This is a genomic window from Nocardia sp. NPDC005746 (assembly GCF_040630785.1).
Classification (GTDB): Bacteria; Actinomycetota; Actinomycetes; order Mycobacteriales; family Mycobacteriaceae; genus Nocardia.
Map to the genome: position 1 here is coordinate 221367 of NZ_JBEXYE010000011.1, position 56086 is coordinate 277452.

Annotated in this window: 53 protein-coding genes, 1 tRNA gene, 1 pseudogene and 1 riboswitch (2 of these 56 only partly in view); of the genes and pseudogenes, 20 read left to right on the forward strand and 35 right to left on the reverse strand. The window is 69.7% G+C overall.

From position 1 onward, the window contains the following. A protein-coding gene (locus ABZ412_RS22285) for a TrkA family potassium uptake protein (protein WP_357283103.1) crosses the window boundary here: on the reverse strand, positions 1–374 show its 5' portion. It extends 292 nt beyond the left edge of the window; 374 of the gene's 666 nt are visible here — the first part of the coding sequence; the start codon lies at positions 372–374; its stop codon lies beyond the left edge, outside the window. Between the two features lie 232 nt (positions 375–606). On the opposite strand from ABZ412_RS22285, the gene ABZ412_RS22290 reads away from it, so the two are divergent. The 5 genes and pseudogenes from ABZ412_RS22290 to ABZ412_RS22310 all read left to right on the forward strand — a co-directional run bounded on the left by ABZ412_RS22290 (position 607) and on the right by ABZ412_RS22310 (position 5238). Next, positions 607–2595 carry an APC family permease gene (locus ABZ412_RS22290; protein WP_357283104.1) on the forward strand — a complete coding sequence of 663 codons (1989 nt, stop codon included), beginning with the start codon at positions 607–609 and terminating at the stop codon, positions 2593–2595. After that, positions 2592–2990, forward strand: a pseudogene (locus ABZ412_RS22295) (TRAM domain-containing protein); the annotation flags it as partial. The gene ABZ412_RS22290 and the pseudogene ABZ412_RS22295, both read left to right, overlap by 4 nt. A gap of 159 nt (positions 2991–3149) precedes the next feature. Continuing rightward, on the forward strand, positions 3150–4298 hold the full coding sequence (locus ABZ412_RS22300; protein WP_357283222.1) for a class I SAM-dependent RNA methyltransferase: 1149 nt from the start codon (positions 3150–3152) through the stop codon (positions 4296–4298). Positions 4299–4429: 131 nt separating this feature from the next. Beyond that, positions 4430–5011, forward strand: a complete 582-nt coding sequence (locus ABZ412_RS22305) for a hypothetical protein (RefSeq protein ID WP_357283106.1) — start codon at positions 4430–4432, stop codon at positions 5009–5011. After that, a complete protein-coding gene (locus ABZ412_RS22310; RefSeq protein WP_357283107.1) occupies positions 5008–5238 on the forward strand; it encodes a hypothetical protein in 231 nt (76 codons plus the stop codon). Before ABZ412_RS22305 ends, ABZ412_RS22310 begins: the two co-directional genes overlap by 4 nt. A gap of 242 nt (positions 5239–5480) precedes the next feature. On the opposite strand, the gene ABZ412_RS22315 is transcribed toward ABZ412_RS22310, so the two are convergent. After that, positions 5481–6164 (reverse strand): SIMPL domain-containing protein, encoded by a 684-nt coding sequence (locus ABZ412_RS22315; RefSeq protein WP_357283109.1) that lies wholly within the window; start codon positions 6162–6164, stop codon positions 5481–5483. Positions 6165–6252: 88 nt separating this feature from the next. Then, positions 6253–6852 carry a helix-turn-helix domain-containing protein gene (locus ABZ412_RS22320; RefSeq protein WP_357283111.1) on the reverse strand — a complete coding sequence of 200 codons (600 nt, stop codon included), beginning with the start codon at positions 6850–6852 and terminating at the stop codon, positions 6253–6255. Positions 6853–6945: 93 nt separating this feature from the next. On the opposite strand from ABZ412_RS22320, the gene ABZ412_RS22325 reads away from it, so the two are divergent. Next, positions 6946–8157 carry a pyridoxal phosphate-dependent aminotransferase gene (locus ABZ412_RS22325; RefSeq protein ID WP_357283113.1) on the forward strand — a complete coding sequence of 404 codons (1212 nt, stop codon included), beginning with the start codon at positions 6946–6948 and terminating at the stop codon, positions 8155–8157. Between the two features lie 70 nt (positions 8158–8227). On the opposite strand, the gene ABZ412_RS22330 is transcribed toward ABZ412_RS22325, so the two are convergent. The 9 genes from ABZ412_RS22330 to glsA form a co-directional block, all read right to left on the reverse strand. Next, complete coding sequence (locus ABZ412_RS22330) at positions 8228–9046, reverse strand: SDR family oxidoreductase (protein WP_357283114.1); 819 nt, start codon at positions 9044–9046, stop codon at positions 8228–8230. Further along, positions 9043–10242, reverse strand: a complete 1200-nt coding sequence (locus tag ABZ412_RS22335) for an NADH:flavin oxidoreductase (protein ID WP_357283116.1) — start codon at positions 10240–10242, stop codon at positions 9043–9045. Before ABZ412_RS22335 ends, ABZ412_RS22330 begins: the two co-directional genes overlap by 4 nt. Next, a complete protein-coding gene (locus tag ABZ412_RS22340; protein WP_357283118.1) occupies positions 10239–10814 on the reverse strand; it encodes a TetR/AcrR family transcriptional regulator in 576 nt (191 codons plus the stop codon). Before ABZ412_RS22340 ends, ABZ412_RS22335 begins: the two co-directional genes overlap by 4 nt. A gap of 77 nt (positions 10815–10891) precedes the next feature. After that, the gene (locus tag ABZ412_RS22345) at positions 10892–11239 is read right to left on the reverse strand and encodes a hypothetical protein (RefSeq protein WP_357283119.1); all 348 of its coding nucleotides are present in this window, start codon (positions 11237–11239) and stop codon (positions 10892–10894) included. 23 nt (positions 11240–11262) lie between these two features. Then, on the reverse strand, positions 11263–11847 hold the full coding sequence (locus ABZ412_RS22350) for a GrpB family protein (protein ID WP_357283121.1): 585 nt from the start codon (positions 11845–11847) through the stop codon (positions 11263–11265). A gap of 16 nt (positions 11848–11863) precedes the next feature. Further along, positions 11864–13261: a hypothetical protein gene (locus ABZ412_RS22355; RefSeq protein WP_357283122.1), complete on the reverse strand. Its 1398-nt coding sequence runs from the start codon at positions 13259–13261 to the stop codon at positions 11864–11866. A gap of 60 nt (positions 13262–13321) precedes the next feature. Further along, positions 13322–13504 (reverse strand): hypothetical protein, encoded by a 183-nt coding sequence (locus tag ABZ412_RS22360; protein WP_357283124.1) that lies wholly within the window; start codon positions 13502–13504, stop codon positions 13322–13324. 16 nt (positions 13505–13520) lie between these two features. Then, on the reverse strand, positions 13521–13940 hold the full coding sequence (locus tag ABZ412_RS22365) for a DUF1707 domain-containing protein (RefSeq protein ID WP_357283125.1): 420 nt from the start codon (positions 13938–13940) through the stop codon (positions 13521–13523). Positions 13941–14244: 304 nt separating this feature from the next. Further along, positions 14245–15879 carry a glutaminase A gene (gene glsA, locus ABZ412_RS22370; protein WP_357283127.1) on the reverse strand — a complete coding sequence of 545 codons (1635 nt, stop codon included), beginning with the start codon at positions 15877–15879 and terminating at the stop codon, positions 14245–14247. A 145-nt stretch (positions 15880–16024) separates the two neighbouring features. On the opposite strand from glsA, the gene dxs reads away from it, so the two are divergent. Both dxs and ABZ412_RS22380 read left to right on the forward strand, forming a co-directional pair. After that, complete coding sequence (dxs, locus tag ABZ412_RS22375) at positions 16025–17983, forward strand: 1-deoxy-D-xylulose-5-phosphate synthase (RefSeq protein WP_357283128.1); 1959 nt, start codon at positions 16025–16027, stop codon at positions 17981–17983. 139 nt (positions 17984–18122) lie between these two features. Next, positions 18123–18926 (forward strand): enoyl-CoA hydratase, encoded by an 804-nt coding sequence (locus tag ABZ412_RS22380; protein WP_357093762.1) that lies wholly within the window; start codon positions 18123–18125, stop codon positions 18924–18926. A 35-nt stretch (positions 18927–18961) separates the two neighbouring features. On the opposite strand, the gene ABZ412_RS22385 is transcribed toward ABZ412_RS22380, so the two are convergent. The 4 genes from ABZ412_RS22385 to ABZ412_RS22400 form a co-directional block, all read right to left on the reverse strand. Next, positions 18962–19498, reverse strand: a complete 537-nt coding sequence (locus ABZ412_RS22385) for a hypothetical protein (protein WP_357283130.1) — start codon at positions 19496–19498, stop codon at positions 18962–18964. A gap of 277 nt (positions 19499–19775) precedes the next feature. Next, positions 19776–20357, reverse strand: coding sequence for a hypothetical protein (locus ABZ412_RS22390; protein WP_357283131.1), 582 nt, complete (start codon positions 20355–20357; stop codon positions 19776–19778). A gap of 151 nt (positions 20358–20508) precedes the next feature. Further along, positions 20509–21753: a ribonuclease D gene (locus ABZ412_RS22395; RefSeq protein WP_357283132.1), complete on the reverse strand. Its 1245-nt coding sequence runs from the start codon at positions 21751–21753 to the stop codon at positions 20509–20511. 202 nt (positions 21754–21955) lie between these two features. Beyond that, positions 21956–22582, reverse strand: a complete 627-nt coding sequence (locus ABZ412_RS22400) for a DUF3000 domain-containing protein (protein WP_357093771.1) — start codon at positions 22580–22582, stop codon at positions 21956–21958. A gap of 74 nt (positions 22583–22656) precedes the next feature. On the opposite strand from ABZ412_RS22400, the gene hemE reads away from it, so the two are divergent. Both hemE and ABZ412_RS22410 read left to right on the forward strand, forming a co-directional pair. Next, on the forward strand, positions 22657–23724 hold the full coding sequence (hemE, locus tag ABZ412_RS22405; RefSeq protein WP_357283133.1) for a uroporphyrinogen decarboxylase: 1068 nt from the start codon (positions 22657–22659) through the stop codon (positions 23722–23724). Between the two features lie 390 nt (positions 23725–24114). Beyond that, positions 24115–25461, forward strand: coding sequence for a protoporphyrinogen oxidase (locus ABZ412_RS22410; RefSeq protein ID WP_357283134.1), 1347 nt, complete (start codon positions 24115–24117; stop codon positions 25459–25461). A 134-nt stretch (positions 25462–25595) separates the two neighbouring features. On the opposite strand, the gene ABZ412_RS22415 is transcribed toward ABZ412_RS22410, so the two are convergent. Further along, positions 25596–26543: a serine/threonine dehydratase gene (locus tag ABZ412_RS22415; RefSeq protein ID WP_357283135.1), complete on the reverse strand. Its 948-nt coding sequence runs from the start codon at positions 26541–26543 to the stop codon at positions 25596–25598. Positions 26544–26664: 121 nt separating this feature from the next. Here ABZ412_RS22415 and ABZ412_RS22420 point away from each other — a divergent pair, with 121 nt between their 5' ends. From ABZ412_RS22420 to ABZ412_RS22435, 4 genes are all read left to right on the forward strand, one after another. Continuing rightward, positions 26665–27315, forward strand: coding sequence for a TetR/AcrR family transcriptional regulator C-terminal domain-containing protein (locus ABZ412_RS22420; RefSeq protein ID WP_357283136.1), 651 nt, complete (start codon positions 26665–26667; stop codon positions 27313–27315). 60 nt (positions 27316–27375) lie between these two features. Continuing rightward, positions 27376–28071 (forward strand): hydrogen peroxide-dependent heme synthase, encoded by a 696-nt coding sequence (hemQ, locus tag ABZ412_RS22425; RefSeq protein WP_357283138.1) that lies wholly within the window; start codon positions 27376–27378, stop codon positions 28069–28071. A gap of 320 nt (positions 28072–28391) precedes the next feature. Then, positions 28392–28997 carry an alanine:cation symporter family protein gene (locus ABZ412_RS22430; protein WP_357283139.1) on the forward strand — a complete coding sequence of 202 codons (606 nt, stop codon included), beginning with the start codon at positions 28392–28394 and terminating at the stop codon, positions 28995–28997. A gap of 52 nt (positions 28998–29049) precedes the next feature. Continuing rightward, entirely contained in the window at positions 29050–30012 is a 963-nt protein-coding gene (locus ABZ412_RS22435) for an acyl-ACP desaturase (protein WP_357283141.1), read from the forward strand. A 2-nt stretch (positions 30013–30014) separates the two neighbouring features. Here the strand turns inward: ABZ412_RS22435 and msrB are convergent, their stop codons facing one another. The 3 genes from msrB to ABZ412_RS22450 form a co-directional block, all read right to left on the reverse strand. Further along, entirely contained in the window at positions 30015–30467 is a 453-nt protein-coding gene (msrB, locus tag ABZ412_RS22440; protein ID WP_357283142.1) for a peptide-methionine (R)-S-oxide reductase MsrB, read from the reverse strand. A gap of 9 nt (positions 30468–30476) precedes the next feature. Then, a complete protein-coding gene (locus ABZ412_RS22445; RefSeq protein WP_357283144.1) occupies positions 30477–31763 on the reverse strand; it encodes a glycosyltransferase family 87 protein in 1287 nt (428 codons plus the stop codon). Between the two features lie 356 nt (positions 31764–32119). Then, positions 32120–33682: an alpha/beta hydrolase gene (locus ABZ412_RS22450; RefSeq protein ID WP_357283145.1), complete on the reverse strand. Its 1563-nt coding sequence runs from the start codon at positions 33680–33682 to the stop codon at positions 32120–32122. A 209-nt stretch (positions 33683–33891) separates the two neighbouring features. Here ABZ412_RS22450 and zapE point away from each other — a divergent pair, with 209 nt between their 5' ends. From zapE to ABZ412_RS22465, 3 genes are all read left to right on the forward strand, one after another. Next, positions 33892–34914: a cell division protein ZapE gene (zapE, locus tag ABZ412_RS22455; RefSeq protein WP_357283146.1), complete on the forward strand. Its 1023-nt coding sequence runs from the start codon at positions 33892–33894 to the stop codon at positions 34912–34914. Positions 34915–35060: 146 nt separating this feature from the next. Further along, positions 35061–35864: a tyrosine-protein phosphatase gene (locus tag ABZ412_RS22460; RefSeq protein WP_357283148.1), complete on the forward strand. Its 804-nt coding sequence runs from the start codon at positions 35061–35063 to the stop codon at positions 35862–35864. Positions 35865–36172: 308 nt separating this feature from the next. After that, a complete protein-coding gene (locus ABZ412_RS22465) occupies positions 36173–38107 on the forward strand; it encodes an ABC-F family ATP-binding cassette domain-containing protein (RefSeq protein WP_357283150.1) in 1935 nt (644 codons plus the stop codon). On the opposite strand, the gene ABZ412_RS22470 is transcribed toward ABZ412_RS22465, so the two are convergent. Continuing rightward, the gene (locus ABZ412_RS22470) at positions 38088–38624 is read right to left on the reverse strand and encodes a GNAT family N-acetyltransferase (protein ID WP_357283151.1); all 537 of its coding nucleotides are present in this window, start codon (positions 38622–38624) and stop codon (positions 38088–38090) included. The two genes, ABZ412_RS22465 and ABZ412_RS22470, sit on opposite strands and share 20 nt — an antisense overlap. An 8-nt stretch (positions 38625–38632) precedes the next feature. Beyond that, positions 38633–39865, reverse strand: a complete 1233-nt coding sequence (locus ABZ412_RS22475) for an MFS transporter (RefSeq protein ID WP_357283153.1) — start codon at positions 39863–39865, stop codon at positions 38633–38635. Between the two features lie 316 nt (positions 39866–40181). Here ABZ412_RS22475 and ABZ412_RS22480 point away from each other — a divergent pair, with 316 nt between their 5' ends. After that, entirely contained in the window at positions 40182–41165 is a 984-nt protein-coding gene (locus ABZ412_RS22480; protein WP_357283155.1) for a hypothetical protein, read from the forward strand. A gap of 127 nt (positions 41166–41292) precedes the next feature. Then, positions 41293–42720, forward strand: coding sequence for a rifampin monooxygenase (gene rox / locus ABZ412_RS22485; protein ID WP_357283156.1), 1428 nt, complete (start codon positions 41293–41295; stop codon positions 42718–42720). A 337-nt stretch (positions 42721–43057) separates the two neighbouring features. Here rox and ABZ412_RS22490 read toward each other — a convergent pair whose 3' ends face one another. From ABZ412_RS22490 to ABZ412_RS22530, 9 genes are all read right to left on the reverse strand, one after another. Beyond that, a complete protein-coding gene (locus tag ABZ412_RS22490) occupies positions 43058–44449 on the reverse strand; it encodes a hypothetical protein (RefSeq protein ID WP_357283158.1) in 1392 nt (463 codons plus the stop codon). Positions 44450–44531: 82 nt separating this feature from the next. Next, positions 44532–44837, reverse strand: coding sequence for a hypothetical protein (locus ABZ412_RS22495; protein WP_357094104.1), 306 nt, complete (start codon positions 44835–44837; stop codon positions 44532–44534). A gap of 93 nt (positions 44838–44930) precedes the next feature. Continuing rightward, positions 44931–45003, reverse strand: a tRNA-Gly gene (locus tag ABZ412_RS22500). A 138-nt stretch (positions 45004–45141) separates the two neighbouring features. Then, positions 45142–46428 carry a hypothetical protein gene (locus ABZ412_RS22505; protein ID WP_357283159.1) on the reverse strand — a complete coding sequence of 429 codons (1287 nt, stop codon included), beginning with the start codon at positions 46426–46428 and terminating at the stop codon, positions 45142–45144. A 26-nt stretch (positions 46429–46454) separates the two neighbouring features. Beyond that, entirely contained in the window at positions 46455–48125 is a 1671-nt protein-coding gene (locus ABZ412_RS22510; protein ID WP_357283160.1) for a cutinase family protein, read from the reverse strand. 17 nt (positions 48126–48142) lie between these two features. Then, positions 48143–48799 carry a hypothetical protein gene (locus ABZ412_RS22515; RefSeq protein ID WP_357283162.1) on the reverse strand — a complete coding sequence of 219 codons (657 nt, stop codon included), beginning with the start codon at positions 48797–48799 and terminating at the stop codon, positions 48143–48145. A 515-nt stretch (positions 48800–49314) separates the two neighbouring features. After that, a complete protein-coding gene (locus ABZ412_RS22520) occupies positions 49315–50193 on the reverse strand; it encodes a hypothetical protein (protein ID WP_357283163.1) in 879 nt (292 codons plus the stop codon). A gap of 3 nt (positions 50194–50196) precedes the next feature. Continuing rightward, positions 50197–51057: a hypothetical protein gene (locus ABZ412_RS22525; protein ID WP_357283165.1), complete on the reverse strand. Its 861-nt coding sequence runs from the start codon at positions 51055–51057 to the stop codon at positions 50197–50199. A gap of 559 nt (positions 51058–51616) precedes the next feature. Beyond that, positions 51617–52990 carry a hypothetical protein gene (locus tag ABZ412_RS22530; protein ID WP_357283167.1) on the reverse strand — a complete coding sequence of 458 codons (1374 nt, stop codon included), beginning with the start codon at positions 52988–52990 and terminating at the stop codon, positions 51617–51619. Positions 52991–53352: 362 nt separating this feature from the next. Between ABZ412_RS22530 and ABZ412_RS22535 the strand changes: the two genes are divergently transcribed. Beyond that, positions 53353–54009, forward strand: a complete 657-nt coding sequence (locus ABZ412_RS22535) for a hypothetical protein (protein WP_357283169.1) — start codon at positions 53353–53355, stop codon at positions 54007–54009. A gap of 4 nt (positions 54010–54013) precedes the next feature. Here ABZ412_RS22535 and ABZ412_RS22540 read toward each other — a convergent pair whose 3' ends face one another. The 4 genes from ABZ412_RS22540 to ABZ412_RS22555 all read right to left on the reverse strand — a co-directional run. Then, complete coding sequence (locus ABZ412_RS22540) at positions 54014–54328, reverse strand: SMR family transporter (protein ID WP_357283170.1); 315 nt, start codon at positions 54326–54328, stop codon at positions 54014–54016. Between the two features lie 10 nt (positions 54329–54338). Beyond that, a riboswitch (guanidine-III (ykkC-III) riboswitch) is annotated at positions 54339–54400 on the reverse strand. An 84-nt stretch (positions 54401–54484) separates the two neighbouring features. Then, complete coding sequence (locus tag ABZ412_RS22545) at positions 54485–55102, reverse strand: LysE family translocator (protein ID WP_357283172.1); 618 nt, start codon at positions 55100–55102, stop codon at positions 54485–54487. Positions 55103–55141: 39 nt separating this feature from the next. Next, entirely contained in the window at positions 55142–55342 is a 201-nt protein-coding gene (locus ABZ412_RS22550; RefSeq protein ID WP_357283174.1) for a DUF397 domain-containing protein, read from the reverse strand. After that, positions 55339–56086, reverse strand: the 3' portion of a protein-coding gene (locus ABZ412_RS22555) for a helix-turn-helix transcriptional regulator (RefSeq protein ID WP_357283175.1). Its footprint extends 152 nt past the window's final position; 748 of the gene's 900 nt are visible here — the last part of the coding sequence; the start codon falls outside the window, past its right edge; its stop codon occupies positions 55339–55341. The genes ABZ412_RS22550 and ABZ412_RS22555 overlap by 4 nt, the downstream gene beginning before the upstream one ends.

Here is a 56086-nt window from a genome sequence, read left to right on the forward strand (position 1 = left end):
CGGTCGGTGGTCCAGGGCACGGTGGCGATGGTGGGAATGCCGAGGCGCTCGTAGACGGCGGCGCGTTTGGCGTCGTAGATGCGGGCGACCACGCGCTCCACGCCGAAGGTCTCGCGGGCGACGCGCGCGGAGATGATGTTGGAGTTGTCGCCGGAGGAGACGGCGGCGAAGGCGCCGGCGCGTTCGATTCCGGCCCGGGTCAGCACATCTCGATCGAAGCCGACACCGGTGATGCACAGGCCCGGGAAATCGCGGCCCAGGCGCAGGAAGGCGCTCGAGTTCTGATCGATCACCGCGACCTCGTGGCCGATGCGGACGAGGGCGCGGGCGAGCGAGGATCCGACCCGCCCACATCCCATGATCACGACGTACACCGTACGAACCCCATTCCCGAAAACCGTGGTGTGCGGTCTGGTTGCTTGATCGAAATATCGGCCGGGTGGCAACCGTACCGCTCGAGTTTCACTGCGGGCACTTTCCCCCTCCGGAACATGTTCAAACCGGAACCGGAAAAACCTCACAGCGCCCGAGGTCACCCTACGGCCGCGGACCGCCCACGTCGCGCCGCGAACACGGTCCCTCGCGGACTGACCTATGCTGCCAGGAGTGTCGAAGTTGACGACGGCCGCCAAGCGCATGCTGGTGGGCCGCCCATTCCGCAGCGATTCTCTCGGTCATACGCTGCTGCCCAAGCGGATCGCGCTCCCGGTCTTCGCCTCGGACGCGCTGTCTTCGGTGGCATACGCGCCCGAGGAGATCTTCCTGGTGCTGTCGGTGGCCGGTCTGTCCGCCTACGTCTACGCACCCTGGATCGGTCTGGCGGTCGCGCTGGTGATGGCGGTCGTGGTGGCCAGCTATCGGCAGAACGTGCACGCCTATCCCTCCGGCGGCGGCGACTACGAGGTCGCCACCAAGAATCTGGGACCCACCGCGGGGTTGACGGTCGGCAGCGCGCTGCTGGTCGACTACGTGCTCACGGTGGCGGTGTCGATCTCCTCGGCGGCGTCCAATATCGGGTCGGCGGTGCCGTTCGTCTCGACGCACAAGGTGCTGTTCGCGGTGTCGGCGATTGTGATCCTCACCGCGATCAATCTGCGTGGTGTGCGCGAGTCCGGCACGGCGTTCGCGATTCCCACCTATGCCTTCATGATCGGCATGTTCGTCATGCTGATCTGGGGTTTCGTCCGGATCTTCCTGGGTCAGACCGTGCACGCCGAGTCGTACGGGTTCGGGCTCAAAGCCGAGGACGAGCATCTGTTCGGCCTGGCGTTCGTGTTCCTCATCGCCCGCGCCTTCTCCTCCGGCTGTGCGGCGCTGACCGGTGTCGAGGCCATCTCCAACGGTGTGCCGGCCTTCCGCAAACCCAAGTCGCGCAATGCCGCGACCACCCTGCTGCTGCTGGGCTGCATCGCGGTCACGCTGTTCATGGGCATGATCGTGCTCACCCAGAAGGTCGGCATCGTCTACGCCCACGACACCTCGGACCTGATCGGCGCGCCCGCGGGCTACGAGCAGAAGACCCTGGTGGCGCAGCTGGCGGGGGCGGTGTTCTCCGGCTTCCCGGCCGGGTTCTACTTCATCACCATCGTCACCGCGCTGATCCTGGTGCTGGCGGCCAACACCGCCTTCAACGGTTTCCCGGTGCTGGGTTCGATTCTGGCGCAGGACCGTTTCCTGCCGCGTCAGCTGCACACCCGTGGTGACCGGCTGGCGTTCAGCAACGGCATCTTGTTCCTGGCGGGCGCGGCCATCGCGTTCGTGGTGTTGTTCGGCGCGGAGGTGACGCGCCTGATCCAGCTCTACATCGTCGGCGTGTTCGTGTCGTTCGTGCTGAGTCAGACCGGCATGTTGCGGCACTGGACCCGGTTGCTGCGCACCGAGACCGATCCCACTCAGCGGATGCGGATGAAGCGGTCGCGGGTGATCAACGCCATCGGCCTGACCATGACCGCGACCGTCCTGATCATCGTGCTGGTCACCAAGTTCCTGGCGGGCGCCTGGATCGCGATCATCACCATGGCGGCGATCTTCGGCCTGATGAAACTCATTCGCCGCCACTACGACTCCGTGTCGCGGGAGCTGGACGAGGCCGATTGGGACGCGGTGCTGCCCAGCCGCACCCACTCCATCGTGCTGGTGTCCAAGCTGCACATGCCGACCCGGCGCGCCCTGGCCTACGCCCGCGCCACCCGGCCCGACACCATCGAGGCCATCACGGTCAATGTCGACGAACCCGACACCCGAGCGCTGGTGCGCGCATGGGAGTCCAGCGATATCGCGGTGCCGCTCAAGGTGATCGAATCGCCGTACCGTGAGATCACCAAGCCCGTGGTGGATTACGTGAAGCGGGTGCGCAAGACCTCGCCGCGCGACGTGGTCACCGTGTTCATCCCCGAATACGTGGTGGGCCACTGGTGGGAGCAGCTGCTGCACAACCAGAGCGCGCTGCGCCTGAAGGGGCGTCTGCTGTTCGAGCCCGGTGTCATGGTGACGAGCGTCCCCTGGCAGCTGTCCTCGTCGGCGGGGCGGGCCCACCCCAGCCGTGTGGTCAACGCGCCCGGTTCGGTGCGTCGTGGTTTCGGGGACGAATCGTGAGCGGACCCGACTGGTACGGCGAGGTCTTCGAGGTTCGTCTCGGACCGCCCGGCCACGGCGGGTTCTGCGTGGCCCGCCACGAGGGCCGCGTGCTGTTCGTCCGCCACGGGCTACCGGGCGAGCTGGTTCGGGCCCTGGTCACCGAGGATCGTGGCGGCTCGTTCTGCCGTGCCGACGCCATCGACATCCTCGACCCGTCGCCCGACCGCGTCCCCGCCACCTGCCCGGTCTCGGGCCCCGGCGGCGCGGGCTGCTGCGACTTCACCTTCGCTACTCCCGAGGCGCAGCGCGCCCTCAAGCATCAGGTCGTCGCCGACCAGCTGCGCCGCCTCGCCGACTGGGAGCCCGACTTCACGGTCGAGCCCATCCCGGCGCCCTCCGGCCTGCCGACCGGTGCGGTGGCGCAGCCGGACTCTCGCACCGGGCTGATCGCCCTGCCGGGCAGTTCCGGACGGACCGGTGGTGTGACCACGAGTCTCGGCGCGACCCTGCTGGCGGGCTCGCGCCCCGAATCGCAGCCGACTGCGGGTGCCTCCGAGGTGCCAGAGCCTGCCGTGCCCGCGAAGTCTCGGTCAGGACCGGAATCCGAATCGCGCGCCGGGGGACGCCCGGACACGACCACGGTCACCGGTGTCGCGCCGGGCCGGATCGGGGGAGTGGCCACGCATGTCGCGAGCGCCCTCATCGGCAGTCCGGCGACACACGACGCCGGGCCCGGGCGCGGCGTGCGGTTGGTCGGGCCGCCGGCGGCGGACGCGTATGCCGGTGGCTGGCGCAGCCGGGTGCGGCTGGTCGTGGACGCCGACGGCCGTGCCGGGGTGCACCGCTATCGCAGCACCGAGGTGATCGCGGATCTGCGATGCCCGCAGCCGATGGCGGGAGCCATGGAGGGCATCGCCGAACGGAAATGGACGCCCGGGGCGGATCTCGTGGTGGCCGTCGACGGTGACGGGATGCGGCATCTGGTCGAGGTCGCGCCCGCCGGGGACGAACGCGGCGGCCAGCGGGAGCTGCGTGACCGGGGCGGTCGCGCCGGGGGTTCCGCGCGCGACACCGGTCGTGGCGGGGATCGGCGCAGTACCGCCGCACGGCGGGCGGCGGCGCACAGCGCCCGGACCGAGCGGGTCGTGGATGGCACCGGGCGGGCGGTGCAGTATGTCGCCGAGCGCCGGTGGGAGCTGTCGGCGACCGGGTTCTGGCAGCCGCATTACGGTGCGGCGCAGTGCTATTCGGATGTGGTGGCCGAGTGGGCCGATGCCGCGCCGGGCGCGCTGGTGTGGGACCTGTACTGCGGTGTGGGCGTGTTCGCGGCGCGCCTGGCCGGGCAGGTCGGCGACGCCGGTTTCGTGCACGGTGTGGAGTTCGCGCGGACCGCGGTCACCGAAGGCCGGGCCGCGCTGCGGGATATGCCGTGGGTGGATCTGACCGCGGAGCGGGTCGAGCGCTGGATTCACGAACAGTCCGGCGTCGCACCGGATGTCGTGGTCCTGGATCCGCCGCGCGCGGGTGCGGGCAAGGACGTGATCAACGCCCTGAGCGAGCATTCCCCGCGCCGCATCATCCATATCGGCTGCGACCCCGCCTCTTTCGCCCGCGACGTGGGCCTCTACCGCTCCGCCGGGTACCACCCCGTGGCCCTGCGCGTCTTCGACGCCTTCCCCGGCACTCACCACGTCGAGTGCATCGCCGCCTTCGAACGCTGACCTGCGAGATCAGGGAGCTGTCACCGCGGGATTCCGTCCGATTCCCCCCGCGTCGACCGCTCTCTGATCTTGTTGTGGCGCAGGTGGGTTGGCGGGCGGCGGTTTCGGGGGCTGCGCCAAAGATGTTGCCCATGAGTACGTTGTCGGATCCGACGGTGGCGTCGGTCCTGGAGCTGATCTACGGGGATCAGTCGAAGTTCCACTCGCTCGAGGCGCTGCTGCTGGGGGTGGATCTCGAGCGGCCGGAGTACGGGGTCCCGATGTGGGTGAACGCCGACAGCTACTGGGGGCGGCTGGTGAGTCCGGTGTACGGGGCGCGGGTCGCGGCGCAGGGCGGGAACGCAAAGGCCGATCGGGCGCTGCTGGATCTGGTCGAGGTGACGGTGTCACGCTTCCTGCAGGGGGAGTCGTTGCAGCGCAAGAGTCTTCCGGCGTGGATGCCGGAGCTGCTCCGGGCGCTGCTGGCCGACGGGTATCGCATGAAGATCGACCGGGTGACGGGGGAGGGCCCCGACGGAACCGTGCGCTGCCGCCTCAAACCCACCGGCGAGCTGCCGGTGCGGCTCGCCGACCGGGTCACCCTGCCGGAGACCGAGTTGGAGGTGCGCGGCCAGCAGACGGCCCTCGACCATCTGCGCGCCGCCGTCAAACACTATGGGCGCGGCCGTTTTCCGGCGTGTGAGAAGCGCTGCGTGCGGCCCTGCTCCAGGTGACCGCCTACGCCACAGGCACCGGCGACCTCGACGGTACCCGCAATGTCCGCCACCTCGTCGACACCGGCCGGCTCACCATCGCCGAGGGCACCCGCCTGCTGCACGACCTGCGCGGCCTGACCGACGAGGACCCGTTCCCGCACCGGACCAGGGCCGACGCCACCAGATTCCGCGTCCAGCTGACCATCGTCCACGCCACCGCATTGCTGGCTCAGGTCCAGCACTGACTCGGCGGCGGGTCGATGCCGGAGTGGGTCCGGCCACAGCGGGCGGCGAGCCTTGTCGAGGGAGGCGTTGCCGGGCCGGCGGTGAAGGGAAGCCGAGAATTGTCGAACGCGTCAAGGATGAGGCCTGGCCGTATCTCGACGCCGAGCGGTAGCCCAGGCTCGGCGCGGGACCGCGAACCGTGTCGTCACCGGACCGCTCGGGCCCGGTCGGGTGGTTCCGGTTCGGTGGCTCCGACTCCCGGCTAGGCGAGCTGCCAGGTGACGCGGATGCTGGTGGAGATCTCGCTCTCGCCCAGCTCCACCGGCATGGCCGGGGCCCCTCCGGCTTTCGCGGCGGCGGCGAAGGCGACGCGCGGGGCCGGGATCGGTCCCGAGATGTTCTCGGTGATCTCGACGACCGGCCCCAGCGTGCGGCCTGCCCGCGACACGTACTGTTCCGCCTTGCTGACCGCGTGATCCCACGCCTCGTCGCGAGCGCGGACCATCAGCGCTTCCTCGTCGGCCACGGTCAGTGTCAGTCCGCCCAGCCGCACATCGTCACCTCCGGCGGCGACGGCGTGGGCGATGATCGCGGCGGGCCCATCGTCCTTGCCGGACTTGGCTTCCCCGTCGGGCCCGGCGATGTCGCGCAGTGTCACCGTCAGCGATGTCCCCGCCGAATACCCGACCAGTTTCTCCCGATTGCCGTCGGTCCATACGGTGTCCGCCCGCACGGTCAGCCCGCTGGTGGAGATGTCGCGCCCGTGCACTCCGTCCCCGCGCAGCGACTGGATCACCGCGTCGGCCCGCTCCCCGGCGCGGGCGTAGGCCGCGGCCACGGTGTCGGCGCGGGTGTCCACGGAGATGGCTACCCGCATGATGTCCGGTGTCGCACTGGCGCTCCCGGATCCGATCATCGTGATGGTGCCGACGGCGTCGCTGGTCACGCGGTCCTCCTCGGTCGATGCGGGCGCAACCCAGCCGATGCTACCGACGGCGGGTGACCCGTCGCCCGTGCCGCGCGGACGGCCCGCCTCAGGCGACCGGATGTCCGGTGCCGGTGGCCTCGGCGAGGGTGTCGGCGAGTGAGCGTGCGCCCGTGGCGATCTCGCTCGCCGCGGCCAGATCGAGCCGCAGGTCCAGGTCGGGGGTGTCGGCCGGTCCGTCGTGGTGGGTGAGGCCGGTCTCGGTGATCACGTAGTGGAAGACGGTGTCGCCGATGCGGACCGTGACCGTGCCCGCGGGGACGAGTTCGGCGACGGCCCGCCCGAGGGGGAGCGCGAACCAGTGGGCACGGACGGCGTCGGTGGCGCGCTGCTCGCCGAGCTGGGCGGTGCCCCAGGCCGAGAGGGTGTCGAGGACCGGCCGCAGCGCCGCGCCGGAGTCGGTGAGTTCGTAGAGCGCGGTACCCGCCCGCGGCCCGGTGCGGCGTTTGGTGAGAATCCCGTCACGCTCGAGGTCCTTGAGCCGGGCGGCCAGCACGTCGGTGCTGATGCCGGGCAGGTCGGCGAACAGGTCGCTGTAGCGGCGCGGGCCCGAACAGAGTTCGCGGACCACCAGCAGATTCCACCGGTCGCCGACGATGTCGAGGGCGCGGCTCACGGTGCAGTAGTGGTCGTAGCTTCGGCGTGGCACGATCCCACTGTAACCAACAACTTGGAAATACCAAGTGCAAACTTGGAAATTCCAAGTAGAGTGTGCGGCAACCACACCGAGAAGAGGTCGTTCATGCAGGTGAAGCAGTCGAGCAAGCTGTCGGGCGTGTCCTACGAGATCCGTGGACCGGTCGCCGAGCATGCCGCACGGCTGGAAGCCGAGGGGCATCACGTCGTGAAGCTCAATACCGGTAACCCGCTGCCCTTCGGCTTCGAAGCGCCCGCCGAACTGCTCCAGGACATGGTCCGCAACCTGCCGCAGTCCAGCGGCTACTCCTCGTCGAAGGGCCTGCTCTCGGCGCGCCGCGCGGTGGTGCAGTACTACCAGACCCTGGGTCTGAGCGAGATCGACGTCGAGCAGGTCTTCCTCGGCAACGGCGTCTCCGAACTGATCATGATGGCCATGACCGCACTGCTGGAGAACGGCGACGAAGTCCTGGTTCCCGCACCCGATTTCCCGCTCTGGACCGCCGCCACCGCGCTCAACGGCGGCCGTCCGGTGCATTACATCTGTGACGAGCAGGCCGACTGGATGCCGGACCTGGCCGATATCGAAGCCAAGATCACCGACCGCACCCGCGCCCTGGTCATCATCAACCCGAACAACCCCACCGGCGCGGTGTATTCGCCAGAGGTGGTGCGGCAGATGCTCGAGATCGCGCGCCGCCACAACCTGGTGGTGTTCTCCGACGAGATCTACGACAAGATCCTCTACGACGACCTCACCCACACCGCCACCGCGGCCCTGGCCCCGGACGTGCTGTGCCTGACCTTCTCCGGACTCTCGAAGTCCTACCGCGCCGCCGGTTTCCGCGGCGGCTGGCTGGTGGTCTCCGGCCCGGTCGAGCACGCCGAGAACTACCTCGAGGGCCTGACCATGCTGTCGGGTCTGCGTCTGTGCGCGAATGTGCCCGCGCAGCAGGCGATCCAGGCCGCGCTCGGCGGCCACCAGAGCATCTACGACCTGACCCTGCCCGGCGGCCGCCTGCGCGAGCAGCGCGACCGCGCGTGGGAGGCGCTCAACGCGATCCCGGGCATCTCGTGCGTGAAGCCCAAGGGCGCGCTGTACGCCTTCCCGCGCATCGATCTCGACATGTACAAGATCCACGACGACGAACAGTTCGTCCTGGATCTGCTGCTGCGCGAGAAGATCCACATCGTGCAGGGCACCGGCTTCAACTGGCCGCGCCCCGACCACTTCCGAATCGTGACGCTGCCACACGCCGACGAACTCGAAGCCATCATCGAGCGCATCGGCCGCTTCCTGGCCACCTACAAGCAGTGACAATTCGCCGAGTGGCACATCCTGGAGGGGATATGTCCGATTCCGCCTCCAGCATGTGCCACTCGGTGGATCAGACGGGGCGGCCGGCTGTCATGCCGCCGTCTACGACGAATTCGGCGGCGTTGCAGTAGCTGGATTCTTGGCTGGCCAGGAAGACGACCACGTCGGTGACTTCCTGGGGGGTGCCGAGGCGGGCCAGGGGGTTGGCCGCGCGATCGGCGGTGGTGCCCTCGGCGACCCCGATCATCGGGGTCAGGATCCCGCCCGGGTGCACGGAGTTCACCCGAACCCCGTGCGGGGCAAGCTCGATCGCCGCGGACTTGGTCAGTCCGCGCACCCCGAACTTGGAGGCGGTGTAGCCGTGCGCGCCCGGCACGCCCTGGATTCCGGCGGCCGAGGAGATGTTCACCACCGACGCGGGCCGTGCCGCCACGAGGGCGTCACGGGCGGCGGTCAAACCCAGGAACGGGCCCGTCAGATTGATGGAAAGCGCGCGCTGCCACTGTTCTTCGGTGTATTCGCCGAGCGGTCCGAAGTCGAGGATGCCGGCATTGTTGATCAGCACGTTCAGCTTGCCGAACCGTTCGACGGCCGCGTCCACCGCGGCCCGCCAGTCCGCGGCGCTGGTCACGTCGAGGTGGATGAACGCCGCCGCGTCACCGAGTTCGGCGGCCAGCTTCGCCCCCGCCTCGTCGGAGATGTCGCCGATGAGCACCGAGGCGCCCTCGGCCACGAACGCGCGCGCGTGCGACGCGCCCATTCCCGATGCGCCGCCACTGATCAGGGCTACCCGCCCGTCGAGCCGTCCACGCCTGCCGTGCTCGGTCGAGCCCGAGCGGAGCCCTCCGTGGTTACGCTCCGCTGCCGCCTCCGGGCTTGCCCCGCTCATGCTCGTTGCCTTCCGTCGAAATCGATGATGGTCCGCTCCGGCCGGAACACGCAGCGGGTGGAGGTGTAGATGGTGGGCATGCACTTGTTGCAGTGCACGCAGGCGGACTGGGTGCCCGCCTCGGATTGGATGCGCCGCAACAGGTCCGGTTCGCGCAGCAGCGCCCGGCCCATTGCGACGAACTCGAAGCCCTCGGTGCGGGCCAGGTTCATGGTGTCGAGATTGGTGATGCCGCCCAGCAGGATCAGCGGCATGGACAGTTCCCGGCGGAACTGGCGGGCCCGCTCCAGCAGATACGCCTCCTGGTACGGGTACTCCTTGAGGAAGGCGCGCCCGACCACCTTGAAGCCAAGCCGCGCCGGACCGGGCAGGACCTCGGCGAATTCCTTGCGCGGCGCGTCGCCGTGGAACAGCAGCATCGGGTTGAGCAGGGAACTGCCCGCGGTCAATTCCAGCGCGTCGAGGGCGCCGTCGGCTTCGAGCCAGGCGGCCACCTGCACGCTCTCGGGGATGGTGAGCCCGCCGCGGCGGCCGTCCTCCATATTGAGTTTGGCGGTCACCGCGAGCCGGTCACCGACGGCTTCGCGGACGGCGCAGGCGATTTCGCGGGCCAGCCGGGCCCGGTTGACCAGCGGCCCGCCCCAGCGGTCGCCACGCCGGTTGAGCAGCGGGCTCAGGAACGAGCTGACCAGATAGTTGTGGCCGAAATGGATTTCGACGGCGTCGAATCCGGCTTGCTCGGCGAGCAGGGCGGCCTGTGCGTGCGCGGTGATGAGTTCGCGGATCTCGGCGTCGCCGGGCACCTTCATGGCCTTCATGCTCAGCGGGCTGAACAGGGGGCTCGGCGCGAGCGCGGGCACTCGGTTGGAGGCGGCATTGGCGACCGGTCCGGCGTGCCCGATCTGCGCGCTGGCGGCCGCGCCCTCGGCGTGTACGGCGTCGGTCAACTCCCGCAGTCCGGCAACGGCTTCGGGTCGCATCCAGATCTGGTGCCGGTCGGTGCGCCCGCCCGGCGCGACCGCGCAGTAGGCGACCGTGGTCATACCGACCCCGCCCGCGGCGACCTCGCGATGGAAGTCGATGAGTTCGGGGGTGACCAGCGCCTCGGGGGTGCGGCCCTCGAAGGTGGCGGCCTTGATCACCCTGTTGCGCAGGGTGATCGGGCCGAGTTTCGCCGGTGCGAAGATGTCGTTCATGGTTGTTCTCCCGATGCGGTGAGTCCGGCCACCACGAAGGTGCGCAGGGCCGTGAGCGCCGATTCCGGCATGCCGTGATCCTCGATCTCGGGTGCGCCGAATCGCATGATGATCAGGTCGAAGGCCAGCATCCAGCGCTGCGCGGCCTGGCCCCGTGACAGTTCGGGCAGTAGCGGTGCCCAGGAATCCATCTGGAACCACGGCCCTCGCCAGGTAGTCAGATGCCGTCCCAGGACGAAGCGGGCCAGCAGCCGTAAGTGCAAGCGCCCCAGCGGATCCGCCGCCAGCGTGACGAACGGCGCGAGGATGGCGTCCACCACCGTGGGCACCGAATCGCGCCCGCCCCGCGCTCCGGCGAGTCCCTCGGCCCACAGCGGTCCGAGCCGATCCTCGATGAGCGCGCCGACCAGCGCCTCCTTGGACCCGAAGTGGTAGTGCACGGCCGCCGGATTGGCCCCGGCCGCCGCGCACACCGCCCGCACCGAGACCTCGTCGTACGGCTCGGTCAGCAGCAGTTGCTCCGCTGCGGCGATCAGCCGTTCCCGCGTTCCCGCGGACACCTTCTCGACCATGCCAAGCAGTCAAACACGGTTCAATCAGTATTTCAATCAGTGATTGAAATACTGATGGAAGAGGTCCCGGTGAGCGGCTACTCGGTCTGCGCCCACGCGGCGACGGGCAGTGTCAGATAGACGCCGATCGTGGCGTCGACGAACTTCTCTATATCGGCCAGCAGCCGGTCACAGCGCTCCTGCCGGTTGTCGGCGCGGCTCGCGAAGTACTTCGACCGGATCTCGATCACCACGTCCAGTCCGGACCGGTCGAACTTGCCCAACGGCCGGAAACGGATCTCCACGTCCCCCGGCTGCAGATCCCCGTCGTAGGGCTCCTCGGGGCACTCGACCGCCTGCGACACCAGGTGGGGCAGCCATTTACCCAATTCCCGCAGGACCGTCTCGGGCAGTTCCGCCTTGTGGGTCACCTCGACGAGGGGCATCGCCCCAGTCTATGGATCGCGATTCAGCGGGCGTCGAGGGCGCGCGCGATGATCTCCTCGATGACGTCGCTCTTGGCATTGGCGTAATGCTGGACGTACTTCCATCGGCGTTGCGCGAGTTCGCGTTTGGCGCGCTCGTAGTGGGCGCGCTCGTCGTCGTGGGTGCGCAGGCGGTCGCGGAAGGCGAGGATGCGCTCGATTTCGACGGCGGCGCGGTCGGGGGAGAGGACGTGCAGGTTGACGCTGTGGGGTGCGCCGTCCTCGACCCGCCGGACCAGGCAGCGGTGCTCGAGCCAGTCCGGTTCGCGCACGCGCAGGGTGAAACCGAGGGCTTCGAGGGCCGGGACGTAGGCGGCTTCGTCGGCGGTGTCGGCGACCAGCAGCAGCATGTCGATGACGGGCTTGGCGGCCAGACCCGGGACGGACGTGGAACCGGTGTGCTCGAGGCGCAACACCTTCGCGCCCAGCGCTTCCCGGATCGCCGTCGCCTCGGCCTCGTACCGGGCGGGCCACCGCTGGTCGTACTCCTCGAGGATCACCGGCACCGAGTAGGGCCGCACCTCGACGAGGAAGGCGTCGGCGATGGCGTCGTCGTCCATGGTGGCCATGGAGTCAGCCTAGGGGTCAGGAGGTGCGGACGCTGGCGATGATCTGCTTGGCCTGGTCGGCGGCGAGCTCGCCGGTGGTACCGCGGTCGGCCAGGATCGCCAGCACCAGCAGGGCGTTCTTGGGGCCGGTGAAGGCGAAGGTGTAGATCGAGTAGGTGGTCGTGGTGCAGCCGGCCGGCTCGGGCTTCCAGCTGCCGGACGTCTCCACCTGCTGGCCGGCGATGCCGCTCTTGGTGGTCACCGCGGTGGGCGCGCCCGCGGCGCCGCCGGACTTGTCCATGTAGCCGCCCTGGGCGGAGATCTTCGCGACTTTCAGCGCGGCCGCGGCCGGATCGCTGCCGTCGGCGCGGGTGACGTAGGCGAGCGACCGGTACGCCGAGCCGGGGCAGTAGCCGCCGCCCTCGGTGGCCTTGCCGTGCCCGGTGAACGTGCCGTCGGTCCCGGACTGCGGCACGGTGTCGGACGGGTCGCCGACCGACCAACCGCTCGGCACGTCGAAGCTGACGCCGTAGGCCGGAACGGCCACCGTCCCCGCGCCCGGCTTGGGCGCACCGGACTTGGACGGCCCGGTCGACGGTCCTCCGGAGCGGCTGGTGGGAGCCGGGCCCGCGGTGGTACTCGGCGCGGCGGTGGTGGGGCTCGACGAGTCCCGGGTCAGCGCGTACGCGGCGATCCCGCCGCCGACGACCACGATCACGGCCACGAGGGCGGCCAGCACGATCCAGGTGCGATTGCCTCCGCCGCCCGGCATGGGCCGCGACGGTCCGTACCCCGGAACGGCCTGCTGGCCAAGGTAATTCGGTGCCGACTGCTGACCCTGGTACGCACCGGACGGATAGCCGGGAACGGGCTGACCGGGGTAGATCGCCGTCGGATCCTGTCCCGGGTATCCCGGAATCGGCTGCTGCCCGGTGTATACCGCCGTCGGTTCGTACCCGGGCTGGTTCGGGATCGGCGCCTGCCCGGGGTAGACGGCGGTGGGCTCATAGCCGGGATGGTTCGGGATCGGTGCTTGCCCGGGGTAGACGGCGGTCGGCTCGTATCCGGGCTGGCTCGGAACCGGCGCTTGCCCCGGATAGACCGCAGTCGGTTCGTACCCAGGATGATTCGGTGCCGGTGTGTGGCCGGGGTGCACTGCCGTGGGCTCGTATCCGGGCTGGTCGGTCACCGGGTTCTGGCCGGGGTACACGGCGGTCGGCTCGTAGCCGGGATGATTAGGGACAGGCGCTTGTCCCGGGTGGACGGCCGTCGGGTCGTAGCCCGGGTGGACCATGGTCGGGTCCGGCGTTATCGGCTGGTGCCCAGGGTAATTCGTGGTCGGCTGCTCGCCCCAGGCGCGGTTCGGGTCCTGCGGGGAGTGCGCGGGCGTCGCCGGGCTGTCGGGGTTGCGCCACTGATCATGGTTGTCCGTCACGGTGTTTCGCCCCTCGTCCCCGGCTCGTCGCCTGTCGGGGCCCACCCTAGCGGCTGGGTATCAGGCGTGCTCGGCGGGCGCGTCCGGGTCGGCCGGGGGTGCGGGCGGGGTCGCGGGGGACACGCGGATGACTCCCGCGTCCAGGTCGAGGCTCACGCGCGGCTGGTGCAGCTGGCCGCCGCCGTCCTCGCTGCCGTCGTCCTCGAGCTTCTTGCCGGGGAACAGTTCACCGAATACACCCACGGATCCACCATAGCCGTCAGCCGCGGTGGTAGCGCGGACCGTGATAGCCGTAGCCGCGCCGGCCCCGCGCGAACACGAAGAACAACACCGGGAACAGGAAGAACGGGAAGATGTGGGTGACGATCGCGAACACCAGCGCGAGCACCACCAGCGCACCCGCCCCGACCGGCACCAGCGGCAGTGGGCGGCGCGGCGCGGGCGGCGCGGCCTGGACCCGCGGTGCCGGGGGTTGCGGCCGGGGTAGATCGCCGAACAGGACAGCCAGCTCGCCCGCGGTTTTCGCGGCGTAGGCGCGTCCTACGCGATCGTCGTATTCGGCGAGGTCGAGGCGGCCGGCCGCGAAATGCTCACCCAGCGCGGCGGCCGCCTGCTCGCGTTCCGCGGTGCCGACACGCACGGTGGGAGGTCCGTAGACCGCGGGATCGAAATCGGTCATGACATCCGCCTCGGTGGAGGGAAGGAATTTCGTTGTCCGCCAGCGTAGGCGTGTTCCCGGCGGCGCGCCTGCACGCGTTGGCGTAATCGGGCGTACGCCCGCCGACGTACCCGGCGCCCGTGTCGACGGTGGCCCGGTCGCGGGGGCCACCGAGAGTGCGGCCCCGATGATCGGCCGCGCGAGCACTCGCAATCGCACCGTCCCGCGAGCAGTGGCGGTCGCATCGTCGAGCCAGTTCCGGGTGTCGCGCACGGTCGGCGTATGAGCCCTCGCGCCGGCGGGGGTCGCCGGAGTGCGTCCGTGGTCAGACCCCGTTGTGTGCCGAGACCGCGCGCACGGCCGCGTCGGCCTGGGCGTACGCCGCGGCGGCCAGCCGTTCCAACAGCGCGAGCTTGATCTGCGGGGCCTGGTCGGTCAGCTTGTCGAAGCGGGCGGGCGGCGGCACGGCCAGCCGGACGGTGGTCTCGGCGTACACGTCGTTGGCGTAGCGCATGTCCGCCAGCATCGAGGTCTCGCCGAACGACATGCCCGGGGTGAGGGTGATCAGCCGGTGCCGGCGGTGGTCACGGTCGGTGAAGGTGAACCGCACCCGTCCGCCGAGGATCAGGAACAGCCCGCAGCGTTCGCTGTCGCGCGGCACGATGAGTTCGCCGCGCGCGATGGTGCGGGTCTCGAATTCCTTTGCCAGCCGCTCCCGCTCGTCGGCGGGCATGTCGGCGAGCGCGGGATGCTGGTCGACGGTGAGGGCGGCGGGCTGTTGCTGCCCGGCGGGCCGATGCTTGTCGAGCACGAGTTGTTCGCACCATTCGGTGGCGGCGTCGCGGTCGATGAACACCCGCCCGTGCACGTCGGTGGGGTCCAGGCTGGAGGCGAGCTGTCCGAGTTTGGCGGCCGGATCGACCAGTCCCACAGGGCAACCGGCGGCGGCCAGCTCGGTGCGCAGGTCCTCGAGCATGCGGACGGCGATGGGGCTGACGTCGCCGACCTCCTTCAGATCCAGGGCCCGGGTCACGTGCAGGAAGTGCAGTCCCAGCCGGGTCGACAATTCCCGGCACGCCTTGACCCCGCGCACGCTGCTGCTGTTCGCGTCCAATCGCGGTGAGTACACCGCGATTCCGATCTGTCCCGGCAGTACCGCCAGGATGCCGCCGCCCACACCGCTTTTGGCGGGCAGTCCGACGGCGGTCACCCAGTCCCCGGCCGCGTCGTACATGCCGCAGGTGGTCATGACCGAGAGCACCTGTTGGACGAGCGGTCCGGTCAGGGCCCGTTCCCGGGTGAGCGGGTTGACGCCGTTGTTGGCGAGGGTGGCGGCCATGACGGCCAGATCGCGGCAGGTGACGTCGATCGAGCACTGCCGGAAGTAGCGGTCGACCGCCTCGTCCGGGTCGACGTCGATGATGTCGGCCCCGCGCAGCAGGTATCCGATGGCGCGATTGCGGTATCCGGTGCGCGCCTCGGAGGCGTACACATCCTCGTTCATGGTGAGTTCGCGTCCGGCGAATCGGCTGTAACTGCGCCTGATTCGGGCGAATCGGTCGGCGGCGTCGATCCCCGTGACGAGTCCGGCCGCCGCGATGGCCCCGGCGTTGATCATCGGATTGCGCGGCCGCTGGGTCTGCGGATCGAGGCTGATCTCGTTGAACGGCTCGCCGGTCGGCTCCACGTCGATGCGCCGAGCCACTTCGGCCGGACCCTGATCGGCGAGGGCGAGCGCGTAGGTGAAGGGCTTGGAGATCGATTGAATGGTGAAGGCGGCGTCCAGATCTCCGCTGCCGTAGATACGCCCGTCCGCGGTTGCCAGGCAGATGCCGAACGAATCGGGTTGCACGGCGGCGAGTTCGGGAATGTAGTCGGCGAGCGTTCCCGACGTGTCGGCGCGACACAGCTCGTACACTTCCTCGATGATGCGGGCCACGCCGCCGCCGGTGGGGACCACAGGCCCAGCGTAACGGGCGTAATCTGTGTTGAGCCTCACATCTGGCACGGATGTCGCAGGTGGTGTTTCGTTCCTGGCATCGGGGGCCGGAAAGGGCTCCGTAGACTGTTGCAAACACAGGAGACATCCGGAGGGAGCAATAGCCGTGGGAGTGCTTTCCCGGGTCGACATGCCCGAGGATCTGCGCCGGCTGTCGGTACCGGAGTTGCAGGAGCTGGCCGAGGAGATTCGCGAGTTCCTGGTGCGCAAGGTCGCCGTCACCGGCGGGCACCTCGGGCCGAATCTCGGCGTCGTGGAGCTGACCATCGCGTTGCACCGGGTCTTCGACTCGCCTGCCGACCCGATCATCTTCGACACCGGGCATCAGGCCTACGTGCACAAGATCCTCACCGGCCGCAAGGACGGGTTCGACACGCTGCGCAAGGAAGGCGGGCTGTCGGGGTATCCGTGCCGCGCCGAGAGCGCCCACGACTGGGTGGAGTCCTCGCATGCGTCGGCCTCGCTGTCCTACGCGGACGGGCTGGCCAAGGCGTTCGCGCTGACCCGGCAGAAGCGGCACGTGGTCGCGGTGGTCGGTGACGGCGCGCTCACCGGCGGCATGTGCTGGGAGGCGTTGAACAATATCGCCGCCGGGCAGGAGCGCTCGGTCATCGTGGTGGTCAACGACAACGGCCGTTCCTACGCGCCGACCATCGGCGGTCTGGCCGAGCGGCTCGCGGGTCTGCGCACCCAGCCCGCCTACGAGCACGCGCTCGACGCCACCAAGCGGATCGTGCAGAGCATTCCGCGCGTGGGCGATTCGGCGTACTCGATGCTGCACGCCATCAAGACCGGCATCAAGGACGCGGTCGCCCCGCAGGAGCTGTTCAGCGATCTCGGGGTGAAGTATGTGGGCCCGGTCGACGGGCACGATCAGGTCCAGCTGGAGGCGGCGCTGCGTCGCGCCAAGGACTTCGGCGGTCCGGTCATCGTGCACGCGGTGACGCAGAAGGGTCGCGGGTACAAACCGGCCGAGGATCACGAGGCCGATCAGATGCACGCCATCAACCGGATCGATCCGGAGACCGGTGTGCCGGTGGGCGGCCCGTCCGGGCCGAGCTGGACCTCGGTGTTCTCCTCGGAGCTGATCGCACAGGCCGAGCAGCGGGACGACATCGTGGCGATCACCGCCGCCATGCCCGGACCGACCGGTTTGACCCCGTTCGGAAACCGCTTCCCGGACCGCATGTTCGACGTCGGCATCGCCGAACAGCACGCCATGACCTCCGCGGCCGGCATGGCCCTGGGTGGTCTGCACCCGGTGGTGGCCATCTACTCCACCTTCCTCAACCGCGCCTTCGACCAGCTGCTCATGGATGTGGCGCTGCTCAAGCTCCCGGTGACGCTGGTGCTCGACCGCGCCGGCATCACCGGTGACGACGGCGCCTCGCACAACGGCATGTGGGACCTGTCGGTGCTGGGCATCGTGCCCGGCATCCGGGTCGCGGCGCCGCGTGACGCGGTGCGCCTGCGCGAGGAGCTGGGGGAGGCCCTGCACATCAGTGACGGGCCCACCGCGATCCGCTTCCCCAAGGGCGCTGCCGTCGAGGAGATCGAGGCGGTCGAACGGTTCGAGGGTGTCGACGTGCTGCGCCTGCCCGAGACGGGTGACGACGCGTACACGGTGCACGCCGATGTGCTGCTGGTGGCGGTCGGCGCGTTCGCCGGGCTCGCCCTGGAGGTCGCGGATCTGCTGGCGGCCGAGGGTGTTTCGGTGACGGTGGTCGACCCGCGCTGGGTGCTGCCGGTCTCGGACACGCTGGTGAAGCTGGCCGGGAACCACCGGCTCGTGGTCACCCTGGAGGATTCGGGTCTGCACGGCGGTATCGGTTCGACGGTGTCCGCGCGGCTGCGCGGCGCGGGTGTCGACGTGCCCGCCCGCGATCTCGGTGTGCCGCAGCTCTTCCTGGACCATTCCGCGCGCGGCAAGATCCACCAGGATCTGGGCTTGGTGCCCGGTGAGGTGGCGCAGCGCGTGCACGGCTGGCTCGGTGCGGTGTCGACAGGCGACCTGACGGCCTCCGGTGATGATCTCGCCGAAGCGCTGTTGCCGGCCGTCGAGTAGCCGGGCGGACCGACGCCGGGTGACCGGCTCGCAGCTCACGGACCCGCGATCCTCGGATCGCGGGTCCGTTTTTCTAGGCGGAGCTGGACTACTCGCGTAGATTCTGTAACAGGTTACAGTTTTCTGGTCAGGAGTTCGGATGTCGTTTGTGCTGGTCGAGAAGCCGCGTCCCCAGATCGCGCTGGTCACGTTGAATCGGCCGGAGCGGATGAACGCCATGGCGTTCGATGTCATGGTGCCGCTGCGCGAGGCCCTCGAGGAGGTCTCCGCCGACAACGAGGTGCGCGTGGTCGTGCTCACCGGCGCCGGGCACGGCTTCTGCTCGGGCGCGGATCTGCAGCACGCGGGCAAGGTGCCGGGTGTAGAGGGCTTGACGCGCACCACCATCGGCCGCCGCTCGATGGAACTGCTCGACAATGTGATGCTCACGATCAAGCGCATGCACCAGCCGGTGATCAGCGCCATCAACGGCGCGGCCATCGGCGGCGGCTTCTGCCTGGCCATGGGGACCGATATCCGGATCGCCTCGGAGGACGCGTACTTCCGCGCCGCGGGCATCAACAACGGTCTCACCGCCGCCGAACTCGGCATCAGCTACACGCTTCCGCGCGCCATCGGCTCGACCCGCGCCTTCGAGATCATGCTGACCGGTCGCGACGTCGACGCCGCCGAAGCCGAGCGCATCGGCATCGTCTCCCGTGTCGTCCCCGGCGACAAACTCCTCGAGGCCGCCTACGACACCGCCGACCAGATCCTGCGCTGGAGCCGCAGCGGCGGCGAACTCACCAAGCGCCTGCTGTGGAGCGGCCTGGAGGCGGGCAGCTTCGAATCCCACATGCAGACCGAGGGCATGGCCCAGCTCTACGTCCGTCTCACCACCGAGAACTTCGACGAGGCCGTCCGCGCCCGCCGCGACCGCCGCCCACCCAACTTCCTGGACTGAGAACTCCCCGGAAATCGGTGAGCGGCGGCGGTCCCTCAGCGCCCTGCCGAGAGGGACTGGATCAGGGGCGCGATGACCGAGCTGCCGGTGTGGGCCAAGCCGCTGCCGGTTCCGATCAGTCCCGCGCCGCTGCAATCACCGTGCGGCGGCTCCGGTGCGGGACCCGGCGTGGTGGCGGCGACCACGGTCACCGTCACGTCCGAGGACTCGATGCCCTGCTGCACGGTGATCTTGTGAGTGCCGGTGGTGGCCGGAACCCAGTTGAGGTAGGCCCCGCCGCCACCGAGGGTCCCTTGGCCGCTGGGCGTGGGGGTATGGCCGATGCACTGCCCGTTGTCGTAGAAGTACACATCGACGCTCCCGTACAGGCCGTCGTTGACCGGCGACCAGATCATGTACGTATCGCCGACGTGGTAGGACGTCACGCAGGTCGGCCCGGGGCAGCCACCGACCTGGATCGGGCCGACCTCTGCCGCCTCGGCGGGCGCGGCCAGCGCGCTGATGGTCGCGGCCAGGGCCAGAGTGGTTGCGCCCCAGCGGATGTGGCGCAGGGTACGTGGTGTGATGTGCATGCGTGGACTCCTGGTTCGAACCCCGGTCTCGGGGTCGACAGAATCTAACGCGCACCAAATATGGAAGCCGTTCATTTCAGAAAACAGCTGTGCCCCGACTTCTCAGGGCCGCAGTGCTGGGGTCAGGCCTTCGGGTAGAGCGCGTCGCTCAACCGTGGCACCGCCAGGGCTCCGACTTCGACGAGGCCGTCCGCGCCCGCCGCGACCGCCGCCCACCCAACTTCCTGGACTGAGCGACGGCCGGATCCCTCGGCTCCCTGCCGAGCCGAGGGACGGATCACCGGCGGCTGGCGCTACCGGTCGGGAACAGCTGCGAGCTGCCCGAGCTGGGACCGATGACGATCTTGGGGAGCGCCGCGCTGCCGGAGATCGTGCCGTCCCCGTGGCAAGCGGCCTGCGCGGGCGGCGTGACGCTGGTCGAACCTGGCGGCGCGGCGACGACGGTCACGGTGGTGTCGGCGAAGTCGGAGCCCTGAACCACGCGGATCTTGTGCGTTCCCGGGGTGGCCGGAACCCAGGTGATGTGCGTGTAGTTGTGGATCCCGTCGATGTCGGTCGCCGTGGTGCCCGCGACGCACGCTCCGTTGTCGAAGGCATCCACGAAGGTGTTGGTCTGCACCCCGTCCCATCCGTAGGAGATCCCGTACGACGTAGAAATCGTGTAGGCCTGTCCCACGACATACGACCCCGGTGTCACGCATGGTGTCGATGCCACCGGGTCCGACGGACAAGCCAGCACCCGCACCGGACCGACGTCCGCCGCGGCGCTGGGCGCGGTCAGCGCGGTGACCGTAGCGCCGATTACCAAAGTCGTTGCGCCCCAGCCGATATGTCGCAGGGTCCGGTTCTTGTTCGCCATTCGTGAGCTCCTTCTGCATCCCCTGGGTGTGGGGTCGGCAGAATCTATCCCGCGCGCCCTAGGCGATGAGAAGGAAGCGGAAAACCGATGTGCCCCAACTTCTTTGGGCCACAGGGCCGGGGGCGGGGAGGCGGCTCGGCCGCGGCCGCCGCTACGCCTTCGGGTAGAGGGCTTCGCTGAGGCGCGGCACGGTCAGGGCGCGCTGCCAGGGGCGGGCGCCGCCGGCGGACAGGAAGTCCTCGATGAGGGTCGGGGCCTCGCCGTTGGTGACGGATTTGGGGAGGCCGTCCCAGCACATGCGGCGGAGCAGGTCGGGGGTGAGGAGGTTCTCGACGGGGACCGCGACCTCGGTGGAGAGTTCGGTCATGGCGGCGCGGGCGCGTTGCAGGCGGGCGGCGGCGGCCGGGTCGCGGCGTTCCCAGCGGTTGACCGGGGGCGGCCCGTCGAAGGGCTGGGTGAGCGGGGGGAGCTCGGTGTCGGGGAGGGCGCGGGCGCGTTCGACGGCGCCGAGCCATTCGCGGGAGTAGCGGCGCTGGCGGGGGCCGCCGAAGATCGGCAGGGCGCGCAGGGCGGCGATGGTCTTGGGCTCGCTGGTGGCGGCGGAGACGATGGCCGAGTCGGGGAGGATGCGGGCCGGGGCCACGTCGCGCAGGCGGGCCAGGCGGTCGCGGGTCGTCCATAGTTCGCGGACGATGGCGAGCTGGCGGGTGCGGCGCAGGGTGTGGATGCCGGAGGTGCGCCGCCAGCGGTCGGCCTTGGGGCCGGCGGGCTCGGCGGTGCGGACATGCTCGAATTCCTGTGCGGCCCACTCGGATTTGCCCTGGTCGGACAGGTCGGCGGCGACGGCGGCGCGCAGTTCGAGCAGTAACTCGACGTCGAGGGCGGCGTAGTTCAGCCAGTCGTCGGGCAGCGGGCGGGTGGACCAGTCGGCCGCGCCGTGGCCCTTCTTCAGTTCGCGGCCCAGCAGCTTCTCCACCATGGCGGCCAGCCCGACCCGCTCGTATCCGGCCAGGCGTCCGCCCAGTTCGGTGTCGAACAGTTCGGCCGGGTACAGCCCCAGCTCGGCGAGCCCGGGCAGGTCCTGGTCGGCGGAGTGCAGCACCCATTCCAGGCCGTTGATGGCGTCCGCGAGCGGGGCCAGGTCGCCGTCGACCGGGATGGGGTCGATGAGGAAGCTCCCGGCGCCCTCGCGGCGCAGCTGGATCAGGTAGGCGCGATTGGAGTAGCGGAAGCCGGAGGCACGCTCGGCGTCGACCGCGAGCGGGCCGGTGCCGGCGGCGAGGCGGCGGGCGGCCGCGGCTACTTCGGCGGCAGAGTCCAGTACCGGCGGTACACCGTCCACTGGCGCGAGCAACGGTACCGCGGCAGTGGCTTCGGGTTCATCTGGTACGGACATGGTCTTGAACTCTACGGGTTGGGCAAGGGCGAGCCGCGTCACGTCGGTGAAACGACCGGCCGTGACACTGCGTCGGGCCATGGGGAATCGTACTCACCGGCTGTCGATTTCGTTGCAGTACAGATGTTCTCGCAGGCGAGAGGGGGTTTCCCGCCCCGACGGGCGGGAATTCGGCGATCGGTGGGCGCGACCGGGGCCGCAATTACTCGGTGCCCTCGCCCCGGCGCACGTCCAGACGGGTGACCCCGGCGGGCGGCAGCCCGGCCGCGTAGGCCAGCACCTCGCAGAACGCCTCCACGTGCGGGCGCAGGTTGGTGTCGGTGACGGTCCAGGAGGCCCGTACCTCGAGCTGGTGGGCGCGCGGCGGCCCGGCGATGTCGCCGTAGCGGACCGAGCTGGTGGCGGTCACCGTGCCGCCCAGGGCGGTGAACGGGGTGCGCGAGTCGAGCGCGTCGACCAGCCAGCTCCACGCCACCTCGGGCAGCAGGGGGTCGGCGGCGAGGGCGGAGTCGATATCGGCCTGGCAGTACGCGACCAAGCGGAACACGCCGTGCCAGGCGTCCTGCCCGGCCGGGTCGTGCAGCAGGATCAGGCGGCCGAACGCGTCGCCGTCGGAGTCGACGGGCACCACATTGCTGTCGGGTCGCGTGACTTCCGCGCCGAGGGCGTAGGAGTACGGCGCCAGGCGCTGGGGCGGGCGGATCGGTGCGAGTTCGATGCGGGGATGCACTGATGCGGTTCCCATGGCCTCGACCGCGGCGCGGAACCGGGCTGGTTCTTCGGGCTCCGGGGTCGGGGCAGCGCCATCGCGGAAGTCGAGCGGTGTCACGAAACGCAACCGTAGACCTCTCGGGCACCCAGCAGTGCGAGGCGCGCCGCCGCGCCCCTTTACGATGGGCGGCGATGACTACTCACGCCCGCCGCCAGCTGACCGATGCCCCGTTCCTCGCCGCCGCCACCGGTGGCGTGCCGCATCGGCGTCCGGTGTGGTTCATGCGACAGGCCGGTCGGTCCCTCCCCGAGTACCGGGAGGTGCGTGCCGGAATCGGCATGCTGGAATCGTGTTTCGACCCGGAACTGGTGTGTGAGATCACCATGCAGCCGGTCCGCCGCCATCAGGTCGACGCGGCAATCCTGTTCTCCGACATCGTGGTTCCGCTCAAGGCCGCGGGCATCGACCTCGACATCGTGGCCGGTGTCGGCCCCGTCGTGGCCGACCCGGTGCGCACCGTCGCCGACGTGCGCGCCCTGCCGCGGCTGCGCCCCGAGGACGTGGGCGCGGTCACCGCGGGCGTGAAGCTGCTGCTCGACGCCCTGGGCGAGACCCCGCTCATCGGATTCGCCGGTGCCCCGTTCACTTTGGCGTCGTACCTGGTCGAGGGCGGGCCCAGCAAGAACCACGAGCGCACCAAGGCGATGATGCTCGCCGATCCCGACACCTGGCACCAGCTGCTGGGCGTGCTCACCGACATCACCATCGAATTCCTGCGCGCGCAGATCGCCGCGGGCGTGGACGCGGTGCAGCTGTTCGACTCGTGGGCGGGCGCGCTGTCGCTGGCCCAGTACCGCGAATACGTTATGCCGCACTCGGAACGGGTCTTCACCGAGATCGCCGACGCCGGCGTGCCGCGCATCCACTTCGGTGTCGGCACCGGAGAACTGCTGGGCGCCATGGGCGAAGCGGGCGCCGATGTGGTCGGCGTCGACTGGCGGATCCCGCTGAACGAGGCCGCCCGCCGTGTCGGCCCCGGAAAAGCTTTGCAGGGCAACCTGGATCCGGCCGTCCTCTTCTCCGGACCGGCGGCCATCGACGCCGAGGTCCGCCGCATCGCCCGCGAGGCCGACGAGGCGATCACCCTCGGTGCGAAGGGTCACATCTTCAACCTGGGCCACGGCGTCCTCCCCAACACCGACCCGTCGGTCATCACCGACACCGTCGCCCTGATCCACAGCCTCCCCACCCCGCTCTGACGCCGGCGGCGCGGGCCTGAGTGCTGCTCTCGGGCGGCGCGGGCGCGGCACCCACGAGCGTGTGGGCGAGCCGGTCCGGCCGCTGTCGCCATACGCCGTCGTCGTGTCGAAGATCCGTCCGGCGAGATCGCTCGGGCGTGCTCGTACGGTCACAGCGGGCCGGTCGGGTGGATGATCCGTCGGACGCTCCCGCGCGATGACGAGGCCCGGTCCTGGTTGGCGCGTACGGGTCCGCCAGGGCACGGGAACAGGCTCGCGGACGTGGCACCGACGCGGGGCGGGCCGGGCGGCGGGAGTAGGTTTGGCGTCGGAGCGGCTCGACGTCGAGGTCCGGGTCGCGCGCTGCGAGCCGTGTGTTCGCGGCGGTGACGAGCGGACGAGGAGTGGTCGATGCGGGTCGCGGTGGTCGGTGGCGGGATCAGCGGGCTGGTGGCCGCGTACCGGCTGCGGCAGGCCCTGGGGGAGTCGGCGGAACTGGTGCTCGTCGAGGAGCGCGACCGCGTCGGGGGGATTCTGCGGACCGTCGACATCGACGGGGACCCGGTGGATCTGGGGGCCGAGGCGTTCGTGGGACGACGGCCCGAGATCCCCGAATTGATGCGGGAATTGGGGATCGAGGATCAGCTCGTGTTCCCGGCCGGGAAGCGGCCCCTGGTGTGGTCGGAGGGGACCGGGCATCGCCTGCCCGAACGCACCCTGATGGGCATCCCCGCCACACCGGAATCGCTTGCGGGGCTGGTGGATGCGGACACCCTGGCCCAGGTCGAGGCGGAGCCCTCGCGGCCGCTGCGCTGGAAGCCGGGCGCGGATGTCTCGGTGGGGGACCTGGTCGGTGACCGTTTCGGCGAGCAGGTGGTGCGTCGCAGCGTCGACCCGCTGCTCGGCGGAGTCTATGCGGGCCTGGCGAATTCGATCGGCGTGCGCGCCGCCCTGCCCACCCTGGCCGCGGCCCTGGATCGGGGCGCGACCAGCCTGACCCAGGCCGTCTCCGCGGCCCTCCCGCCCCCGAGCACCGCCCCGGTGTTCGGCGGCATCCGTGACGGCTACCGCGTCCTGCTCGACGCCCTGCGCGCCGCCGCCGACGTGAAGTCCGAAACCGGCACCGCCGCAACCCGTCTCACCCGCACCGCGACCGGCTGGCAGCTGGACCCGATCGGCGAGGTGGACGCGGTCGTGCTCGCGACCCCCGCCCCCGTGACCGCGCGCCTCCTGCGCGAGGTGGCCCCCGACGCCGCCGACCTGGCCGCCGGTATCGAACTCGCCTCCTCGGCCGTGGTCGCCCTGGCCCTCCCCGCCGACACGGCTCTGCCGGACAACTCCGGCATTCTCGTCGCCACCGGTGAACCCTTGCGCGCCAAGGCCTTCACCCTCTCCAGTCGCAAATGGCCCCACCTCGCCACCCGGGAGGTGGCCCTGGTCCGCGCCTCCTTCGGCCGCTTCGGCGACGACTCCACCCAGTCCTGGTCCGACGCCGCCCTCACCACCGCCGCCGTCGAGGACCTCGCCACCGTCACCGGCGCCGACATCCGCCCCCTGCACGCGGTCGTCCAACGCTGGCCCGGCGGCCTGCCGCAGTACGCCCCCGGCCACGTCACCCGCATCCTCGACCTGCGTTCCACCACAACGGATCTCCCCGGCCTGGCCCTCGCGGGCGCCTACCTCGACGGCGTCGGTGTCCCGGCCTGCGCCGCCAGCGGCAGCAAGGCCGCCGCCCGCATCGCCGCCCACCTGGCCTGAGGCGCGCCCTGATCCTCGGCGGCTGGATCCCCGCTCGGCCGTACCGGCGCGCCGCTGAGAATGGCCTGCGCCACTGGATATCCGCCGAGCGCGCCCGGTGGTGCGCCGGCGGTGTCAGCGCCGGTCGAATGTCATCATGCGACGAGGTCGGCCGGGTCGGTGTTCGCGCCGCACACGACGACCGCCACCTTCTCGCCGGGCGAGGGGACGTAGGCGCCGGAGTGCAGCGCGGCCAGGGCGGTCGCGGCGCCGTGTTCGACGGCGAGTCGCCGAGTGTCCCACAGGGTTTGGCGGGCGGAGGCGATCTGCTCGTCGGTGACCAGGACCGACCGGACGTCGCCTGCGGCGGCGGCGGACAGGGCGATGGGGGTGACGCGGCGCGCGCCCAGGGAGTCGGCGGCGACGGAGTCGATGTCGACGTCGACGGGTGCCCCGGCGGCGAGGGCGGCGTTGAAGGCGCGGCAGTTCTCGGGTTCGACGGCGACCACCCGCACGCCGTGATGGTTGGCGGACACCGTGATTCCGGCGAGCAGCCCGCCTCCACCGACCGCGACCAGCACGGTGTCGAGGTCCGGGAGCTGGGCGATGATCTCCTCCAGGAGCGTCCCCGCGCCCGCCGCGATGTACGGGTCGTCGTAGGCGTGGGAGCGTAGCGCCCCGCTGACCGCCGCGAACCGCTCGCATTCGGCGGCCGCCTCGGCGTATCCGCCGTTGCCGCACAGCACCTGCGCGCCGTGTGTCCGGAGTCGAGCCAGTTTGACGGCGGGGGTGGCGTCGGGCAGGAACACCGTGGCGCTGGAGTCCACCAGTCGCGCCGCCCACGCTCCCGCCACGCCCGCGTTCCCGCCGGAGGCCAGGGTGATGCCGACCCTCGGCAGCAGACCCTGCGCCCGGTGCGCCAGCACGAAATTCGCGGCTCCCCGCGCCTTGAAACTGCCCGTGTACTGCATGTGTTCGAGCGCCAGCCAGATGTCCCCGGCCACCGGCACCGTCTCGGTGTCCGCCCGGGCCAGCACGACGGGCCGGGTGTGTCCGGCGATCCGTTCGGCCGCGGCTGTCACGTCGGCATGGGTCAACTGCACGTGCGCTCTTTTCGCTCGATCTGGTCGGATTTGCGGTCGGGCACGTCGTTCCGCGCGCACGGCCTGCGGGAACCCCCGGGCCGATCGACCCCCTTGTTACACTGTAACTTACGATGGATATATGCCCAGGAACTCCCAGTCGCTGGCCGAGGCGACTCCCGAGGCGATCGCCCGCGCGGGGCTGGAGATCATCGAATCCCGAGGCGCGAGCGAGCTGAGTTTCCGCACCATCGCCGCGCATCTGCGGGTCTCGCACACTACCGTGGTGCGCCGCGGCGGCGGCGATTTCAGCGGCCTGGTCGAACTCGTGGCGGACGTCCTGGCCCTGGACCTACCCGAGGTTGCGCCCGGCTCCGGCGACTGGTCGGAGTCCACCGAGCGCCGTTTCTCGGCCTGGTACGACCTGCTCACCGCCTATCCGGGCCTGATCATGCTGCGCGGCCCGCGCCCGTGGGTGGGCAGGCGCATCCTGGCCCGGCTCACCGAACCGCAACTGGCCGACAACATCTCGCTCGGCCTGACCCCGGAGCAGTCGTTCTTCGCCTACCGCGAGTGCTACCTCTACACGCTGGGCTGCGCGAGCCTGGTCGAGTTCCGCGACCGCAAACCCACCCAGCTCGCCACCCGGGGCCGTCTGGCCGCCCTGGATCCCGATGAATTCCCGATCATGACAACCCATCTGGACACCGTCACCGAATTGCTCACCAGTGACGCCGTCTTCCATGACGGCCTGCGCCGCATGATCGCCTCCTGGGCGGCTACCGCCCGCTGAATCCGCTGTCCGTCCTGCCCGATTCCGGGCCGTCGGAGGTGCAGTGGCACGATGGGGGCCATGGCGCGACTCGACTTCAAGGCCCTCAACGACACCATCCGCTACCTCATGTTCTCGGTGTTCCAGGTGGAGCCCGGCGAGCTCGGTGAGAACCGGGCGGCGGCGATCAAGGAGGCCACGGCCTTCTTCGAGTCGCTCGAGGAGCGCGGTGTCGTGGTGCGCGGCATCTACGACGTCGCCGGTCTGCGCGCCGACGCCGACTTCATGATCTGGTGGCACGCGGAGAAGATCGAGGATCTGCAGGCCGCGTACTCCGATTTCCGTCGTGTCACCGAGCTGGGCCAGATCTCGAACCCGGTGTGGAGCCAGGCCGCCCTGCACCGCCCGGCCGAGTTCAACAAGTCCCACATCCCCGCGTTCCTGGCGGGCGAGGAGGCGGGCAACTACATCTGCGTGTACCCGTTCGTGCGCTCCTACGACTGGTACCTGCTGCCCGACGAGGAGCGTCGCAAGATGCTCGCCGACCACGGCAAGGCCGCCCGTGACTACCCGGACGTGCGCGCCAATACGGTCGCGTCCTTCGCCCTGGGCGACTACGAGTGGATTCTCGCGTTCGAGGCCCCGGAGCTGCACCGCATCGTGGACCTGATGCGCGATCTGCGCGCCACCGAGGCGCGCCGGCATGTGCGCGAGGAGATTCCGTTCTTCACCGGTCCGCGCGTGGAGCTCGAGCAGCTGATCAACGCGCTGCCCTGACGTGTTCGGCGGGTTGCCGCGGCGGTTGTTGCCGCACGGTAACCCGCTGCCTGCCCGCAGAATTCGGGGCATGCGCGACATCGGGCCCGCCCCATAGAGTTTCTGCGACCCGATCCGCCTGTGCCGCCCGAGGGGTGTGGCCCGCGCGGCGTCGGTTCGACGCGGTAGCGCTTGTTTGCGGGCGCGGGACACCCCTCGCCCTCGAACACGTGCTCCCCGCGGCACATCGCGACTGGCCGGGCTCGAGAAGCCACATCCGGCAGTTGCCGGTCGATAGCCTCAATGGGTGGACACCCTCGACTCCGCGATCGTCGACAGCAATGACGCCTTCAAGGTGCGCGATCGCGTTCCGCGGCGGCCCCGCGTACCTGGTGCGGTCGCTGGGCGTCTTCTTCGACACGCTGCTGATCTGCTCGATCACCGCGTTCATCATCCTCACCACGAATCCGGAGTTGTCGGAGCGCCGCGGCGCCGACCTCACCCAGAGCGCGCTCGAGGACACCCGCGGCGCGTGGTCGGGTCACGCGTTGACGGTGATCGTGGCGATGCTCGTGTTCGGTTCCCTGATCGGCAATTACTACTACGGGGAGGCCGATGTCGAATTCCTGACCACCAGCCGGCCGGTGCTGCCCGGTTATCGAATGCTGGTGCTGCTGGCCGTATTCGGCGGTGCGCTGGGGTCACTGACCCTGGTGTGGAATCTCGCCGATGTGTTCATGGGCGTGATGGCGCTGGTCAATCTGGCCGCGATCATTCCGCTGTCCGCCATCGCGTTCCGGCTCCTGGACGACTATCAGCGGCGGCGGCGGGCCGGGAAAGATCCGGTATATGTGCACAACTCGGATATAGCGGACCCGTCGGGTGTCGAATGCTGGCAGGACTCGCCGATGCGGCAGTCGGTATTGGAGCCCGACAGACTACTGTGAGCGCGTTCGATTGGTCTGCAAGTTTGTCTCTACCGACATCGGAGGGCTTTGCATGGCGAAAGAATTGACGCAACTCGAGCTGCTGACCGAATTGGAACCGGTCGTCGGCCAGAATATCGATCGGCACCTTGCCATCGCCAAGGAGTGGAATCCGCACGATTACATTCCGTGGGACGAGGGCTACAACTTCGCCGCGATGGGCGGAACCGATTGGGAGCCCGGGCAATCCAGGCTCTCGGAGGTCGCCAAGGTCGCGATGATCACCAATCTGCTCACCGAGGACAATCTTCCGTCCTACCACCGCACCATCGCCGAGAACTTCTCGATGGACGGCGCGTGGGGCACCTGGGTGGGCCGCTGGACGGCCGAGGAGAACCGCCACGGCATCGCCATGCGCGACTACCTGGTCGTCACCCGTGCGGTCGATCCGGTGGCGCTCGAGCACGACCGGATGGTGCACATGACCCGCGGCGTGCACGCGCCCCAGGGCTTCGGCGGGGTGATGGACCAGGTCGCCTATGTCACCTTCCAGGAGCTCGCCACCCGCGTCAGCCACCGCAGCACCGGCCGCGTGTGCGAAGACCCGGTCTGTGACCGCCTGCTCGCCCGCATCGCCGCGGACGAGAACCTGCACATGATCTTCTACCGCAATGTCGCGGGGGCCGCGATCGACCTCGCCCCGGATCAGGCCATCGAATGCATCAACTCGGTGGTGATGAACTTCGCGATGCCGGGCCACGGCATGCCGAACTGGCGTCGCAACGGCGTACTCATGGTCAAGCACGGCATCTACGACTTACGGCAGCACCTCGACGAGGTCCTGTGGCCCGTGCTGAAGATCTGGAAGATCTTCGAGCGCGACGACTTCACCGCGCGCGGCGAGAAGGCCCGGGAGGAACTGGGCCTGTACATGGAGAACCTCGAGAAGGACGTCATCCGTTTCGAGGAACAGCGGGCCCGCATCCTGGCGCGGGAAGCGGCCAAGGCCGAGAGCAGTCTCGCCGCCAGCCGGTGAGTTCAGCTGGTGGAGCCCTCCGCGGGCTGCAGTCGCAGTGAGAGGGAGTTGATGCAGTAGCGCTTGTCCGTGGGCGTGGGGTAACCCTCGCCCTCGAACACGTGCCCCAGGTGACTGTGGCAGTTGGCGCACAGCACCTCGACGCGCCGCATGCCCAGAGAGTCGTCCTCCACCAGCACCACCGCGTCCGACTCGGCCGGGTCGAAGAACGACGGCCAGCCGCAGTGCGAATGGAATTTCTCGGTGCTGCGGAACAATTCGGCCCCGCAGGCCCGGCAGGAGTAGACGCCCTCGGTCTCGGTGTCGGTGTATTCGCCCGTGAACGCCCGCTCGGTGCCCGCTTCGCGCAGGACGCGGTATTCGTCGGGGGTCAGTTTGGTGCGCCATTCCTGCGGGGTGAGCTGGATGCGCGGGACCGGCAGGGCGGTCGGGGTGGGTTCGGCGTCGGAACTCATGGCTCCACGCTAGTACGCCGCGCCCGCCTTGGTCCGTGGCGCGACGACCGGTTCCGGTTCGGTGGCGACCCACTCGGGGTGCATCCAGGCCGGGTCCAGGGACTTGCCGACCCGCAGCCGGCCCTCGCGCTTGGCGGCCAGGTAGCGATCACCGAGGACGCAGAACGCGACGATGAGCAGCAGGCCCCAGCCGAAGGTGGTGCGCAGGTACTCGACCACGCGGCCGGGGTGCTGCCAGCGGTCGGAGAGCCACTTGTCGTAGGACATGAACCCGAACACCGCGACCCACGCGGGCCAGTTGCGCATCACCGAGTTGGGGAGCACCACGGTCATCAGCAGCGGGAACAGGTACATCGAGTAGTACATCTGGCCCAGCGAGCCGAGCAGCAGGGTCGCGGTGATCATGATGCCCGCCGAGGTGCACACGAAGAACACCTCGTCCTCGCGGTAGTAGCGGTACAACAGCCACAGGGTGAGCGCCACGATGGCGGCCATGGCGATCCGGATGACCCAGACCAGCCAGTCGGCGACGCCGTAGTAGGCGCCGTTGCCGACGATCGCGCTGTTGAAGTAGTCGCGCGACTCGGTCAGGTAGGGCAGCGTGTGCGACCAGAACTGGTCGAAGTCGACGATCAGCGGCCACGCGATCAGATTGAGCGCGACCGGGATTCCGAGCGCGGTGATGAACACCTTCCACTGCCCGCGGGCCAGCGCGATCAGCAGCAGCGGCGCCAGCAGCGGCCCCTTGACCGCGATCGCCAGGCCGAGCGCCACGCCCGCCCACAGGTCTTGGCGCTTCAGGATCAGGTGGATGAACACCATCATCGACAGGAACAGGCAACCGTTGACGTTGGTGAACACCAGCGTGTTCGTGACCGTCTCGGAGGCGAACATGCCCAGCAGCAGCGCGGGCGCGGCCACCGACTTCAGCGAGTAGTCGAACAGCTTGAGCAGCAGGTACCAGGCCAGCAGGATCGCGATCGCGTTGACCAGGATGAACCCCCACCGCGACTTCTCCGGGTCCAGGATGGCCAGCGGCGAGATCAGCAGCGTCCCGCTCGGCGGGTACAGGTAGTGGGGGTCGGTGGTGTCGTAGTTCTCACCGTAGATGGCGTGGTGGTTGAGGAACGCCAGCGAGGCGTTGTACACCGGACGGAAGTCGTCGGTGATGAACCCGTTGACAGCCTTGATGAACACCCGGTTCAGCACCGTGAGTATCGCGAACGGCCACAGGGCGAAGTTCAGTACTTCGGATGTGGTGCGAGCGGTGCGGGGCTCGAGCTGGCGAAGGAACACTCGGGCACGGTACACCGAATCCCCGCGTCACACATGCGCCGACTCCCCCGCCTCCCCGAATATTCAGCGGGCGGCTCGGGTCCCGTCGCCGGTTTCGCATCCGTGCCGGCGGCTGGGAGCCGAACCGATTCTGGGCGTACCCGGGGAGTTACCCCGACCGTTGCGAGATCAGTGGTCGCGTTGGCCTACGGAGGGACAGCTCGACGCAGCCATCGTCGCGAAGGTCGGCCTTGCCGGACCAGGGTGTCGGCCGCCGCTGAGGGACAGCCGCCGGGTCGTCGCCGGCGCGGTCGGCCCTGGTCGATGGAGGTTGCCGGTCCCTGTTCTCGAGCCCGCGAAGGCGCGCGGCCGCGGTGTCAGGCGGGGCACGCGGTGCCGTCGGCGGGGAGCTTTCCTTCCTTCAGGTAGTCGGCGAGGGACTGCTGGGCGCAGCCGGAGTGGGCGAAGGTCGGGTGGCCCCAGCCCTGCCAGACGACGGTGGCGGTGCGGGCTCCCGCGGTGCCGAGGGCACCGGTCACGGTGGGGCGCCCGTCCTGGCCGGTGACCGGGTCGGCGCTGCCGCCGATGACCAGCACCGGAAGGGTGAGCTTGTCGGGCAGTGCCATGGGGGTGGCGGCGGGCCAGGCCGAGCAGGCCATCAGGTCGATGGCCGCGACCTTGCCGAACACCGGATAGTGGGTGGCCCAAGCGGTTTCGAGTTCCTTGGCCTTGCCAGGGGTGGAGGGCTCGTGATTGTCGGTGCAGCGGTTGACGAATTCGCCGTCGGTGGCGATCGCGGCGGTGGCGCGCAGCACGAACGGGGTGATCGGGCCGCGGTCGCCCTTGCCGAGGGCGGTCAGGGCGTCGGCGAATTCGGTGATCTGCTGGTTGCCCTGGGCGCGGGAGTCGCCGAGGTAACCACTCAGCGTGGTCACGAACGCGGAGGCGGACAGATCGGGCAGCTGCCCGGCGGCGGCCCGGTTGGCGAGGTCGACGACCGTCGCGCGCGGATCGGTGCCGAGCGAGCAGTTCAGGGAGGCGCAACGCTGCGCGTAGGCGGTGAGCGCGGCCTCCTGGCCCTTCACCTTCTGCTCGGCGCGCCCATTGGCGTCGAGCCCGACGGCCTGGGGTGAGTCGAGGATCAGACGGCCCAGTTTCGGTCCGTACTTGCGCGCGTAGTTCAGCGCCACGTTCGCGCCGGTGCCGGTGCCCAGCAGCGCGATGTGGTCGACCTGCAACTGCTTGCGCAGCTGTTCGATGTCGTCGGCGGCGTGCGGCGCGTCGTAGAGGCCCTGGCCCGGGGCCAGGAAGTCCAGGCAGGCCACGGTGGCCTCGCGGCCGGCGGTGGCCATGGCGTCCACGGGATCGGTTGTGCCGCGCGTGAATTGGGCCTGGTCGGCCAGCACCCGGCGTTGCGGGTCGGTCATGCAGCTGACCGGCACCGAGCTGCCGATGCCGCGCCGGTCCACCGCGATGATGGGCCGCGCGGCCAGCAGCGCGCTGGCGGGCCCGGCCGCGAGTCCGGCCAGGGTGGAGGTGGAGGACCGGTCGGATCCGGAGGTCAGCACCAGCGGCGCCACGTCCTTGGGTGTCCGGTCGTAGCGGGCGCGCATCACCGCGTTCTTGAAGATGCCCGACACATTGCCCGCGATATCGATCTGCGCGGTGTACTCGGCGCATTCGAGCACCAGACCCTGCGGCGGCGCGCCGAGCGAGAGCAGGCTGAACGTCGGTGCGGTGCAGTCCTTCCACTGCAATTCCGCCTTGGGCACCTCGGGTGTGGGCGGGGGCGTGTCGGCGGGCGCGGTGGTGGGGGCGTTTCCGGCCTGGTGCGGGTGTTCCACGGCGACGGCGGGCCGGTTGGACGGCCCGGCCCCGCAGGCGGTGGTCACCAATACCGTCAGTGTCGACGCCAGCAGAGCGGCCCGAGTCCAGCGCATGCGCTACAGCCTGCCAGGTCGGGCACGCGGTTTCAGCCTCGGGTGCGGGCGCGTTGGCCATCGGATGCAATCCGCGTCGGGTACGGGATGCAATCCGCGTCGGGTGCGGGATGCGATCCGGGTGCGGGCACGGATGGGTTCTGTGAGCTGAATCGCATTCGGCACATGCTGCATAAAGCCCCACGTGGGCCCGGATCTACGCTGACGCAGTGCAGAAACGCCTCGTCGACAGCCACCCGGAGGTTCCGGCCGACCAGCTCGTGGCCCAGATGGTTCCGCCGCCCACCTTCGACGAGGTGAGCTTCGGTTCCTACATCCCGGATCCCAAGGAACCGTCGCAGGCCGCGGCCGTGCTGAAGGCCGAACTGTTCGCCGATCAGGTCACCAAGCTGCGCAAGGCCGCGGACAAGAAGAGCCTGTTCGGCAAGAAGAAGCCGGTGCAGGGCATCGGCCTGTATCTCGACGGCGGCTTCGGTGTGGGCAAGACCCACCTGCTGGCCTCGATCTTCCACAGCGTGCCGAACCCGAAGTCGTTCGGCACCTTCGGTGAGCTCACCAATCTGGTTGGCGCGCTGGGCTTCAACAACGCGGTGGAGCGGCTGTCGGCCAACAGCGTGCTGTGCATCGACGAGTTCGAGCTCGACGATCCGGGCGACACCATGCTGGTCTCGCGGCTGCTGACCGAGCTGACCGCGCGTGGCGTGTCGGTGGTGGCGACCTCCAACACCCTGCCGGGCCAGCTGGGCGAGGGCCGTTTCGCGGCGCAGGACTTCCTGCGCGAGATCAAGAAGCTGGGTTCGCTGTTCGAGCCGATCCGCGTGGACGGCCCCGACTACCGGCACCGCGATCTGCCGCCCGCCCCGGAGCCGACCTCGCAGGAGCTGCTGGTCGAACGGGCCGCGGCCACACCGGATTCCACGCTCGACAACTACGACGAGCTGCTGAAGCACCTGAGCACCCTGCACCCGTCGCGTTACGGCGCGCTGATCGACGGCGTGTCGGCGGTCTACATCTCGGGCGTGCACCCGGTCACCGATCAGGCCGTGGCGTTGCGCATCGTGGTGCTCGCCGACCGGCTCTACGACGCCGGGACCCCGGTGACGGTGTCGGGCGCGAAGCTGGACGAGATCTTCACCCAGGAGATGCTCGACGGCGGCTACCGCAAGAAGTACCTGCGCGCGATCTCGCGTCTGCTGGCGCTGTCGCGTTTCGAGGCTCCGGCGCACGCCTGATCCGATTCCGGTGGGCTCGGGATTTCCAGGGGAGATCCCGGGCTTGCGCACCCCGGTGGCTCTCATAGTTTGCGCGGGTAATAAGTTTCGGTGGTCAGCCAAAACCGGGCCGAAGACGGTTTTCGGCCCCGGAAGGGAGAACCACCTTGCGTAAACGTGCTGTTCAGGCCGCCGCGGCGGTCACCATCGCCCTGTCCGCGAGCCTCGGTTCGGTGGCGCCCGCCTTCGCCGCCGACCCGCCGGCCGTCACCAGCAGCGTGCTGGTCAACACCGACAGCCGGGCCCTCGGCCTGACCGGTGTGCTCAATGTCCGGGACGCGGGCGGCTACCGCACCACCGACGGCCACAGCGTGCGCACCGGCCTGGTCTTCCGTACCGGCGAGCTGAGCAAGGCCGCCGACGCCGATCTGGCGAAACTCGCCGCCGGCAATGTGGTCTCCATCCACGACCTGCGCACCGGCTACGAGCAGTTGATGGGTCGGGACAAGGTGCCCGCCGGGGCCACCGAGCACCACGACGACATCATCGGCCAGGCCCCGCCGCAGGTGATGGCCTCGACCCTGTCCGCGGGCACCGATCTGTACCGCGCCTTCATCACCGCGCCCGGCGCGAACGAGGGTTTCGCGAACGTGCTGCGCGACATCGCCTACAACCCGGGCGGCGTGCTGTTCCACTGCACCGCGGGCAAGGACCGCACCGGCTGGACCTCGGCGGTGCTGCTGACCCTCCTGGGCGTGGACAAGGACACGGTCTACTACGACTACCTGCTGTCGAACTACTACCGCGGCGCCAAGGACGGCGACATGCTCAACGGCGTGACCGCCTCGGCGCTGGACTCGGCCTTCGACCAGGCGACCAAGAGCTACGGCAGCTTCGACGGCTACGTGCGCGACGGGCTGAAGCTGACCGACGCGGACATCGCCGCGCTGAAGGTGAAACTGCTGGCCTGACAAGGCGTTTCACACTTCGAGAGCAGTACGGTCGAGCGCTGGGCGGGTGATCCCGCCCGGCGCTCGCCGTCTGTGATCCACATCAAAGTGGTTGACGACCCCGCCGCGTCACCGCTACCGTTCGAGTCCTCATGGGTTTCGGTTTCCTTTTCTTGTGATCGCGTCGCGGCGTTGAGCACCTGCTCCGCCGCGACTCCCTCCCCACGCGTATCCGCTGGTCAGCGGCTCGTATTCGCCTGTCGGCGATCGATTCTCGCGTGGGTTCCCCAACGATCCGGCTCGTGCGCGAGCCAGAACAGGAGACCCCTGTGCTTACCCTCCAACCCTCCGCGGTATCCCAGCTGAGCCTGTCCGGCGTCACCAAGCGCTACGCCGATCGCGTGGTGCTCGACGAGGTGAGCCTGTCCATCCGGCCCGGTGAGAAGGTCGGCATCGTCGGCGACAACGGGGCCGGGAAGTCGACTCTGTTGCGGTTCATCGCCGGTCGTGACCTGCCCGACAACGGTGATGTCGTCGTGCGGGCGGCGGGCGGTATCGGCTACCTGGCGCAAACCTTGGAGCTCCCGCCCACCGCGACCGTCGCCGATGCGATCGACTTGGCGCTCAGCGATTTTCGGGACCTGGAGTCCCGGATGCGCACGGCCGAAGCCGATCTCGTCGCCCCGGGTCCGCTCGGCAAGCGGCTCGACGCGTACACCGATCTGGTGGCCCGCTTCGAGGCGCGTGGCGGCTACACCGTCGACGCCCGGGTGGACGCGGCCCTGCACGGCCTCGGCCTGCCGGACCTGGACCGAAATCGATTGCTGGGCACGCTGTCCGGCGGTCAGCGGCGGCGGCTGGCGCTGGCGGCCACCCTGGCCTCGTCGCCGGAACTGCTGCTGCTCGACGAGCCCGCCAACGACCTCGACGACAGCGCGGTCGAATGGCTGGAACGTCACCTGCGGGAGCATTCCGGCACGGTGGTCGCGGTGACCCACGACCGCGTCTTCCTCGAGCGCATCACCAAGATCGTGCTCGAGGTGGACGCGGGCGCTGTCACCCGCCACGGCAACGGCTACGCCGGCTACCTCACCGCCAAGGCCGCCGAACGCCACCGCCGGCAACAGGAGCACGACCGCTGGCGTGCCGAACTGTCCCGCAACCGCCGCCTCGCGGATTCGAATGTCGCACGCCTGGACGCGATTCCGCGCAAGCTCCCTCTGGCGGTCTTCGCCGCGGGTCCCTTCCGGACCCGCAGCCGCGGCCACGGCGCGCAATCCCGCATCCGCAACGCCAAGGAAAGGGTGTCCCGCCTGACGACGAATCCCATCGCCCCACCCCCGGATCCACTCCGCTTCACCGCCGATCTCGCCCTCCCGGGTGCGCCGGCCGCGCCGCAGCCGCAGGAGGCGGTGCTGCCGGCGGGGTCCGTGCTGCCGCGGGAGTCTGTGCTGCCGGTTGATCCGGCGGCGTCGCAGGAGCCGGTGTCGTCGGTAGATCCGGTGGTGCTGCAAGAGTCCGTGGCGTCACCGGATCCAGCGGTGCCGCAGCAGTCCCTGGCGTCGTTCGATCCAGCGGTGTCGCAGGAAGCGGCGCGGGCACGCGGCGCTGCGGCGCTGCCGGGTCGGGCGCTGCCACCGGTCGCTGAGGTGAGTTCGGTTGTGGTGCAGGGCCGCCTGCGCCTGGACGGGCTGCGGATCGGCGCGGCCGATCGTCTGCTGGTGACCGGGCCCAATGGCGCGGGCAAGACCACGCTGCTGCGGCTGCTGGCCGGTGAGCTGGCCGCCGACTCGGGCCTGGTCACGGTCCGCGGCCGGGTCGGGCATCTGCGGCAGGAGGACACGGCGGGTCCGGCGGCTCGAACGGTGCTGGAGGCGTTCGCGTCCGGCCGTACCGGCTATCCGGACGAGCATGCCGACACGCTGCTGGCACTGGGCCTGTTCCGCCCGGCCGACCTGGGCCTGCGGCTGGGCGAGCTGTCCTACGGTCAGCGGCGCCGCGTCGAATTGGCTCGGCTGGTCACCGATCCGGTGGATCTGCTCCTGCTCGACGAGCCGACCAACCACCTGTCCCCGAGCCTGGTCGAGGATCTGGAACAGGCGCTGGACGGCTACACCGGCGCGGTGGTCCTGGTCACCCACGACCGCCGTATGCGGCAGCGGTTCCGGGGCCGCCACGTCGAATTGGTCACGGGCGATACCGAATCGGCGGTTACCGGTACGGGCGCCGCTCGCGGGCGGCGGGTCAGAACCGGTGCAGCATGACGTAGTCGTGGTGGAGCCGGCTCCCGACGGTGAAGGTCTTGGTGCCCGCCACGGTGAAGCCGTGTTTGGTGTAGAAGCGCTGGGCGCGCACGTTCTCCTGGTTCACGCCCAGCCACACCGCGATGTCGCCGGCGGTGCGCGCCGTCTCCAGGGCGGCGCGCATCAGGGCCGCGGACACCCCGTTGCCGTGCTGGCCCGGCAGCACGTACATCTTGCTGAGCTCGGTCACCGGGCGATGTGTGACGACGGCTGCGACGTCGGGGTTCGCGGGCGGCATCGCGTTGAGCAGCGCGTAGCCGACGATCTTCTCGTCCAGGACCGCCTTGAGCACCGACCGCTCCCCGTCGTCGTGGTACTCGCGGAACCGGTCCGCCGACAGCACCTCGGCGATGAACGCCGCCATGTCCTCCGGTGTCGATCCGGGCGGGCAGGCCAGCGGGAAGGTCACGGCGGCCACGGCGGCAAGCTCGTCGGCATCGTCCGCGACCGCCGGTTCGATTGCTACGGCGTCGCTCATGCGTCCAGTCAAGCAGGCTCCGCCGCGGGTTCGGTGGGCGAGGGGGCGGTGGTGGCGCGCGGGTGGAAGACGCGGGCGAACCCGATCAGCAGCACCGCGAATGCGAGCGGAATCGCGAATCCGGCCCGCATGTTCACGGCGTCGGCGAGCACGCCCACCACCGCGCCGCCGACCAGGGTGCCCGCGTAGTTGAACAGGTTGAGCCGCGCGATGAGCGCGTCGAGGTCGCGGCCACTGGTGAGTTGCCCGGCTTCGCTGAAGCACAACGGCGCGATCACCGGCAAGCCGATTCCGGCGACCAGGAATCCGAGGATCGCCACCGCCGGTCCCGGCGCGGACACCACGATCACCAGGCCGATCGAGCCGACCGCGGCGGCGGTCCGCACCACGGTGCGCGGGCCGAAGCGGCGCACCCACAGGTCGCCGGTCAGGCGGCCGAGCATCGAAGCGCCCTGATAGGCGGCCAGTGCGAGCGCGGCGGTCCGGGAGGACGACAGCAGTTCGTCCTTCAGGTACAGCGCCGACCAGTTGCCGACCGCGAGGTCGATGGCGAAGGCGAGTGCGATCACCGTGCCGAAGATCCAGAAGATGCGCACTGGCACCGAACTGGTCGTTTCCTGTTCGGCCGGACCGGCTTCGGCCTCGTCGGTGCCCAGCAGGCGCGGCCCGGCGGCCAGGCACCCGGCCAGCACCACCGCTGCGGCGATCAGGATGGAGATCGTCAGCGGCACGTGCAGCGTCTCGAACGCCGATACCAGCAGCGCGCCCGCGATCGATCCCGCGCTCCAGGCCGCGTAGAACGAGACGAGCACGAAGCGGCCATAGCCGTGCTGAATGAACACCGCCTGCATGTTCGTTCCGGCGTCGACGATGCCCAGTGCGATGCCGTACACCGCGAGCGCCGCGAAGAGCGCGATCTTGTTCGGCGAAACCGCGATCGCCACGCCCGCCACCGCGATCAATGCCAGCCCGATCCGCAGCGCGGTCCGGCTCGACCAGCGCAGCGCGATCCGCTCGGCGGTGATGCTGCCGGCCCCGGCGAGCAGCGAGATCATCGCGACCGAGGCCACGATCAGGCCGTCGGTGAGCCCGAATTTGTCCTTCTGCTGCGGAAGTTCGGTGAGGATGACGGCCAGGAAGAACCCCTGCAGCGCGAACGCCACCGAGTTGGCGGCGCGCGCCGCCCTCAGGGTGGGGTGTAGTGCGCTGAGCTGCGGGTTCGGGGACTGCGGCGGGAGCATTTCGAAAGAGTAGCGGCGGGGGCGTGAGCGGGCATCCCGGACAGCGCCGGGGGCATCGCGGACGGACCGATCGGGGCGTGGCCGGTCACGACTATGGTCATGGCGTGAAGATCGGTCTCGGCATTGCGGTCGACGGTTACGAACCGCGACGCGCTTGATCACACGCGGCTCGCGGTTGCGTAACGAATCTGGTCGCTTTGCTGCCGGTAGGTGCATGCGCTGCGGCACTCTGGAAGTGACAGCTAGGGCTGGTGGTTTCCGATGAGGCGGGAGCGGCCCCTGCGGTGAGTGTGGTGGCTGGGGTGATCTTGTGAGCATGAGGCGAGCGGATGGTCCGCGCGACCGGGCGGTGGCTCTGGCCGACCCGGTCTTGCGCGTGAATCCCGCGGCGGCGGTATCGGATTCGCCGGCCGCGGCGGGTAAGGGTCGTGCCGCGGGCAAGGGTCATGCGGCGGGGGAGCGGTGCCGGGAATCCGACTGCGCGGACTGCCGTCAGGATGTACGACGGCTGGAGTTCTGGTTGCGCGGGCAGCTGCTCGCGGCCGGAGCCGAGGAGGTGCGCCTGGGTACGATGGTCGGCGCGCATACCGTGGATGTGTTGTGGCGCAAGGGTGATCGCACCTGTGCCATCGAGGTATCCAGTGCGCCACCGGAATTGACGCGTGCCCGGTTGATCACGGCCGAGCTGCGGACCGGCGGGTGCGGTGAAGTCCTCTGGATCTGCCCCCCGGGGTTCTGGACCGCGCAGCTGCCCGCGCTGGGCCTCGACGATTTCGCGGCTGAGGGCCGCGAGTACCGGGTGACCGGCGGGTTGCTGACCGCCGGGCCGGGCGGTGTAGTGTCGGCCCGCCAAACCTCATGCGAACTGGACGAATTCGTGACGGGCTGGGTGGCCGCCGAGATAGCGTTCGGCTGCCGTGACGAACACACGGGAGGATGGGCGACAGTGACCGACTGGGAGCGCCACACCCGCACGCAGGCCGCGGTCATCGCACGCCAGCGTCAGGAACTCACCAATCAGCGCACCGCGCTGGCGCTGGCCCGCAAGGCCACCCGCGACAAGTCCAAACAGCTGCTGCGCCTGACCCACCGCCTGGAGCGCGCCGAGATCGCGGCTCAGCAGCAGGCCGACGACCTGGCTCAGACCCGTCGCCGCATCGCCGACCACAATCGTGTGGACGCCACCTTGCGCTTGACGGTCGCGGCCCAGAAGTCGGCGATCATGCACTGGCAGCTGATCACCTGGTTCGCGGTCATGGTGATCGTGACGTTCATCGCCGCGGGACTCGTCCTGAAGTAGACGATCGCGTTCGAATTTCCCTCCCCCTTCAACGTATATCGCAGTGGGGGGCTTGCGGCAAGGCCCCGGGTATACCGCAGAATCGTCGACCGTAAGGCGATGACCTGCGGAAATCAGGAGGGCGTTCATGGTCGATGTGACTATTGTCGGGGCCGGGCCGACGGGGTTGATGCTGGCCGCGGAGCTGCGGTTGCGCGGGGTCGCGGTGGTCGTGCTGGAGCGCGATCCGGAGCCGACCAAGGTGGTGCGGGCGATGGGGATGCACGCGCGCAGTCTGGAGGTGCTCGATCAGCGCGGGGTCGCGGATCGGTTCGTGGCGCTGGGCAAGCAGCACGACCCGAGCGCGTTCTTCGCCGGGATCGTCCCGTCGAAGCCGTTGACATTGGACAGCTCGTTCCCGTTCGTTGTCGGCCTGCCGCAGCCGATCACCGATCGCCTGCTGGCCGAGTGGGCGGTCGAGCTCGGCGCCGAGATCCGCTACGGCGCGCTGGTGACCGGGCTGACCCAGGACGCCACGGGTGTCACGGCCGAACTGGCTGACGGTTCCACAGTGCGCTCGCGCTACCTGGTCGGCAGTGACGGCGGCCGCTCCACCATCCGCAAACTGGTGGGCGTCGACTTCCCGGGCGAAGCGGCCCGCTTCGAAACCCTGCTCGGTGAGGTCGAACTCACCGCCCCGCAGGACGAGGTGATGGCGACGGTCATGGAGGTCCACAAGACCCACCGCCGTTTCGGCGCGGTCCCGCTCGGCAATGGCGTCTACCGCCTCGGAGCCCCCGCTGACGGCATCGCCGAGGACGGTGACACCCCGCCCACCCTCGACGACCTCACCCGCCAGGTTCGCGCTCTGGCGGGCACCGATTTCGGAGCCCATTCCCCGCGCTGGCTGTCCCGTTTCGGCGATGCCACCCGCCTCGCCGACCGCTATCGCGTGGACCGCGTCTTCCTCGCGGGCGACGCCGCCCACATCCACCCCCCGAACGGTGGCCAGGGCCTGAACCTGGGCGTCCAGGACGCGGTGAACCTCGGCTGGAAACTGGCCGCCGCCGTATCCGGCTGGGCCCCGGCCGATCTCCTCGACACCTACGAATCCGAACGCCGCCCCGTGGCCGCCGACGTCCTCACCACCGCCCGCGCCTCCAGCGAACTGACCTCGCTCGAACCCGGCCAGCAAGCCATCCGCCGCATCCTGACCGAACTCATGGAGATCGAGGACGTCCACCGCTACCTGATCGAAAAGGTCACCGCCCTCAACATCCGCTACGACCTCGGCTCCGCCGACGACCTGATCGGCCGTCGCCAACGCGACGTGCCCCTGAAGAACGGCCGCCTCTACGAACACATGCACCAGGCCCGCGGCCTCCTCCTCGACCAAACCGGCACGCTCTCGATCACCGGCTGGTCCGACCGAGTCGACCACGTGGTCGACATCAGCGACCAACTCGCCGCGCCGGCCCTCCTGCTCCGCCCCGACGGCCACATAGCCTGGGCGGGCTCGGACCAACAAGACCTCCTGATGGCGCTGTCCCGCTGGTTCGGGACCGCCACCCCGTGATCGCGCACCTGCTCGCCGCCGTCGAGACATCCGATCAGCGTTCTGGAGGCGCGCGGTTATCGGCGAGAGGTGTGCTGATACCGGCCGGGGCGTCGGGAGCCGCTGCCGTCAAGCCCGTCCGACCTGCCAGGTTCACGATCACTCGGGCGGCCTCATGCCCTCGGCTGCCGCCGTGACCAGGCGCGGGTTGCATCCGCTTGATCACGGTGCGCCGCTTCGTGTTTCCGTACCGGCAGCGGTCACAGTTGCGACCGGCGCGGTCCGTACCAAGATCACGGAGCGGTCCTGGCCGGGAATCGGGCGAGATTCCTCGGTGAATGCTCCCTGATCTCGGTGGTCAGCGGGTGAGACGGAAGGGGCCTCGGTGCCACTGCCAGTCGTGGCGGTGGACCAGGGCGGCGAGGTCGAGGAGGGTGAGTCCGCTCTCGGTGCGGAAGGTGTCGAGGGCGGGCCAGGTGAGAGGGCCTTGGGAGAGGCGGCTCAGCAGGGTGGACTCGTGGTGGGTGTCCACCTTGCGGGACAGCAGTTCTGGGAGGCCCTGGCGGCTACCGGTCCAGGTGAGCCAGCCCCAGCCGCGGGTGAAGGCGGCCGCGCGGGAGGCGGCGGCTCGGGTGCGCTGAGGGTGCAAGGCCGTGTGGGCGAGGGGGGAGACGTCGATGAGGACGGTGCGGCCGTCGGTGAAGGTGGCTGCGGCCGTGGGGTAGTGGACGCGCTCGCTGCCGTCGAGGTCGTAGGTGACGGCGACCGGGAGTTCGCGGAAGGTCTCGACTACCGGGCTGGTGTCGAGTAGGCGCAGCAGGCGGGCCTGCAACGCGGTGTCGAAAGTGACTTCGCGGCCGAGCTTTTCGGAGAACATGTGGCCGCGGCTGTCGTCGTCGTAGTCGAGGCGGCCCGCCGGGAGGGTGGGCAGCGGCTCGGAGCTCCCGCCCTCGGGCCATTCGACGCGGCGCAGCCACGGAGCCCAGATGTCGTCTCCCGCATCGGCGGTCGTGACCGCGGCGGCCCCGTCGGCGCCGGGGACCCGTCGCGTGGCAACCGTGGCCGAGGGATCCGCCGAGGTGCCCGATGCGCGTCGTGCGGCCGGGGTGATCGCGGGATCGCCTGCGGCGCTGGTTGTGTGGCGGTCGGTTACGTCGGCCGTGGCATCGCCCGCGGTGCCGGGTGCGTGGCGCGCTACGCCGGCCCCGTCCTGCCCCGACGTGGGCAGCAGGTGCCAGCGCCCCTTCTGCTGCCAGCCCGCGATGCGCTGGAACACGAAGCCCGCCAGGCGTTTCGCGTCCTGGAGGTCGTGTCCGGCGAGGCGGAGTTTCAGGTAGGCCCAGTCCTGGGCGGCGATATCGCCGTCGGTGGCATAGGTTTCGGCGAGCAGGGCGCGCACGAGGCGTTCGTCGCCGTGGCCGACGGGGTAGCGCTGTGCGAATACCGACAGGTCGGGCTGGCCGGTGGCGAGGGTCTGACGCAGCATGGCGCCGACCGCGCGGGTGTAGAGCTGGCGGGCCCGGTCGCGCGAGACCCCGAAGCGCGCGCCGAGCAGGGTCAGCGTTTCGGGGTTCTCGCCGTCGAGTCCGAGTCGGCAGGTGATGAGTTCGGCATCGCGGGGCCGGTCGGCCGCCACCTCGGCGGCGAGGCCCGCCAGGACTTCGTGGACGTGCTCCAGCCCGAAGTCGACCCCGTCTGCCGGGTCGTCGCGCAACAAGGTGCGCGCGGTGCGTGTGTCGCTCGTCGTCAAGGCGGCCCCTACCCGTGTTCGCCAGTCTGTTCGACGAGCGTAGCCGGGGCCACCGACAGTCGGCGCTGTACGCGCGGGAGGGTCAGAGGACGGCGTTCATGATGGTGCCCGCGCTGGTGGCGACGATGCCGCCGATCATCGCGCCGGCCACCATCTTCGGCGAGGCGAGCCCGCTGCCCGACCACTTCTCCCAGGCGAACCGGCCGCCGGCGTAGGTGATGGCCATGACGCCCGACAGCAGCACGAACCAGGTGAAGTAGCGAACCAGCTTCATGAGTTTGTCCGCGACCGGGGGAGTCTCCGGGGTCGGGTTACCGAGCTGGGCGAGTGGGGCAGACACGAGGTCATACTGGGAGAGCACAGTGTCGTGGAAGGCGCTGAGCAACATGGTCACCCTGCAAAGGTACCGCGAATTCGCGCCGACATGCCCGGGAATGTGCGCCAGATCTACTGCGCGAGAACAACTTTCGTTGTCATGTTGAGCGGATGACGAGATTCGAACTCGCGACCCTCACCTTGGCAAGGTGATGCGCTACCAGCTGCGCTACATCCGCATCGCTTCCGTTCCGGCGTCTCCGCCCGTCCGGCTGCGAGAGAGAACATTAGCCCACCGGCGCGCCAATTCCAAAACGCCGTGGCAAACCCTGAGTACCCCTGCGTGCCACCTCGCCTTCCGGGCCGGGTCGTACCGGCTATTTCGGGGTGTCCTCGCTCATCGGGACCAGTGCCGAGATGAGGGTCGCGCCGCCGAACTGCGTGGTGATGACCAGTTGCGGGGCCCAGGTGCGTTTGGTGGCGTCGGGATGCTGCTCGGTGACGACCATGACGTGCTGGCCGTCGAACGGCCCGGGCATGATCTGCACGCAGTAGGTGGTGCCGACCGGTATGGAGTCGATGCCCGCCTGGATCTGTTCGATGGACGGCGCGGGTGCGTCGGGTGCGTACATCTCGCGCACGGCCTTGCCGGATCGGTCGACGTAATACCGGTTCTGGAGTGCGAGGATCGCCTCCGGTCCGGACCGCGTGCTGCCCGGCCCGTTGCCGCGGACGGTGCCGCCCTTGGCCTCGTTGGGGCACAGGTTGGCGGGGAGCCCGGACACGGGTTGATCGGTGGCGGCGGTCGTGGCGGGAGCGTCGGCGACCGGTGCCGCCGCGGGCGTGGTGGCCGCGGCCTTCGCGCGCTGGTCGTCGCCCTCGCCGACCTTGGCGATCTGCACGGCGATCGCCGCCGTGACCACGATCGCGGCCAGTGCGCCCAGCACCGGGACCGCCCACCCGCGTTCGCCGGTGGCGGGGAACCGGAATCGCGGCCCCGATCGGGTCGGGTGGGGCGCTCGCTTCAGCGGTCGGCGTTCGTCCGGGAACCCCCATTCCGAGGATCCGCGCTCGCGGGGTGGGGTGAAGTCACTCGACGCCCGATCCTGCAGGGAGTCGTACACCGCCTGGGCACGAGGGGAATCGTGTGCGGTCCGGGTGCGGTGCGCGGCGGCCTCACGGGACGACGGTGTCGGATGCGTTGACGGCTGGTGTGCTGACGACGCCGGGTGCGCGGACGGCTGGTGTACCTGCGATGCCGGGTGCGCCGCCCGGTACCGCGAGGCAGGCTCGCTCTCCCAGGTCCGTGGCGGCTCCGCACTCCTCGCGTGCGACGGCCCACCGCCTGTCCGCGCCGGGGAGACGTCGTCCGCGGTCCAGACATCGGATCGTCCATGGGCTGAACGGTTGTCGGTCATGCTGTGTTCGGCTCGGTGCCGCGCCTCGTATTCCGCGGCCTCGTAGTCCCCGGTCTCGTCGTCGTAGAACTCGTCGTATCCGTCGTCGGGATCGTCGTCGTAGGCGTTGTAGACGTCGTGCCCGCGCGTCGACCCCGCATACTCGTCCCGCGGCGGCGGCCCGCTCGCGCCGGTGATCCAGTCGGCCCAGCTGCCGGTGTACGCGCCCTCGGTCGCGGGGGTGGGCGGTTCCGCCCCCGGACCCATTGTCCGCGATCCTGATTCGGTGGTGCTCATGGCGTCGCCTGCGGGATGAGGTTGGGAATCAGTGGAGCCCCGCTGCTCGGCGTCGTGGTGAGCAGGCCGCTCGGCACGGTGGTGGCCGCCCCGCTCGACGGCGTGGTGGCCCCGCCGAGCGGGAACTGCCCGCCCGGCGCGACCGCGGTGGTCGCGGTGGTGGTGCCCGCGAAATCCATTCCCACGCTGGGTTTGTCGCTACCGCCGCGCGGTGTGGCCCCGGGTGTCGCGGCTCCGGACAGATCGTGCGCGACGGCAGCGAACCACCGTCCCACCCAGTCGGTCGGGCTGGCCCCGAATCCCGCGCCCTGGGCGTGGGTGTAGTCGTGCTTCTGCGCGGTGTCCCAGTACCGCACCCACGTGGTGATGTCGAGCAGATCCTTGTTGTCGGTGACGTTCTGGGTGACGGCGGAGAACGCCTGCGTGGTGAGTCTGCTGATGGTGGTGGGCGGCACCAGGTTGGCCGCGGCCCCGACCAGTTTCGCCCCGAACACGGCCAGTCCGGCGATCGGATTCGCGAGTCCGGCGGTGGCGATCTCGGCGATATTGCCCGGCGTGAGAATGTCTTTCACCACGGCCACGATGGAGTTGATGGCGATGGTGCCGACCTTCAGCAGCGCCTGGAACGCGCCGGGGATGTCGACCTGGGTGTTAGGGTTGGAGGCGTCGGCGATGCGCTGTGAGATGGATTTCTGCGGCTGGTACGACATATCGGTGAGCGAGGTCCCCGACAGGTCTTTGTTCACCACGGAGGTGGCGGTCTTGATGGAGGTGAAGGCCAGCGCCTCCGCGATCGACTTCAGCGATCCGATCGGGTCTCCGGCCGAAAGCTCCACCTGCCCGGCGATATTGGCGACGGTCCGCACCAGCGGCGCGCCGACGGGTGTGTCGCAGGCCAGGTCGCCTTCGGTGCAGAATTCGGCGACCCGCCCGACCAGCGACCCGAAGTTCTCCAGGGTGCCGGAGTCGGGTGCGATGCCCGCACCGGAGGCGGTCTTGGTGGCGGGCGGATCACCCAGCCCGGCAACCGTTTTCCCGTCGGTTCCGGGTGCGGCGGTGGGCAGTTTCTGATCCGGTTTGCCGGGGAACAGCGGCGCGTTGGCGTTGCGGTTCGGGTCGCCGAACAGGGCGACGGCCGCGACCTTCTCGGCGGGCACGGTCCCCTTGCCCGCCCCGACCTCCTGCGCGAACACCGAGGCCACGTGCGCGCCCTGCGAGTATCCGGCGATGGCGAGCCGCGTGTTCGGGCACCGGTCGGTGATCTGTTTCGCCATGGACCGCAGTCGTTCCAGGCCGCCGGTCACCGACTGGCTGTAGGTGGTCTTGGAGACGGCGACCACGCCGCCGAAGGACGCCTCGTAGGGCACGTAGGCGCGGTCGGCGAGGCCGTCCCCGGCGTCGGCCATCATGGGCCGGAACACTTCCGACAGCATCCCGGTGTCGGTGGTGACGGCGGCGTCGGGGGAGGATTCGCCGGTGCCCTGGATGCCGAGCGCGTACAGGGCCGGGCATTTGTCGATGGGCACCGTGGTGTCGGGCGGGCCGCCGTGGGCCACGGCGAGGTCGAACACGCCGGGCACGGCGGCCGCGCTCCCCACCACGCAGACGGCGGCGGTGAGCAGCGCCGCGCTTCGGAACCATCGGGTGGACAGCAGTTGTCGATGCACGACGCACCTCGTTCAGGTTATGGGCCGACTGGGTCCGCGCCGTGTTGCGCGCGTTCGGTGATCCGGGTCCCGGCTATGCGTGCCGCGGTGAGGATCTGCTCGGCCAGGAGCCGAACCGGTTGCGGGGGAGTGCGGGTGGGATCGCCTTCTTCCATCGGCGACACCCCGGCGGCGGGATCCCAGGCCGCCATCTCGTACGGTTCCAGCGCCCGCCATGGTTCGAGCCACCCGAGCCGCCAGGTGCGGGCGCCCAGCTCGATGGCCAGTCCTTCCATCTCCTCGCGCCGTTGCACGACCGGAACCGGCAGCGGCCGAGCCGAATCCGCCACCGTCAGCACCCCGACGACCGCGCTCCCGGCGGGCGTCGCCCGCGCCTGATGCGCGAGCAGCGCGCGGTGCAACGCGTTGACCCCGCGCAGATGACTCCGCCCGACCAGCACCACCAGCGGCGAATCCATGTCCGCGCCGGCGCCGATCCGTGCGGGCCACCGCTGCCCGGCATCCCCGGCCCAGCGCAGACTGGCCGCGAGACTGCTGACTCCCGCCCCGCCGTGCACGCCGACCAGCCACAGCAGCGGTGGCCGGGGCGGCCGGTTCGGTACGGCCCGATGCCACATCGCGACCGGGGGCACGCCTGTCGGCAGGGGAGTCTGATCGACAGCCTCGAAGAGCATGTCGCGGCCGCGCGATCGCTCGCTGACGTCGCCCTGGGGATGGTGTTGTCCGTCGTCCGGTTCCGATGGGTTCGCGCTGCCCGGGATTGTCCTACTTGCGTTGCCTGGAATTGTCAGGCTCGCGGTGCGCGGAGTCGTCGTCCTCGTGCCGGTCGGAGCCGTCGTCCTCGTGCCGCTCGGAGTCGTCGTGCTCGTGCTGCTCGGAATAGTTGGAGTTGTGGCGTTCGGAACTGTTGGAGGCGTGCCGCTGGCAACGATTGGAGTCGCGCCATCCGGGGGCGGTGGGTTGGTGCTGACCAGGGTTGTTCGCGGTGTGCGGCTCGTGGGTGTCTGGATCGGTTCGCTCGGGGGCCGCTCGGCCGGGCTACTTGCGGCCGGTTGGTTTGTGCCGGAGGGTGTTTGCGGCCGGTTCGGGTCGGCTGGGGGCGTGGCGGCTGTGCGCCAGGCTCCGGCCCCTCGGGGTTGCCACGAGGCGGACGGTCGGGGTGTCGCCGGTCCTGGGAGCTGGGTGCTGGTCATCGCAGCGCTCCCAGCAGGGTGAGGTAGGCGTCGCGGGTTTCGGCGGCGAGCCGGTGCCAGGAGATGGGGCCGCCGGTGGCGAGGTGCAGGTCGAAGGGGATCTGGATGACGGCGCGCACCCAGGAGCCCAGGTGGGTGCGGACGTGGTCGATGACGGTGGCGGCGGAGCCGGGCACCTGTTCGGTGAGCACGATGACGGCGTCACCGACGACGAATTCGCTGTAGTTCTCGTCCAGCCAGGCGAGCGCGGGCTGCAATCGGTTGATGGCGTCGGGCCGTGCGGCCACCGTGATCACCAGCCCGACGCGGGGATCGGACAGCAGGGGAGCGGCCAACCGGCTGGTGACCGGCGCGCCGGCGTCGAAAACACCCAGTAGTCCGGCATTTTCGAGATATCTGGCCACCGAGGTCAGGGATTCCCTGCGCGGCAACGGGTCCGGCGTCCGGGTCAGCACCCGTACGCCGGTGGAGGTCTGTCCCGAGCAGGCCCCGACGCTGGCGGCCGTCCCCGGATCGCGGGTGCCGAGCCAATTCTGGAGTGAGCTCACGGGTGCGGCGGTATCGCATCCCCGCAAGGCCACGTCCCCGCCGCCGAGCGTGGCGTCCACCACGACCGGCCACACGTCGCCGTCGCTGTCCACCGCGGCCGCGGCGGCCAATCCGAGCGCGGTGGTGCTGGCTCCCGACGCCCCGGATCCGCCCAGCACCAGCGCCGCGGGCACCGCGGCTCGCACGAGTCGGCCGCGCCCGCCGTGCAGTGGCACCGCATCGGTGGGTGACCCGGCCGGGCCGGGCCGCATCAGGTCACTGTCGTACGACTCCCCGTCGCCGCCGGGGCCGGGCGGTGGCCGGAGCCGGTCGTCGATATCGACCATGGCTCACCGGCTTCCGGCGATGATCGAGGTGATGTTGGTGCGTCCGTCGCGGGTGGCGGTGGTGATGACCTGCTGCCACGAGGTCTGGGTGCCGTCGGGGTGTTTCTCGTCGACGGTGACGTTCCACCGGTCGGCGTCGGCCTCGGTGATGGTCACGCAGTGCCGGGTCCCGGCCGGTGTCGCCGAGATCGCGTCGCGCGTGGCCTGTTCCGGCGCGACGCGGGCATCGGCGCTGAGCACCGACCGCACCGCCGCCGCGTCTCGCAAGACGTACCACGCGTATTCGAGCCGCATGATCACCCCGGGCCCGCTGTCGAGGTTCCCGGCCCCGGCCCCGCTCACCCGCTGCGGCGTATCCGACTCCCGGCACCACACGGCCAGCCCCGGCTGATTCCCGCTCGCCGTACTGGTCCCCGCCGGGCCCCCGGGCGTGCTGCCCGCACTGTTCCCCGGAACGGCCTGCGGCTCACTCGAATCCCCGGCCGACGACACCAGCCACGCGATCCCCGCCAACACCACGAGCGCCAGCGAAACCCCGGCAATCGCCAGGGCGCGTGCCCGGATCCGCATCCGTCGCTGCGTCTGTACCGACCGCCGCCGCGCCTCGTCCACCAGCGCCGCCATCGGATCCTCGGCCCGCAGATCCTCCACGGCCCGCCACTCGTCGTCCCACCTGGAATCCCGCCCCACCGAAACCGGCCCCGCGACGGCACCTTCCGTCAGCCACGAGGCCCACCCCGCCACCTCCACCGGCTGTGTCCGGGCCTCCGGCAGGCCCCCGACCGGCACGATCTCCGGCATCACCGGCCGCCGCCCAACCCCTTCACCCGCCACCGATTCCCCACGGACCGCAGGTTCGGTCACCGGCTCCTGATCCTGGGACGGCTCCGGTTCGCGTCGATGCCGCGATGCGCCGGGCTTGGGCACCCGCCGCGTGGCCGCGGATTCGGCTCGGTGTGCAACGGGCGTGGCCGCGGATTCGGTCTGGTCTGAACCGGGCGTGGTCGCGGATTCGGCCTGGTGCGCAACGGATTCAGTTCGGTGCGGACCGGATTCGGTCTGATCCGTTCCGGATTCCGCTTGCCGCGAGCCGGATTCTGCCCCATAGGCGGTCTCGGCCCGCGATTGGTGAGTCCCAGCTGGTCCCGATCCCGCCTGCTGAGCGGTGGGTTCGGCTCGGGGTGTGGTGGTTTCTGGACGTGCGTGGGTGCCTGGCTGCGCGGTCGAGACCGGTTGGAGCTCGGGCGCGCTGGCCTCGAGCCTCAGGAAATCGCTGTCCGGCCGGTCCGGGCCGGGCTCGTGGTGGTGCGCCGCGGCGGCCGGGTCGGCGGCGCGGGGTTCATGCTGGGCGGGTAGGGGGCCGGGGGCGCAGTCGCTGCCGGCGTTGTCGTCTGCGGTCACGGCGTCATCCGTGTCGTTGCGGTCACGCGCCCAGCGGGGCGGGCTGCAGGGCGGCGATGAAGGCTTCCGGGGTGATCGCGGGCATCTGCGCCACCGCGGCCCGGAACGAATCGACTTGCGCGTTCACACCTTCCACCACCTGCTCCATCACGGGCGCGGCCTGCGGCACCGCCGCCACAACCTGCTGTCCCGCATCGGCCACCACCTGCTGCACCACCGGCGCGGCCTGCACCACCGGCTGCTCCAGCACCGGAGCCACCGCCTGCGCGACCGGCGTCCCCTGCTGCTGGATCGCGGCCCCGACCGCCTGCACCGCGGGCACCGCCTGCTGCGCCACCGGCGCAACCTGCTCGATCGCCGTGGCGACCTGCCGCACAACCGGAGCCGCCCCCTGAGCCATCGGCGCGACCTGGTCGATCGCCGCCCCGAGCTGCTGCAACGCGGGCGCGAGCACCTGCGCGATCGGCGCGGGAATGCCGGGCAGTGCGACGACAGCCGAAACCGGCTGCATCCCAGGCGAACTCACGGCAGGTTCCGAACCCGGCACCTGTGCGGCGGTGTCGATCAGCGGCGGCGGGGCAGCAGGTTCGGGCTGCTTCGCGTTGCCTCCGCCCAATGCTCCGGCCAGGACCGCGCCGAGCGTTCCGACAACGCCTACTGCAGGAATTCCGACGACAGCCGCACCTGTGAGGCAGCCGGTGACTCCGCCCACCAGCGCACCTGCGGGTGCGCCGACTCCGGCGGTTGGCACACCGGCGATGACTCCGCCCGCGACAGCTCCCACGACCGCGCCGACAGCGCAACCCGCAGGTACCAAGGCGACCGTCGCCGCGCCACCTGCGGCCAGTCCGAGCCCGGCCCCAACGACGCTCGATGCGGCCAAGCGATCCGACTCGGCCTCCGAATACCCCAGGCGGTCGAAGGCGGCGGCAATCTGCCACTCGGCCATGTCGGCGTACGCCTGGACTTTGTTGCGGGTCTTCGTATCAACCCAGTCGGGAAGCTGGACATTGTTATTGCCCAACCGAAGCTGATGCGGATCAGCAGGCATGACCTCGGGCGCATTGGCCGAGGGCTGTTCTGCCTGAGGCGGTGTCACCTGCGGCTCGTCGCCCTGCGGCTGTGTGGCCTGCGGCTGAATGATCGTGTTCTGCTGCGGCGAGGGCGTCGTCTGCTGCTTGGGCCGCGGCCGGTTCGGGGCTGGGATGGGCGGGTCGGGAATGTAATCCGCCGGGCTGGGCGCCGCGGGCGGTGGGGGCTGGGTGCTCAATCCCGGCTGCCCGTCTCCGGGCACGGCGAGCCCCGGTTGCCCCGGCGCTGCGACGGCGACCCCTTGGCCCGCGACCAGCGCGATGGGCAGCATCGACAACAGGATCGACGTTCGTTTGGTCTTCATCTCCCCAGTTCCCCTTCCCCGAACGGACAGCAGCGGGCTCGCGACCCGATTCCCCCGAACGCCAGGGCATTACGCACCACTGGCAGATGACACAGGCGGCCCACCGGAACCAGGTCCCGATGATCCAACATCAACCCCACCACCTGCGATGATCATGTTGCGGCCCTGATGTTACCCGGATCGTGGGTCCCCGCAACCGGTTCCGTGACAGGAGTGACGAATTGTTAAACCGAACGGATCAACACTGCTAGACCCTCCGCCCGGCCCGCCCGCGTCATAGAGTGAGCCCGACCGCGCGGCCGCCGAACTCGCGTCCCCGCAACGCTTCTCGACCGTACTCGGGTTGTCCGGGAGGAATCATCGTGCGCGCCAATTCAGCACACCACGCGCAAACTTTCGCCGCCGCAGTGGTGGCCCTGCTCGTCTCGGCGACCGCCGTCACCGTCTCTGCCTGCGGTCTGAGTGACGAACCCGCCGCCAAATCGACCACCGCGGCGGCGGATCCGTCTCGCCCGCCCGCCGACGTGCGCTGGGAAAACTACCAGGGCGTCCAACTCCCCATCGGTGGCCACGACGGCCCCAGCAAACTCGGTACCACCGCCGCGGGCTACACCCGCACGCCCCAGGGCGCGGCCTTGGCTGCCATCAACCACAGCACTCGCCTGTCCCTGGCTCCCGACGGCGTCTGGCCCCAGGTGGCCGCGATATCCCTGATCCCCGGCGCCGCCAAGGATTCCTGGGTCCTGGCCCGAGCCCAGATCTCGATCACCGCCCCCGCCAACCAGACCGTGGCCCCCCACATCGCCGCCTACGAACTCACCGCCTACACCCCCGACCGCGCCGACCTCACCGTCTACGCCACTTACTCCGACGCCAGCATCACCGCGTCCGCCGAAACCGTCGTCTGGGTCTCCGACGACTGGCGACTTCAACTGCCCGACCCCGCCGCCAAAACCCAGACGGTCCAATCGGTCCCCGCCATCCCCGCCGACGCGGTGAAACTGGCCCCCGCCAAATAGCCGTCTACCCGACCAACTTCAACCCCATCACGCAGGCGACGATCCCGCCGAGCAGCACCAGCTTGACCGCGCTGACAGCGGCCTCCCCAGTGGCCATCGAGTACACGACCGTCAGCACGGCCCCGATACCCACCCAGACGGCATAAGCGGTCCCCACGGGCAGCCCGCGCATCGCGTACGCCAGCCCCGCCATACTCACCACCAGGGCGACGCCGAACACGGCGGTCGGCCCGAGCCGGGTGAACCCCTCCGACTTCCCGAGCGCGGTAGCCCACACGGCTTCGAAAATCCCGGACACCACCAGCACCAGCCACGACATGACAACCTCCGAAGGCCGTCTTGTCGCACGCCGGGTACGGCTCCCTCGTCCGGGCCCCCTGATCGGGACTACCTACACCATGGCAAACGCCCAGCGATGCGGGCAAATTTCCAGATGGTGATATCGGCCTCCACCCCGAGTCCGCACAGCTCACACCTATTGGTTCTGCACGGCCAGCCGTCCCGCGAGTGCGATGAACGAGACCCCGAACACGCGGCGCATCCACGTCATGACCGCCGGGCGGGAAATGATGCGGCCGCGCACCCCCGCCGCGAAGGCGCCGTACACGGCGAACACCACGAATGTCGCGAGCATGAACAGCCCGCTCAGTTCGAGCATGCGCACGGTGGCGCCGGTCGAACCGTTCGGCACGAACTGCGGCAGGAACGCGAAGAAGAAGATCGTCAGCTTCGGGTTCAGCACATTGAGCAGAACGGCGGACACGATCACCCGCCCGGCGGTGGGCGCGGCCTCCGCACCCTCCTCCGAGATGGCGAGAACTTCCTTGTCCCGCAGCGTATTCCAGGCCATATAGAGCAGGTACGCCACGCCCAGGTACTTCAAGGTCTGAAACGCCACGGCACTGGCGTTGAGCAGCGCCGCCAGCCCGGTGATGGCCGCCACCATATGCGGCACGATCCCCAGTGTGCACCCGAAGGCCGCGATCACACTGGCCCGCACGCCCCGCGCCAACCCCGCGGCCAGCGTGAACAGCACCCCGGTACCCGGCGTCGCCACAATGACAAGCGTCGTCAACAGAAACTCGATGCTCATCTCCCGCACAGTAACCGAGCGCCGAGCCCAGCGCCGCGACTAACGACGCCAGACTTCGCTGCCCAGGAACCGATCCCACTGCTGGCCGGAGAAGGTGAGGATCGGGCCCGACGGATCCTTGGAATCCCGCACCCCGACGGCGGTGGCGCTGTCATCGAGGAATGCGACCTCGACGCACTCGTTGGCGTCGGCCGAGTGGGACGACTTGAACCATCTGGCATTCGACTGATCGGTTATCACGCCGCGTACTCCTTCGCGATGTCCGACATCAGAGCTCTGGTGTCATTCTCGCTCAACGCTACTCGCTGGAGGCTCGAGATCGCGGTCCTGAACCGCTCGATGACGCGGTCGCTCTCGAGGTAGAGCGCACCTTCCGCGCCGTCGATGTAGACGCATGGCGGCTCCTTCAAATGGCATGACAGGGGCGGGAATTCGAGCAACGTGAACGACAGGATCCCGTGGCCCGCATGTGAGTCCGAACTGAACGGCACGACGCGGATCGAGACGTTGTCCCTCGTACCGATCTGGGCGAGGTAGCGCAATTGGGCGGCCATGACGGATGGGCCGCCGAGTCGGTGGCGCAGCACCGCCTCCGACAGGATCGCGTCCATGCGGAATCCCGGTTCGGCGCTGCGTTCCTGCCGTCGAGCCGCGAGTTCCAACCGTCGCTCGATATCGCTCTCGGCCAGGTTCGGGTGCGCGGCTCTGATAATATTCCGGCGATATTCGGCAGTCTGCAACAGACCCGGCACGTGTACGAGCTGGTGGCTTATCCAGTGATTACTGGTCGCTTCGAGTCGCAGGTAATGGTCGAAATGTGAAGCGTACTGATCGGCGTACGCCTGCCACCACCCCTTGTAGGTGCCCTGTAGCTTGGCGGCCTTGTCCTGTTGCCGCACCTCCTGCCACATCTCGAGCGCTTCGAATCTGACCTCGGGACTGACTTCGTACAGATCCAGGAGTGATTTGAGCTGTGGCGTAGTG

What these genes read in the sequence shown, in the direction of transcription:
- ABZ412_RS22345 (WP_357283119.1), bottom strand. Translation starts at nt 11,239, where the DNA reads ATGCCCCTCGTCGAGGTGACCCACAAGGCGGAACTGCCCGAGACGGTC.
- ABZ412_RS22350 (WP_357283121.1), bottom strand. Translation starts at nt 11,847, where the DNA reads ATGGCCACCATGGACGACGACGCCATCGCCGACGCCTTCCTCGTCGAG.
- ABZ412_RS22475 (WP_357283153.1), bottom strand. Translation starts at nt 39,865, where the DNA reads ATGCTCCCGCCGCAGTCCCCGAACCCGCAGCTCAGCGCACTACACCCC.
- hemQ (WP_357283138.1), top strand. Translation starts at nt 27,376, where the DNA reads ATGGCGCGACTCGACTTCAAGGCCCTCAACGACACCATCCGCTACCTC.
- ABZ412_RS22365 (WP_357283125.1), bottom strand. Translation starts at nt 13,940, where the DNA reads ATGACCGATTTCGATCCCGCGGTCTACGGACCTCCCACCGTGCGTGTC.
- ABZ412_RS22435 (WP_357283141.1), top strand. Translation starts at nt 29,050, where the DNA reads ATGGCGAAAGAATTGACGCAACTCGAGCTGCTGACCGAATTGGAACCG.
- ABZ412_RS22470 (WP_357283151.1), bottom strand. Translation starts at nt 38,624, where the DNA reads ATGAGCGACGCCGTAGCAATCGAACCGGCGGTCGCGGACGATGCCGAC.
- ABZ412_RS22540 (WP_357283170.1), bottom strand. Translation starts at nt 54,328, where the DNA reads ATGTCGTGGCTGGTGCTGGTGGTGTCCGGGATTTTCGAAGCCGTGTGG.
- hemE (WP_357283133.1), top strand. Translation starts at nt 22,657, where the DNA reads ATGACTACTCACGCCCGCCGCCAGCTGACCGATGCCCCGTTCCTCGCC.
- ABZ412_RS22335 (WP_357283116.1), bottom strand. Translation starts at nt 10,242, where the DNA reads ATGAACGACATCTTCGCACCGGCGAAACTCGGCCCGATCACCCTGCGC.
- ABZ412_RS22515 (WP_357283162.1), bottom strand. Translation starts at nt 48,799, where the DNA reads ATGCTCTTCGAGGCTGTCGATCAGACTCCCCTGCCGACAGGCGTGCCC.
- ABZ412_RS22325 (WP_357283113.1), top strand. Translation starts at nt 6,946, where the DNA reads ATGCAGGTGAAGCAGTCGAGCAAGCTGTCGGGCGTGTCCTACGAGATC.
- rox (WP_357283156.1), top strand. Translation starts at nt 41,293, where the DNA reads ATGGTCGATGTGACTATTGTCGGGGCCGGGCCGACGGGGTTGATGCTG.
- ABZ412_RS22410 (WP_357283134.1), top strand. Translation starts at nt 24,115, where the DNA reads ATGCGGGTCGCGGTGGTCGGTGGCGGGATCAGCGGGCTGGTGGCCGCG.
- ABZ412_RS22330 (WP_357283114.1), bottom strand. Translation starts at nt 9,046, where the DNA reads ATGAGCGGGGCAAGCCCGGAGGCGGCAGCGGAGCGTAACCACGGAGGG.
- ABZ412_RS22450 (WP_357283145.1), bottom strand. Translation starts at nt 33,682, where the DNA reads ATGCGCTGGACTCGGGCCGCTCTGCTGGCGTCGACACTGACGGTATTG.
- ABZ412_RS22545 (WP_357283172.1), bottom strand. Translation starts at nt 55,102, where the DNA reads ATGAGCATCGAGTTTCTGTTGACGACGCTTGTCATTGTGGCGACGCCG.
- ABZ412_RS22390 (WP_357283131.1), bottom strand. Translation starts at nt 20,357, where the DNA reads ATGGCGAACAAGAACCGGACCCTGCGACATATCGGCTGGGGCGCAACG.
- ABZ412_RS22520 (WP_357283163.1), bottom strand. Translation starts at nt 50,193, where the DNA reads ATGGTCGATATCGACGACCGGCTCCGGCCACCGCCCGGCCCCGGCGGC.
- ABZ412_RS22305 (WP_357283106.1), top strand. Translation starts at nt 4,430, where the DNA reads ATGAGTACGTTGTCGGATCCGACGGTGGCGTCGGTCCTGGAGCTGATC.
- ABZ412_RS22420 (WP_357283136.1), top strand. Translation starts at nt 26,665, where the DNA reads ATGCCCAGGAACTCCCAGTCGCTGGCCGAGGCGACTCCCGAGGCGATC.
- ABZ412_RS22395 (WP_357283132.1), bottom strand. Translation starts at nt 21,753, where the DNA reads ATGTCCGTACCAGATGAACCCGAAGCCACTGCCGCGGTACCGTTGCTC.
- ABZ412_RS22430 (WP_357283139.1), top strand. Translation starts at nt 28,392, where the DNA reads ATGACGCCTTCAAGGTGCGCGATCGCGTTCCGCGGCGGCCCCGCGTAC.
- msrB (WP_357283142.1), bottom strand. Translation starts at nt 30,467, where the DNA reads ATGAGTTCCGACGCCGAACCCACCCCGACCGCCCTGCCGGTCCCGCGC.
- ABZ412_RS22480 (WP_357283155.1), top strand. Translation starts at nt 40,182, where the DNA reads ATGAGGCGAGCGGATGGTCCGCGCGACCGGGCGGTGGCTCTGGCCGAC.
- ABZ412_RS22530 (WP_357283167.1), bottom strand. Translation starts at nt 52,990, where the DNA reads ATGAAGACCAAACGAACGTCGATCCTGTTGTCGATGCTGCCCATCGCG.
- ABZ412_RS22385 (WP_357283130.1), bottom strand. Translation starts at nt 19,498, where the DNA reads ATGCACATCACACCACGTACCCTGCGCCACATCCGCTGGGGCGCAACC.
- ABZ412_RS22495 (WP_357094104.1), bottom strand. Translation starts at nt 44,837, where the DNA reads ATGTTGCTCAGCGCCTTCCACGACACTGTGCTCTCCCAGTATGACCTC.
- ABZ412_RS22380 (WP_357093762.1), top strand. Translation starts at nt 18,123, where the DNA reads ATGTCGTTTGTGCTGGTCGAGAAGCCGCGTCCCCAGATCGCGCTGGTC.
- ABZ412_RS22340 (WP_357283118.1), bottom strand. Translation starts at nt 10,814, where the DNA reads ATGGTCGAGAAGGTGTCCGCGGGAACGCGGGAACGGCTGATCGCCGCA.
- ABZ412_RS22505 (WP_357283159.1), bottom strand. Translation starts at nt 46,428, where the DNA reads ATGGGTCCGGGGGCGGAACCGCCCACCCCCGCGACCGAGGGCGCGTAC.